Annotated in this window: 31 protein-coding genes and 2 pseudogenes (1 of these 33 only partly in view); 13 read left to right on the top strand and 20 right to left on the bottom strand. The window is 54.0% G+C overall.

Going from position 1 to position 40896, the window contains the following annotated elements; genetic code table 11:
* Positions 1–139 (top strand): annotated as a pseudogene (locus AB8B75_RS04540) (IS3 family transposase); the annotation flags it as partial.
* A gap of 8 nt (positions 140–147) precedes the next feature.
* Here the strand turns inward: AB8B75_RS04540 and AB8B75_RS04535 are convergent.
* The 4 genes from AB8B75_RS04535 to AB8B75_RS04520 form a co-directional block, all read right to left on the bottom strand.
* Positions 148–858: a hypothetical protein gene (locus tag AB8B75_RS04535; protein ID WP_405360185.1), complete on the bottom strand. Its 711-nt coding sequence runs from the start codon at positions 856–858 to the stop codon at positions 148–150.
* Complete coding sequence (locus tag AB8B75_RS04530) at positions 851–1486, bottom strand: tyrosine-type recombinase/integrase (protein ID WP_405360163.1); 636 nt, start codon at positions 1484–1486, stop codon at positions 851–853. The genes AB8B75_RS04535 and AB8B75_RS04530 overlap by 8 nt, the downstream gene beginning before the upstream one ends.
* A gap of 65 nt (positions 1487–1551) precedes the next feature.
* Complete coding sequence (locus AB8B75_RS04525) at positions 1552–2709, bottom strand: transporter substrate-binding domain-containing protein (RefSeq protein ID WP_405360162.1); 1158 nt, start codon at positions 2707–2709, stop codon at positions 1552–1554.
* Between the two features lie 2 nt (positions 2710–2711).
* On the bottom strand, positions 2712–4592 hold the full coding sequence (locus AB8B75_RS04520; protein WP_405360161.1) for a hypothetical protein: 1881 nt from the start codon (positions 4590–4592) through the stop codon (positions 2712–2714).
* Between the two features lie 627 nt (positions 4593–5219).
* Between AB8B75_RS04520 and AB8B75_RS04515 the strand changes: the two genes are divergently transcribed.
* The 4 genes from AB8B75_RS04515 (at position 5220) to AB8B75_RS04500 (ending at position 10032) form a co-directional block, all read left to right on the top strand.
* Positions 5220–6659, top strand: coding sequence for a hypothetical protein (locus tag AB8B75_RS04515; protein WP_405360160.1), 1440 nt, complete (start codon positions 5220–5222; stop codon positions 6657–6659).
* 140 nt (positions 6660–6799) lie between these two features.
* Positions 6800–7318, top strand: coding sequence for an RNA polymerase sigma factor (locus AB8B75_RS04510; protein ID WP_405360158.1), 519 nt, complete (start codon positions 6800–6802; stop codon positions 7316–7318).
* Entirely contained in the window at positions 7315–7842 is a 528-nt protein-coding gene (locus AB8B75_RS04505) for a cupin domain-containing protein (RefSeq protein WP_405360157.1), read from the top strand. Before AB8B75_RS04510 ends, AB8B75_RS04505 begins: the two co-directional genes overlap by 4 nt.
* Positions 7843–8457: 615 nt before the next feature.
* Complete coding sequence (locus AB8B75_RS04500; protein WP_405360155.1) at positions 8458–10032, top strand: calcium-binding protein; 1575 nt, start codon at positions 8458–8460, stop codon at positions 10030–10032.
* A gap of 257 nt (positions 10033–10289) precedes the next feature.
* Here AB8B75_RS04500 and AB8B75_RS04495 read toward each other — a convergent pair whose 3' ends face one another.
* Complete coding sequence (locus AB8B75_RS04495; RefSeq protein WP_405360153.1) at positions 10290–12830, bottom strand: HWE histidine kinase domain-containing protein; 2541 nt, start codon at positions 12828–12830, stop codon at positions 10290–10292.
* A 314-nt stretch (positions 12831–13144) separates the two neighbouring features.
* Between AB8B75_RS04495 and AB8B75_RS04490 the strand changes: the two genes are divergently transcribed.
* Positions 13145–13912, top strand: a complete 768-nt coding sequence (locus AB8B75_RS04490; RefSeq protein ID WP_405360152.1) for a hypothetical protein — start codon at positions 13145–13147, stop codon at positions 13910–13912.
* 672 nt (positions 13913–14584) lie between these two features.
* On the opposite strand, the gene ppk2 is transcribed toward AB8B75_RS04490, so the two are convergent.
* Positions 14585–15376, bottom strand: coding sequence for a polyphosphate kinase 2 (ppk2, locus tag AB8B75_RS04485; RefSeq protein ID WP_405360151.1), 792 nt, complete (start codon positions 15374–15376; stop codon positions 14585–14587).
* 390 nt (positions 15377–15766) lie between these two features.
* Here ppk2 and AB8B75_RS04480 point away from each other — a divergent pair, with 390 nt between their 5' ends.
* Entirely contained in the window at positions 15767–16534 is a 768-nt protein-coding gene (locus AB8B75_RS04480; protein ID WP_405360150.1) for a hypothetical protein, read from the top strand.
* Here the strand turns inward: AB8B75_RS04480 and AB8B75_RS04475 are convergent.
* The 12 genes from AB8B75_RS04475 to AB8B75_RS04420 all read right to left on the bottom strand — a co-directional run bounded on the left by AB8B75_RS04475 (position 16531) and on the right by AB8B75_RS04420 (position 28561).
* Positions 16531–17637 (bottom strand): nucleoside hydrolase, encoded by a 1107-nt coding sequence (locus AB8B75_RS04475; RefSeq protein WP_405360149.1) that lies wholly within the window; start codon positions 17635–17637, stop codon positions 16531–16533. The two genes, AB8B75_RS04480 and AB8B75_RS04475, sit on opposite strands and share 4 nt — an antisense overlap.
* A gap of 12 nt (positions 17638–17649) precedes the next feature.
* Positions 17650–18513: an ABC transporter permease gene (locus tag AB8B75_RS04470; RefSeq protein ID WP_405360148.1), complete on the bottom strand. Its 864-nt coding sequence runs from the start codon at positions 18511–18513 to the stop codon at positions 17650–17652.
* Entirely contained in the window at positions 18513–19415 is a 903-nt protein-coding gene (locus AB8B75_RS04465; RefSeq protein WP_405360147.1) for an ABC transporter permease, read from the bottom strand. The genes AB8B75_RS04470 and AB8B75_RS04465 overlap by 1 nt, the downstream gene beginning before the upstream one ends.
* Positions 19416–19465: 50 nt before the next feature.
* The gene (locus AB8B75_RS04460; protein WP_405360146.1) at positions 19466–20809 is read right to left on the bottom strand and encodes an ABC transporter substrate-binding protein; all 1344 of its coding nucleotides are present in this window, start codon (positions 20807–20809) and stop codon (positions 19466–19468) included.
* A gap of 30 nt (positions 20810–20839) precedes the next feature.
* A complete protein-coding gene (locus AB8B75_RS04455; protein WP_405360145.1) occupies positions 20840–21895 on the bottom strand; it encodes an ABC transporter ATP-binding protein in 1056 nt (351 codons plus the stop codon).
* Positions 21892–23316 (bottom strand): L-fucose/L-arabinose isomerase family protein, encoded by a 1425-nt coding sequence (locus AB8B75_RS04450; RefSeq protein WP_405360144.1) that lies wholly within the window; start codon positions 23314–23316, stop codon positions 21892–21894. The genes AB8B75_RS04455 and AB8B75_RS04450 overlap by 4 nt, the downstream gene beginning before the upstream one ends.
* Before the next feature lie 19 nt (positions 23317–23335).
* Positions 23336–24064 carry a GntR family transcriptional regulator gene (locus AB8B75_RS04445; RefSeq protein WP_405360143.1) on the bottom strand — a complete coding sequence of 243 codons (729 nt, stop codon included), beginning with the start codon at positions 24062–24064 and terminating at the stop codon, positions 23336–23338.
* Positions 24061–24957 (bottom strand): tagatose 1,6-diphosphate aldolase, encoded by an 897-nt coding sequence (locus AB8B75_RS04440; protein ID WP_405360142.1) that lies wholly within the window; start codon positions 24955–24957, stop codon positions 24061–24063. The genes AB8B75_RS04445 and AB8B75_RS04440 overlap by 4 nt, the downstream gene beginning before the upstream one ends.
* Positions 24954–25973: a dihydroxyacetone kinase subunit DhaK gene (locus tag AB8B75_RS04435; protein WP_405360141.1), complete on the bottom strand. Its 1020-nt coding sequence runs from the start codon at positions 25971–25973 to the stop codon at positions 24954–24956. Before AB8B75_RS04435 ends, AB8B75_RS04440 begins: the two co-directional genes overlap by 4 nt.
* Positions 25970–26509, bottom strand: a complete 540-nt coding sequence (locus tag AB8B75_RS04430; RefSeq protein ID WP_405360140.1) for a DAK2 domain-containing protein — start codon at positions 26507–26509, stop codon at positions 25970–25972. The genes AB8B75_RS04435 and AB8B75_RS04430 overlap by 4 nt, the downstream gene beginning before the upstream one ends.
* Positions 26499–27344 (bottom strand): sugar phosphate isomerase/epimerase family protein, encoded by an 846-nt coding sequence (locus AB8B75_RS04425; protein ID WP_405360139.1) that lies wholly within the window; start codon positions 27342–27344, stop codon positions 26499–26501. Before AB8B75_RS04425 ends, AB8B75_RS04430 begins: the two co-directional genes overlap by 11 nt.
* A 65-nt stretch (positions 27345–27409) precedes the next feature.
* Positions 27410–28561, bottom strand: a complete 1152-nt coding sequence (locus AB8B75_RS04420; RefSeq protein ID WP_405360137.1) for a hypothetical protein — start codon at positions 28559–28561, stop codon at positions 27410–27412.
* 82 nt (positions 28562–28643) lie between these two features.
* On the opposite strand from AB8B75_RS04420, the gene AB8B75_RS04415 reads away from it, so the two are divergent.
* The 4 genes from AB8B75_RS04415 (at position 28644) to AB8B75_RS04400 (ending at position 34580) form a co-directional block, all read left to right on the top strand.
* Positions 28644–29813 (top strand): thiolase family protein, encoded by a 1170-nt coding sequence (locus AB8B75_RS04415; protein WP_405360136.1) that lies wholly within the window; start codon positions 28644–28646, stop codon positions 29811–29813.
* Complete coding sequence (locus tag AB8B75_RS04410; protein ID WP_405360135.1) at positions 29810–30181, top strand: hypothetical protein; 372 nt, start codon at positions 29810–29812, stop codon at positions 30179–30181. The genes AB8B75_RS04415 and AB8B75_RS04410 overlap by 4 nt, the downstream gene beginning before the upstream one ends.
* On the top strand, positions 30178–31851 hold the full coding sequence (locus AB8B75_RS04405) for an AMP-binding protein (protein ID WP_405360133.1): 1674 nt from the start codon (positions 30178–30180) through the stop codon (positions 31849–31851). Before AB8B75_RS04410 ends, AB8B75_RS04405 begins: the two co-directional genes overlap by 4 nt.
* A 500-nt stretch (positions 31852–32351) precedes the next feature.
* On the top strand, positions 32352–34580 hold the full coding sequence (locus tag AB8B75_RS04400; RefSeq protein ID WP_405360131.1) for an EAL domain-containing protein: 2229 nt from the start codon (positions 32352–32354) through the stop codon (positions 34578–34580).
* A 755-nt stretch (positions 34581–35335) separates the two neighbouring features.
* Here the strand turns inward: AB8B75_RS04400 and AB8B75_RS04395 are convergent.
* On the bottom strand, positions 35336–37018 hold the full coding sequence (locus AB8B75_RS04395; RefSeq protein WP_405360130.1) for a methyl-accepting chemotaxis protein: 1683 nt from the start codon (positions 37016–37018) through the stop codon (positions 35336–35338).
* Positions 37019–38297: 1279 nt separating this feature from the next.
* Between AB8B75_RS04395 and AB8B75_RS04390 the strand changes: the two are divergent.
* Positions 38298–38582 (top strand): annotated as a pseudogene (locus tag AB8B75_RS04390) (aldehyde dehydrogenase family protein); the annotation flags it as partial.
* Positions 38515–38895 carry a carboxymuconolactone decarboxylase family protein gene (locus AB8B75_RS04385; protein WP_405360128.1) on the top strand — a complete coding sequence of 127 codons (381 nt, stop codon included), beginning with the start codon at positions 38515–38517 and terminating at the stop codon, positions 38893–38895. The pseudogene AB8B75_RS04390 and the gene AB8B75_RS04385, both read left to right, overlap by 68 nt.
* 728 nt (positions 38896–39623) lie before the next feature.
* Here AB8B75_RS04385 and AB8B75_RS04380 read toward each other — a convergent pair.
* Positions 39624–40896, bottom strand: partial view of a hypothetical protein gene (locus tag AB8B75_RS04380; RefSeq protein WP_405360126.1) — the 3' portion only. 11 nt of this gene lie beyond the right edge of the window; 1273 of the gene's 1284 nt are visible here — the last part of the coding sequence; its start codon lies beyond the right edge, outside the window — the gene reads right to left on this strand; the stop codon is at positions 39624–39626.

Here is a 40896-nt window from a genome sequence, read left to right as displayed (position 1 = left end):
CGTATATCGCGTCCTCAGGGCGCATGACCTGATCACCAGCCCCGCTTTTATCGTCATGAAAGCCGCCAGTGAGTTCAAAGACAAAACCACAGCCATCAACCAGCTGTGGCAGACCGACTTCACATATCTCAAAGTGCTTGAACTACCCTATGTTTCCTCTTTTAGTAAGGCTTCCATTAGTGCGCGCTCTGGCTCCAACACAACTGGATTTGATTGCAGGCTTGCAGGGAATTCTATCAAACGCATATTCCAATTCTGGGCAGCAACTATGTTTGTTTGAAAAAAAGCTTGAAACGCCAAAACGGTCGCAAGTTTGCTCTCATCGGCCTGTTTCGATGGTTCAAACAATGAAAGTGGCTGTAGGTAGTCTGTTGATGAGACTCGCGCGGCACAGATATGCGCAACAGAGCGATACATCGTGAAAATCTGCCTAACACTGGCAACATCGCATTGTACCGCTTTGTCATACTTGGTGTGTTTCCCGGATTTGTAGTCCCATCTCTCAAATGGAAATTTGTTCGCCATTGAATTATGTTTGGCAACTCGTTCTACTGCCGCTTCTTGAGATGGTCGCCTATCCAAACTTTTCAGACCAAAAATAGCCAACGCGACCAAACCTGCTACGTGGACTTGTTGTGCCCGTTTCTCCGCAGCGTTGATTAAAACGGCAGTTGCCAGACTGACCTTTAGCACATCAGGCCCGCGTTTCAGATATTCTTGATATTCACGCTCAATCGCAAAACGACATATCTTAAAGCTGAGTTCGTCATCGGGGAAGAAAGCTAATGCGTCCAGAAGTTGTCGAGCGTAAGGTAGGATCTTACCGCTCTCGTCGCTTAATCTAATCAATTCAGTCATTAAGGGATACCAAGTTGCATTCGATCCGAGCTGACAAGTATTGCGCCAAACGCTCCATCAATGGGCGCCTCTTTTCCAACAAGTCCGTGCGCCTGTACGCGCGCTCCACCTGATTGCCCACGACATGGCCCAGACACGTCTCCGCAAGTTCCTTTGGAGCTTCTGTCGCCTCTGCGCACCATGTTCTAAAGCTGGACCGGAATCCGTGCGGGCGAGCGTTCATATTGCGTCGCTCCATGTAACGGCTCATCGTGGCGTCAGAAATCACACCCTTCCGAACGCTTGGGAACAAGAAACCATCCCGCGCCAGTGGCTTTGCGGCCTCTATGACCGCCAAAGCTTCGACCGACAACGGCACCCGAAAATCTTCTGTCGCATCTTTACGACCTTTAATGAACTCAGCGGGTATTATCCAAACATCACCTTCAATCTGGTTTTCGTGAAGGAAGCGGAGCGGCTTTGAGCGCACAGCTGTTAAGATCAGGAGCCGTAAAGCCAGTTGGGTAACCGTGCCTTCATCAAGGCTTTGATAAAATGCGGGTACATCAGACCAATGAAGAGCCGGAATGTTGACTCGTTTATGCCGAGACTTTCCTAGCAGCGCCTTGGCTTTGTCTGTGGCCTGCAAGTCTACATCCAACCCTAGGGCTGCTGCATGACGCAGACAGATACCCTCCTGAAAATGTTCCCGGCTTAACGCACAATGCCGCACACATGAGGAGACGAGGAACTCACCTCGCGCCGGCCCGACGGGATACTGTTGATCGCAAAGAGGGTTTCCAGGAAAGTGGATTTTTGGGCCGAAAACTGCCCCTGGAAAAGCTGCTCCATCGATTTGTCCTCAAACATGCTGTAAAGAGCGCAGGCGAAACGCTCCTGAAATTCGGGGACACGGGACGATATGACGAAGGCATAGGGTTCATATGTCAGGTCTTTGTCCGGCGCATTCTGCACATTGCATTCGTCACCAGATTTGTCCACATAATCGGCAATAGACGCGCGGATGATATCCAGATCGCCATAGTAGCGATGCAGCTTACCACTACAGAATGCCGCCGCCGCCTCAGTGTGAGACGGCAATGTGCAGGGCACTGGTTTTATGGTGTCGGCGCTGAACTCGAACACCTTCTCTCCGATTGTGGAGCCCACGACATACCCCAGCAACTTCACGGCCTTGCTCGGCGCTGCCCGGCGGTAGCGGAACGTTATGAAGGGCTCACCCTCGGCGTCATCCGCATTATTTGTTTGATCGGAGGGTGCATCACCTTTGCTTTCTTTCTCCGCATAGGCTTTGGCATAGTCGAAATAGTGTTTGCAGTTTTTTACGGACGGTTCGACGCCCTCCGCCACCTTCTCTTCGACTCCCACCTGCTCTTCGATCCCCGCTTGCCAGACCGCGTCAGGTGCTTTTGACGCAGTCACATAACCACCGTTTGCAACAAAAACAATTTGCGAATAATCCAGATGCGGCGCGTTCGGTTCGGACGATGTGCCGATCACTTTTGCAACTTTTTCCGGATCCGCATCCAGCGCTGCAAAATTCTCCATTCGGGAAAGAGTGATGGTGGTAGGATCACACAGCAAGTCAAAGTCGTCGTCACCCTTTGTCAGAAATGCATTGCGCTTGGTGGCATCCACGGGCTCTTCGTTGAACTGGTAGCCCGCCCGCGTGACGGCCTCTGTGCAGATCTTGTAGAAATACCCCACATAAGCGCCGGAATCTCTGTCGATTGAAGCAAATGGCGGTGTGTCGACACGCACGCCGATGGTAATTTCCTCCGCAGCGCCATGTCTCGCCGCAAAGAAGCTCTGAATGATCACAACAAAACATAGGCAAAGAAAAAAGCGCATAGTTACTCCGCAGGCCTTACGAAATAGGCGGTTGCGCCACGCAGTCGGCGCTTGCGCTGATGCATCAGGACCTCCGACAAAAAGAAGATCACAACAAAACCGATGAGTGCCGAATACACCGTCGTGTAAAACATCAACCCCATGTCGATGTGATCCAAGCCATCGCGCCCCTGTTTCTGCGCCGCGACGTGCGATTGTAATGCCCGCGCCGCCGCTCCGACGCTGCCCATCGCCAAGGCGGCCACCACACCCCATTGCAGGCTCGAATGCCAAGACGTTTGCTGTCTCCCCGACGCCAGCCGCGCGGCATGGCCATCCAGCAGCAAAACCACCAATAGCCCAAGAATGCAGCCCCGCAGGATCACCAAAACCTCGCGTTCGACCATCACCGTGATGTTGGACCACGCGTCTATCTTGCCCAATTCTCCTCTGAATGCGAACATCCATATGCTGACGGTAACCAGCAGCAGCATCGCAAGCATCCAAGACACCAGCAATGCAATCCCGATCTGCGGCATCCACCGTGTCCAGTGGACACGCCAGATATTGCGCCAGCGCAGAGATTGTTTGGCGGCATCGCGCAGGATCAGAATGATTGCCAACGGCAAAATGAAGCCATTCAGCATGACCACCGTGAATCTACCCATGCGCTCAATCCATGGGACGGATTCACGTGAAAGCCGCAGACCTATCTCGTACTGCCCCGGCCAAATGCTCCATGCTATCGTCACCACTGCGATAAGGGACATAGACCACAAAAAGGCCTGCATCGCATAGGACGGCTGTAGCTCTGGCTCGGCGGCGTCGTGGATGTCGTCCAGAAAGAGGCACAGCCGACCAAGGGCGATATCGTGCTGCCGGATCGATTTGCGCAGGCCATTTTCGGTACCTTCAGCCGCGGCGGCTGCGCGCTCCAAAAGCGTTGCGCCAGAGGCATTTTCCGTCTCCGGGTGCGGTACCAGCCCATGTTCCACATATAGTGCCAGCAGAATACACAAGTCTTCGGCCAGCTTATTGACATCAGAGGCCACGCGATCCCAGCTTTTTCGCTTCAATTCCGTGTCGTCTTTAGGATCTGTCGCATCCAGTGACGTGGGTTGGTCAGGATCTGCGGCCGTGGCCCCGCGCCCGAGCACAAAATCGGTGCGCTCATCCAACCCAAGAATGACAATGTCTTTGCGATTGCGCAGCTCTTCTTCAATCGGGTTGAAACTCTCGCGGATATCCACGCTTTCCATCTTTAACCGCCGGTCGAGGATCCAGGACGACACTGCGAAAATTACGTCCAGGTCGTTACTGAAGTCTTCGGGATCCGTCACCTGATCAGCTGCCGCTTCGCGGTAATGCTTGCGGCGTTCCCAGTCGCCTTTTGCGATCAGCAAGCTGTCTTGAGGGCCCCGCGACAGGTCGATGGCCTTGCGGCGCAGAATATCCGTGTCGTTCAGGACGCTGGTCGGAATGCCCGCAACCCGATGAGCGGTCACGCGCGCCCATTCTTCGAACCGGCGCAACACTGGTACCGACGGTGCCAAACCGGTGAGGATCAAAGCCGATGTCAGCGAGACAAACGGCGGGATGCCAATCGAGTCGTCGCCAGAAGATGACAATTCCGCGCCAACGAAGGCCTCCCCACCCAAGGCGGGCAAGACCTCAGCGTAGACACACAAAATTGCATAAACGGTCAACAGGCATAGGCAATAGTAGAACCAAACCCGAATGACGACGCGACGCGCGCGCAGCTTGTCAGGCGACAAAAGTGTAACAAGCCGCTCAAGCCGGGTTCCCGTGTCGTAGGTGATCCGGTTAAAGCGTTCGTATGAAAATACAACAACTATGAACGCCCCGAAAATCAGGGCAAAAATTTCTGACGATGCCTGTGACATGACGACTTTTAAATGAGCACGACTTAACGACTACCGGCAGTTATCAACCGACGGATTACAGTCCTGTGCGATTGAAACGACTGGCAAACTAGAGGCAAAAAAGACTACTAAAAGGAATGTTTTCACAGCAGATACCCCCACAATATCAAATAATATTAACCTATTGATAACAATTGTTAACCGATTCTTCAACCAGCGAGTGTGATGCTCGGATTGGGGCGAAGTTAATCATCGTTTGCCGGAGCCTCTACGACCATCGCAGGGTGGTCCGTTTACTTCGCTCAGTTTGAACACAGGCGGACACTCGTGCCCGTGAACGCAGCCGGAAGGATTCAATCGGCAACGCTGGAGAGCACCAGAGAAATCTCACCGCGCCGCACGAAACGCAAAGTTTGTCAGATTCTTTTTCATTCTATGCATCCAAAACCAGCGGAGTCCCCGATTACCCAATTGAATGGATTGGAATTGGAGGACGCCATGTAAGAGACACCGAACGCGTTGCTTTGGCATCATTTTGTGCCGAAGCGCTAACGCAATCAAAATTTCTCAAAGCCGCGAACTGTTGCGAAATCCTGAAACAGAAGCGCCGTACATTCTTTAAAACTCACTAATTGCATTGGAAAAAACATGTTTATCGATCTCAAGAAGTCAGACATTCAACAAGATACAATCACCCCGGTTAAAGGCCCACTCGACGGCTTGATCAAAACCGACGTGACGCTACCGCCGCCTACCGCAACGGATCCAGCAGCAAAACCTAACTCGGTGTCAGTGCCGACACCGACGCCAGAACGGACGATCATCGACGAGCTACAGCAAGCTCTGGCGACTTCGCTGGCCGGGCGCACTGGGGAATCTCTTGAATCCGGCGGATCAGAACCGTTTGACATTGCTGTAGGTGAGCTCATCGACAACTACCGAATTCTTGCACGTCGCAAATCACAAGGGGCTTTGACGGATGCAGAATTTCAGCGGGCCGTAGATGTCTCAACCGCAAAGATATTCGGAGGCACCAACAGACCAAAAACCGAACAGCAGTTGGATAGTCTAGTTATGCGTTCCATCGGCGAGATTGCTGGAAACTCTGCACCCGATGTCGCCCTTCTACCCGACATTTTCAACGAGCCGCTTCTGGAGCAAACGAAAGCAGACCTGTTGAACTTCGGGCTGCAGGGAGGGAACACATCTCTCAATGCTGCGCAACTCTCCATCGGACCATTTGATCCTTTTGGGGGCGTTCCGCAGATTGCCGCCCAACCCTTGTTTTTTGCCATAGGCAGCAACCTTGTCAGTTGCATCAACGAGACGGCTCCCGTTCTGCTGAATGATGAATTCAGAATATCCGTCAGCGGCATTGTTAACGGAAAAGCGATTGCACCGAAGCTCTACAACAAAAATGACATGGAGAAGAAGTTCAAGAGCGACAATGACAGTGACTTTACTGGCGCCAAGCCAAATCGTTTTGAGTATGCGATTGAGCAGATCCCGCTCGGCGTCGCCTCGTACCTCTTGCTTGGATTTCCTTATGAAGAGGACCAACTTACCGAAACGGAAGTGAAGAACACTGTCGGCGCGATCCGGAAATTACTGGAAGAATTGGAGCCGGTTCTTGATGCGATCATTGATCAAGCGCTGGCAAGAGCCCTGGCCGGTGCCAATCCTGGCGCTGCCATTGCTATTGCGCTTTTCCGACGGTTCCTCGAAAGCTTGGAAATCCGGGAGCTCATCGTATCTGCGTTTTTTTCAATCCTCTCGGATTTTCTGGGTGATCTTCCTGGCGTGAACAACGATGCCTTCACGCCTTTTACATTGGCGGGAACTTTCTCACGTGGTGTCGGCGACCAGACTGTTCAGGCTACGATGACGGCGTCGGTTGGCGCGCTTGATGCAAATTCAGCATCCTTTCCCAAAACCGTGATGTTGAACCGCCCCAATTCGAGTGTCGAAAAAGAAACCATCAAGACCATCTCGAACGTCGAAGTGCGGGAGGTGCCCCTCGGCGCGCGTGGACGGTATCAACTAACCACCGTGATCGCGGTGCGACCGACCGTCAACCCACCAGCCTGAGTAGGCCTTGATGTCATCGAAAAAATGACAGGCAGTCGGGCATCCATCACGGTGCCCGCCTGCCTTTTTGCAGGGGGATTGGGTGCGCGACCCGCTGATGTTAGAATAGCGTTCGAGGGATGTAGATCGGTGGATACCGCGTGGTCGAAGACGAAGAGCTTTCACGCCTGATCGGAGAAGTGGCGCATGGCAGCAGACTCTCGCTGCGAACGCTCTTCGAGCGGACAGGCGGATATCTCTTGGCAGTTTGCCAAAGAAGGCTTGGGCATAGGGACCTGGCTGAGGAAGCTGTGCAGGATACGTTTGTCGCCATATGGAAGTCAGCCAAGGATTTCGATGCGTCAGCCGGGTCGGCGAAGGCTTGGATGTCGACGATCGCACGACGCCGCGCAATTGATCGCCTCAGAGCGAGCCCTTGGCTCAACCGCGAAGTCACACTTGAAGCCGAACAAAAAATCTCAGAGACAAATGCAGACAGACTGGCATTGTCAGGGTGTCTTTCGCGGCTCGAACGGACGAGCCATCTGGCGATCAGGCTTTGCTACCTCTATGGCATGACGCATCAGGAAGTCAGCCTTGCGACGGGGGTGCCACTTGGGACGATAAAGAGCCGAATAAGACGGGCACTTCTACAACTCAGAAAGTGTCTGGATCAATGACGGATGATGTGAAAATCCGGTCTGCGGAATTCGTTCTTGGTCTTTATGATGCAAGCAGAAAAGATTTGGCTGATCCCGAATTTCAAGCCGAAGTGGCGTTCTGGGAACGAAACCTTGTCTTGTTGGAAGAGACATTGCAGCCACAACCGCTCCAACTGTCAGATGAGGCACTGTGGGGTGAGATCGAGGCGCGTCTTGACGAACTCGAAACAGTACCCGGCACCCGTACGATCCCCCTTGAAGGCGGCGTTTGGGAGCAGATCGCAGATGGGATCGAACGAAAGGTTGTGCATGTGGACCCGGTGGCGCAAACACAGGCCTTCATGGTTCGGATGGCAAAAGGTTCCGTGCTCCCATCCCACGAACATGGTGGAGATGAGCACTGCGTCGTAGTGAGCGGAAAGCTCTCAGTTGGCAGGAGGACATTTGGCGCAGGGGCCTATCATTTTGCAGCGCGTGAAACGCGCCACGAACCGATAGCCGCGATTGAGGACGCCATATTTTTCATTCAAGGCCCGCTTTGATTCGAAAGCAGGCCGCTTGCTGCGCGTGTATAGACGCATGCCAAGATAAACCCTGGCCACAAACCCAAGCTGCCCTTCACAGCGAGAGGCCCAATGGCAACCAACGTTCGCTGCGAGAAGCACCCGCGAGACACTTTGTAAGTATTGCTGTAATCTTGCCAACTTCGTTTTCTATGAAATCGAGTGGTCTTCTACGCACGCCCAATAAACCGAGCAAATAAAACCACGTGGAGTCAACGCAGAATCAACAAAACGAAAAGCCGTTAGGTGTTAGGAAAAAGTTCTGGATGGTCAGTTTCCGGCAAATTAGGGCCCAGTTTCCAAAGCTGAATGACCAACGCGATTGAGGGTGCCAATGCGACGCGCAGTGGCGGCGGCTGGTTTTGGAAATGGAGGAACTCCAATCCATTACGGTTTTGTGCTGCGGGGGTTTGTGAAGCGCAAGGTTGGAGCCGCTTGCCCCGTTCGAAAGTTATGCCCTGTGGCGATGGATACGTCCCCATGGGGGCTGTCAAACCTTATGGGGCACACAGTCACATCAGATCGTCGTTGAGGTTTTAGGTGCTGCGCATGTGATCATTCTTGGGGCGGGTCTCAGCGCAAAAGGAGAATGTAATGGCGATAGAGATATTTGAAACCGGGCGATTCAGTTCACGCGTTATCGGGAATAATCAACCGGACTTTTACCAAACAAATCAGGATCAATTTGAGATCGTCCAGACAGGCGGCGGTCGTGACACGATTTTTGTTCAACCAAATCGCAGGCAGATTGTCGGTGAAACGGTTTTTGATATGTATTTGATTTCGCTTCCACCTGATGTGGTTGACGCAGGCGAAGGAGAGGATCGTATCCTGATTGCCGCCACGGGTGGTGCAATCCTTGGAGGCGACGAAAACGACGTGATCCGTAGCGTCGCGTCAGCTGCTGCTCAGCGGCGCGACGACATCCTCCTGATCTTCGGAGACGATTCATCGATCACAAACACTAACGGACATGGTGACGATACAATCTTCGCCGGCACAGCCAACGAGTTGATCGACGGCGGCGGTGGCGTGGACACCGTTAGCTACACGTTTTCCGACAGTTTCATGGGCATCAGTCTTTTTGAACCCAACCCGGGCAATGGCTTCTTCTCCGGCCGGGCGGTTTCGGCCAATGGCAGCGAGGACGTCCTGAATCGCGTCGAGAACATTATTGGCTCCCAATATGACGACTTCATTTTTGGCAACAGCCTCTCCAACCAGCTCGAAGGTGGGCGCGGCAGTGATAACATTCAGGCTGGAGGCGGTAACGACGATGTTCGAGGAGACCGCGGCAACGACATATTGGCGGGCGGAGATGGTAACGATACGATCCGTGGCGGAAACGGCAACGACGACATCAGCGGCGACGCGGGCAATGACGCGCTTTTTGGCGGAAGCGGAAACGACATCGTGCGACCGGGGCGCGGTTTTGACGTCGCCGACGGCGGAAGGGGTAACGATACCATCGACTATGCGCAGGCGGACGGACCCGTCTTCGTCAATCTGGCGCAGGGATTTGCAAACACGCAGCTCGGGCGGGCGGTGGAGATTGACACGTTGTCGCGCTTTGAGAACGTCGTCGGTTCCATTTTTGACGACTTCATCTTCGGCAATGCTGGCGCAAACAGGATCGAAGGCCGCAACGGAAGAGATTCAATAGCAGGCCTGGACGGCAATGACATTATTTCCGGCGGCAGTGATCGCGACCTGCTTTTTGGCAATCAGGGAGATGACGCAATATCCGGCGGTCGGGACAATGACACTATCGATGGTGGTTTTGGCGACGACTTTCTTGTCGGCAATGCCGGTGCTGATCTCATCAGAGGTGGGCCAGGCGAAGACATATTGATCGGCGGGGCTGGCGCGAACACCTATCTATGGCTTCCCGACGATCTCAGCGGGGAGACCGACAGCATCATTGATTTCGCGCCACTCTTCGGAGAAACGCTTCGGTTTGAAGGTGTTTTTGCCCCGGGAACCGACGCGGAGGACGTCATTTCGGCTGTTTCTCTTGGCGATGATGCGGCACTAATTCTGGACCTTGAGGAATCGCTGATCGAGAACCCTGTCGGAACCAAGATCAACTTCGCCAATTTGCGAGACTTTGATGCAGAGACCATCAATTTCAGCTTCTGGCAAAACATCGGCACGATAGAGTTCATTTGAACAATTGGCGTGGGTTCTCATTGATTTCCAACCCCCGATTGTCCGGAAACAGAAGCAGGTCGAAACGGTTCATCGTTTTGTCAAAAAAGCGATGCGTCGACCCGGGGTATCGCTTACCCGATTGTTCGTACCAACCAGGCGCGGGATCATAGATACCCAACGCTTAACTTCAAGCTTCTCCGGTGCACCAGCTGCGTGTCGACAGGTAAAAATCGGGCCAATTGCATTCCAGTTGCCACATGCGGGCAATCTCGGCCCTAAATCACCAAACTATCCAATGCCGACAGCAATTCACGGCGTGTGATTGGCTTCGTCAACGTGGGAACATTGTTCAAGTGAGGCGCAAGACTGTGCTGCTCGCCATAGCCAGTAACGAAAATGAATGGCACGTTCCGCCGCAAAAGCTCGCTGGCAATAGGCTCACTCGTTACACCTTGGCCAAGGTTTATGTCCAGCGCAGCGAATGTAGGCGTTTCCACCTGAAGAAACTCCATGGCGGGATCAACCCCTGACAGCATCTCAATGCTCACAAAACCCGCATTCTCGAGCACTGTTCGCATTGCATTTGCAACCATGAAGTTGTCTTCAACTAGCAAGACAAGGCCATTTCTAAGCGCAGTCACCGTCTTCGAAGGGAGCTGGTTGTCTCTTTCGTTTTGTGTTCGGTTTTTCACCGGCGCATCGCCAAACGCGCTGGGCGGAAGTGTAAGGGTCGCTTCTACACCGTTTTCGCAGAACCGGAGATCAGCGGTACCACCCATTTCGAATGGTACGGCTTGAAGGATCAGCGTCGTGCCGAACCCTTGTCTTTTCGGTTTGGTGTTGATGCGCGGCCCATCCCGTTCGAACCAATCGACGCGAAGACCATCATCATTGCGCCGCACTTCCAGATCAATTCGGCCATTTGGGACTGCCAGCGCGCCATATTTGACCGCATTTGTCATCAGCTCGTGGATAACGAGCGCAAAAATCGGAGCGGACTCTGCCCGGATGTTTGCATCCTCACCCGACACAAAAACGCGCTGCGCGTCTTCTTGGCTATAGGGATTGGCCTCCAACTTTATGATGTCAAAGATAGATACAGAGGAGTTTGCGGCTCCTGCACCGATGTCATGTGCCGCCGCAAGGGCATGGATGCGAGATTCAATAGCATTCGAATAGCTTTCAAGTGAGCCACCAGACCTGCGCGCCTCCGATGAAACTGACTTGACCAGCGCAAGGATGTTGCGCACGCGGTGATTAAGCTCATTGATCATGAGCTGCTGTTGTCGACTGAGGTGAGAGAGGAAAGCACGCCTCTCTGCTGCACTCAACAATGGCCAGAGCTGGCGCATCAGGTGGATGTCATCGCCCGACCACGCCTTACTTTTATGGGCAGTCTCCAGAAGGTATTTCGAAAAAGAGGATCGCGGTTCAATCCGCAAGGTATTCTTTTCAGCTTCAACTGTCTTGGTTGGATTGCCTGCCCACGCAACGGATTGGCTGATTTCGGGGCGATAGACCTGGAGACTTCGTGTCCCCTCGTAACCGGTAAGAAGAGCACCTGCCAAGCCGTCCAGATGCGACGCCAGTTCTGGGAAAGCCGAGGACAAGTTGTCGATGGCCAACAGTTTGTCCGGCGCTGCATTTACACGTTCTGCCAGAAACTCAATGATGGATGTCTCCGGCACCTTTCCAAAACCAAAATATTCCGAACCGTTCGTCATAACGACGCCAGTTGCGTCGAGCACATCAATGATCGATGGGCCAACTTGCTGCATCATCGCCTCAAGCTCGCTGCCCTTTTCCAGCTCACCCTGGACGTCCGTTTGAAGTTGGTCAACTTGCTGAGACAGCTTCAGTGATTTTTCCCGGCGAAGAAGATCGAGCTTCAGTTGAAACAAGGGCATAAAGCTCAAGAGAAGGTGGCGCATTTCGGGTGGTGCCACTCGTGGTTTTAGACTGTGAAAAGAAATCATCCCCCAAAGCTCATCTCCGAGGATAACTGAGAGAGTCATCGTGGCGCCAAGGCCAAAGTTGTGAAGGTATTGCATGTGTATCGGCGATACGCCTCTGTTGGCAGCAAATGTCATGTCCAACGCGGGTTCGTCGGCGCTGTGAGCGACCAGCGGGATAGGGATTTGCTCAACATCGCAGATTAGGCGCATCGGTATTTGCCGCATAAGGTCACGTGCCTGGGCCGGAACATCATGGCTGGGAAAGCGCAGCCCAAGCAAAGGATCCATACGTCTGCTACGCGCTTCGGAAACGACCTCCCCATTCCACTCTTTATCGAACTTTATGACGGTTACGCGGTCAAAGCTGGTTAAATGGTGCAGCAAGTCCGTCGTCAAATCAAACAGCTCCGGCAGAGTGTCACAACCTTCGATTTGACTGACGAGAAAAGCTTGTTGTTGGCTTGTTTCGTATGACGTTTTCGGAACCGTCCCCGCTTCCTCGATTTCGATGACAAATCGTTCACCCCCTTTTGAGAAATGAACCGCATATTCTTTCCCCGTCGTTTGCCACACACCCGCAAAATGCCGCGCGTTTGCAAAGCCGCCCATACCTCGGATGTTGTTTAGATTGTGCGAAATGTCCGCGCCTAACAACGAGCGCAAAGGCCTGCCAAGGATATCCGCCAATGGAAGGCCAAAGAGGTCCGGGCAGTTTTCGCTTGCTTGTCGAACAATGCCTCCATCAAAATCACAGGCTAACAGAAATCCAATCGGCTGGATTGATCCCGGAATATGCACAGGTTCATCAGCGCATGTTTTCAGCGCTTCGCGTAGCTGTTCTTCTGTCAATGGTTGTGTCATCTGCTGTTGCCCTCCGTTTACCTTGTATATGCCAACACAACTGTCGTGAAAAGTTGACATCACACCTGTAAACTTGCGTGTTAGCGCCGTACTGTTGCACGTCTTGGCGCAACATTGACGACGCGTGAATACAGCCCCAACGATCCACACCCTCCCGGGTTGGCGCCACGTTCACTGGATGCGGTGTATCGCATGGCTAGAAAAAACGGGCTTTGGTGGTGGGCTGCGCCACCAGGTGAGAAGACATCGCCTAATGCTATTGACTAGTTCGCAATTCGCAACATCTCAAAAACGAACAGAATGGCGGGGTTGAGATGCTCAGAGCATGCATTTTTGTACTGGCAATGGCTGCGACAATGCCTGCGTTAGCCTTGGATTTGAATGAAACAGGTCGCTACGATCTCAACCGACCGGCCAGCTTAGATTATGACCCGACATTCTGCGGCCTGTGGATCGCCAATGAGGGACCTGATGCGGTACTGGTCACTTTGCAGGGCGACGAGTTGCGGCGCGTGAGCAGTGATTTGTTTCGGATAAAGGCAATCTCGCTGGAAGGCGATCACCTGCTGGTCGGAGACGGGTTTGGCAAACTGCAAAGGTTGACAAAAAATGGTGAGACGCTGGGGCCACCCTTCGCGCTCGCCGGCGGGTTTGCGGATACCGAAGGTATTGCGATTTCTGCCAATGGGGACATCGTGACGGTTGAAGACGATCCGGAGCGCTTGTCGTGGTTCAGCCCAACCGGCGAGCTGAAAGCACAGATCAACACGATGGAGTTGTCTCCGCCGCTGAGCGAAGCGCAGGGCATCGCAATCGACCCGCGGACAGGGCACCTCCTGATCGTCGACGATTGGGAAGGCTCCAACAGCCTCTATGAATTTTCCGCCGACGGCGAACTTCTCGCGCAAGCCAGTTTGTTGGAATACGGCAATGATCCGGAAGGAATAGCCATCCGACCAGGCTCCGATCAACTGTTCATCGCATTCGACGGCGGTGCGCAAATTGTGACTTTCGACTACACGCCCACCTTACCGCCGGGATCAGCACCATTGCCACCAGGTGCGGATTGCATGATGTTTTAGGGCCACCTTTGTTGCATCAGAACTGATTGTCGCATGGTCTCGCATTGGGTCCTTCTTGTTCGATGGTTGCTAATTGTCACGACCAGCACCCTTCGGGGTTACGATAGCCGTCGTTCGCCACGGATTGTTTTGTTTCAATCTGGCGCTTCCAAAGGCTTGCTGACCATCTACGCAAAATCGGACCCTCAGCCCTCTATTTTGATCGCTATCAAAGAACCTGGATGGCACGATCCGGACCTCATTCATCTGTATACAAATCGACATTCGCGTCCAAAAAAATGCGTGCATAGACTGGATGTTCAGAAGGGCAGCAGCGATGGATGTCCGTCAATACTCAACCCCGCCTGCGTCCGCGTCGCTCGTCGTGCCAGGTGCACCGGTGGCAGTCGCAGTTCGGCGATCGCTTGGTCCCCGTGCATCTGTGAGCGGCGTAACTGCGAAATAAACGGCCTTCAAAAAAAGCCAAGCGGAATCTTAACTAGCTAGAAAAAGCATTCGTGTTCTTGATCGTATCACTCTTGTTTTTGGGATACCTGAAAGCACCACACTTCCCACAGATCAGGAATGGGCCACCTTAGGCATTGACTGCAGCTTGACAGCCCGCAACCACACTTGCGTCACGTCGCCAAGCCCTTTTTGGTTGAGATGTTTCAGAAACAGTCAAAACCAGTCCTAAAACAGTTCTTTGTGAACTTCCGGGACAAAGGTCTGGTCGTCCATCGGCGGGCGAACGTAACCTCGTTGCGGAGGGCGATCTTCAAGAACCACCGGCTCATGGGCAATTTCTTCGTAAGGAATCAACGAAAGCAAATGGGTGATGCAATTCAGTCTTGCATGTTTCTTGACGTCTGAATTCACGACAAACCATGGCGCTTGCTTTATGTCGGTATGTGAAAACATGTCGTCTTTAGCCTTGGAGTAATCCACCCACCGTTTCCGGCTTTCGAGATCCATCGGGCTGAGCTTCCACTGTTTGGTCGGATCTGTAAGGCGCTTTTGGAATCGGCGTTCCTGTTCTTCGTCGCTTACGGAAAACCAGTACTTGACCAGCTGAATGCCGGACCGGACCAACATACGTTCAAATTCAGGGCAACTGCGCATGAATTCCTTGTATTCCTCGTCGCTGCAAAACCCCATAACGCGCTCGACGCCCGCGCGGTTGTACCAAGACCGATCAAAGATGATAATCTCCCCCGCCGCTGGCAGGTGTGAAACATATCTTTGGAAATACCACTGGGACTTTTCTCGCTCTGTTGGTGCCGGGAGGGCGACAACCTGACAAATCCTGGGGTTCATCGCCTCGGTGATGCGCTTGATCGTCCCACCCTTGCCCGCGGCATCCCTGCCTTCAAATATTATTGCAACCTTGTGACCCGTTTCCTTGACCCATTCCTGCAACTTCACCAATTCGATCTGTAGCCTGGCGAGTTCGGATTCGTAGGTTGAGTTCGATATCTTGACCATTGTTTGCCCCTCACTTTTTTCCCAATCCAAACAAAGCACAATTCTGGAAAAAACGCGAGTTTGCATACTCCGGCACGGATGCCGCGCCGCGCTTGCACGTGGCGTCCTTGTTCGCAATCGCCGTCCTGCACCAAAATTTCCAAAGTTGAAACCGACGCGACAGTATTGAATCTCGGACCGGCCCTAGGACACTAATGTGTCTCGATTGCGTCTGCTGAGGATTCGAGCCTGCAAGCCATATCAACGCAAAGAATATCGCAAACCTGAGCACCGAAAATGCGTATCTGCCACCCCTAAAAAGGCCGTCACAATCGCTGCCAACTGGACGGAATGACATTTCCTCACCAGCATCGGGTTTACGATACCCGGCACCTGCAAAGGTAAACGATCATGGCCATTTTGGACTATACGGATCAGCATTGGCGGGATGCGTTGGGTATCGCCAGAGACCGCGCACCGGCCGCGTTGATCATGGAAGGCACCTGGTGGCGTCAAGCGGCGACGGCATCGCGGCTAGACTATCTCGACGATGTAGTTGAATTGGCTTTTCCCGACATGTTTATGGGCAAATGGCAGGGCCTTGACGTGGCTTTTTGCTGCGCCTATGGCGCGCCGCGCGCGGTTGAGCCCACACATATATTTAGCCAATTGGGCACAGATCTCTTGATCCAGATCGGCACCTGCGGTTCGCTGGATGCCGATGCTTCAACGGGCGTCGTGGCTCTGCCCGAGGAATGTTTGGCCCGCGATGGAGTATCTCAACATTATGGTGCCGGCGAGAGCGTTTTCACCGATGCCGGTCTGGTTGAAACGGTCGAAAAGTCGCTCGCACGTCATGGCGTTCCATCGCAGCGCACACGTCATTTGACATGGCCAAGTTTATTCGCGCAATCGGACGAGATGTGCGAGCGTTGGGCTCTCGAAGGCATTGCGAGTATTGATATGGAAACCTCCGCAGTGGTCGCTGTTGGAGACAGGTTCGGCGCGCGGACGGTGTCGATGCTGACGGTTTGGGATCAGTTGTTTGCCGGGCGCACATTCAATGACCCGTTGCCAGAAGATGACATGGAGAAACTCAAACGCGCCAACAAGATCGTCTTTGAGGTCGCGCTTGAGTTGGCGCTGGCAGCTAAAAGTCACCCGCCACCGATCGGTTAGCCGTTTTTGGCCAGACGATCGTATAGATCCTCGAAAACAGCATCTCGTGCAACGTCATAGGCTTCCAACATGGCATGGCGTGACGGGTCTTTTTGCCAATACAGCGCTTCATCCAGATGCGGTGAGGTGGTCAGATGCGTCGGTACATAGGCAGCATCCAACATCCAAGCGACGTTGATAATGTCCCAGATCACCCAGGTTTTTGTTTCCGGCTGAGAGATTGCATATTTGGTGTGCAACGGATTGTTGGTGTAAAGATGCCAGAGGTAGTCGCCGATGGCGCCATGCCCTTTCACGAAATGCTCCATTTCCGGACGGGAGATGGTCAGCTGGGCACCAACATGGTAGCCGGGCAAGTAGACATGTGGCACGCCACATTCGAACAACAGCCGGGACGACATCTGGTCCTGAACCAGATTGAGCGAGGGTTCGTTGCAAAAAGGGGCATAGCTGGGAAAGCCCGAGGTCCACACCACCACAAGATTGTCGATGATGTCAGGTGCCATCAAAAGGGCCGACCCGATGTTGGGCAGAGCCCCCATCGCCAGTACGTAGACCGGCCCGTCTTCGCGTTTGCGGGCCTGCTTGATGATGAATTGCGCGGCATCAGAATCGACGGGCGCGTCATAGCTAGACAAATGCGCGGGTGAGCCATGAAAGACCTTGCCCTCATGCGCGACATGGCAGGCGTCAAAAACCCGCAGGATTTCCTCGTAGGACCTTTCTTCGCCCACATCTGGTGTGACAAATTCGATGTCGTCAGCTGTGCGCCCATCCGCAAGCAGACGCTTGGCCCAGCCCGCAAAAGGTCCGACAAACTTGCTGTCATGGTCCGTGCCACTGCCGGTTTGTAGTGCCGCCACGGCCTCATAAAGCCCATCACGGTGATGCAGAAAAGAATAAGGGGCCGCAGTCACGCCTTCGATATTCAACCTGTCCTGCGACAACAGGGCCCATGCGACGGCATATTGGTCATCGATCTCATTGGCGGTATCGGTATCTATGATCACGCGTGGCATCGGCCCGGGACGTCCCAGACGCCGGGCCATTAATTCCGGATCCAGCGGTGTGAACCTTTGTACGGCTTCTTGTAGCGTGGTCATGAAAACACCTCTCTAATTGCCAAAGCCTTTGCCAAAGGCCTCTTCCTTGATGAAACGTTCGGTGATGAGCAACAGGATGATCCCCGGCACCGTCACCACCAGCGTGATCCCGGCTGCGGAGGCATCGAGCGTACCGCCCGAGATCTTGGAAAAGAGCAACGTTGGCAGCGTTACGATCTTGCCCTGCCCCATGAAGAAAGTGAGCAGGAAGATGTTGGTAGAAACCAAAAATGTGAATAGCGCCCCCGCCACCACACCGGGTAACAGCATGGGCAGCGTTACCAGGCGCAGGACTTGCCAGCGGTTCGCGCCCAGGATCATCGCCTGTTCTTCAAAATCGCGTCCCAGCCCCTGATAGACTGCCGTCAACATGCGGATCATGTAGGGAATGGTCGGGATAAGATGTACGATAATGATGCCGATATATGTGCCTGCCAGCCCGATTTGAATGAAAATCATCAATAGTGCGATGCCGATGGCCGCCTCTGGCACAATGAGCGGCATGGATAGGAAAAACTCGAACGCGGGCTTGCCGGGGAATCTTTCACGCGCCAGTACGCGCGCTGCGGGCAAGCAGATGATCAGGCAGATCACAGTAACAACGCAACCGATGAAAACGGTGTTCAGGGTTGCTTCCCAAACCTGGCTGTAAGATGAGATTACATAGTCCCAGGCCAGAGGCAGGATCGATTTCTCGCGTTGCTCCAGCCACCAGGTGCCGGGCAGCAGGTCGGGCCAGGCCCAGCGAAATGCGAAGCTCTGGATAATGAGCGGGATGAAGGGACCCAGAATGAAACCCGCGATCAATAACAGGTAAAATTTCTGGTAGGGTGACAGGCGCTCGTTCAACGCAATAGAGGCGGATTTGCGGGTCATCAGTTTCTCCCGATCCGGCGCTCGTAGCGGCGGTAAAGGGCAAGGTAGCTGTATAGGATCACACCTGCGACCAAAGCGATAGAAACAACCGTCGCCATCCCCTGCAACTGAAGTGTGTAGTCTGCGTCATTGAAGTAGCGCCACGCGACAACAGGCAGCGTATCCGGGAAGCCGCCACCGAGAATAAAAGGCGCCTCGAAAGCGCCGATGTTGAAGGCAAAAATGATCAGAGTGGAAGAGATGATGCCCGGCAGGATCTGCGGCAGTGTCACCTGAAAGAATATCTGCCTCTTGTTGGCCCCCAGAATGGCCGCGGCCTCTTCGGTTTCGCGACCAACGCCCAGCAGGACCGCATAGAGGGTCAACGCAACAAAAGGTGTTTGTTTCCAGACATATACTGCGATAATGCCCCAGCCCATATGCGTTTTCAGAATCTGTGGGAACTGACTGGGATCGTCAATAAAACCCGTAAAGGCCATCAGGCGTGACAGCATGCCGCCATTGCCCAGCATGATGACGGCGAGCGCGATACCTACGGTGTAAGGGATCATCAGGGGTAGTTTGTACAGGTATTTGTACAGGGTTTTGGACGGAAAGCTGCGCACCAGCGCCAGCGCCAACAAGATGCCCAATACCAGCGATATGAAAGTGGCGGCAATTGCGTAGTAGAGTGTCAGGCCGAGCGATTTCCAGAAAAAGACATCACCCCATAGCGCGCCAAAATAGGAAAAATCAGGAAAGGTATTTACACCGAACCATGGCGCAAATCCCAGCGATTGCGCGACCCCGAGCACCAGCGCGCCGCCAAAGAGCACAGTTAGCACCGCCATCACCGGTAGCAATTGCAGCCACATCAAGACGCGTTCGCGTTTGTGGCGGGCAAGTTCCTTGGTCTCGGACACATGCGCTCCCTTGGTTGGGGCTCCGGCCACCGGCCCGAGCCCCGTTGCACTTATTTGTTGAGGTTTGCCACGGCCGTTTCGACAATGGCCGCGATACTCTCGGTGCTGTCGCGCTCGATGTATTCCAGCCAGGTCGCCTCGATCACATCCACCAATGTGGCATTTGTATCTGGCGCAGTATTGGCGTCCAGTTCCGCCTGTGTGACCCCAACAAATCCGGGCGAGGCTTCTGTCAGCTTGGTGACATCCGCTTCGCTGAGCCGCCAAGGATCAATCCCCGGAGGCATGCCAGCGATTTCCAGCTTGGTGGCCTGCGCATCGACCGAAGCCATATAGTTGGCCATCACCATGGCAGCCGCAGGATTTGGCGCATTGCCGGGGATCACGAGATAGTTCTTGTTCTTGATCATGTTGCCTTCGGGGAAGATGAATTGCTCTGCCCCTTCCGGATAGGTGCCATCGCGCAAACCAGTGGCAACACCGTAGAGGCCAAACTGGCAGGAAAAGTCGATTTCGCCGTTCAGAAACAGACCATCCAGCGCCTTTGGGTCTTCGGGATATCGCGCATTGCCACCGGCCGCCCCCAGCAGTTTTGGCTCCAGTTCTTTGAGATACTCCATGCCCGGTGTGATCAACCGCGCCAATTCCGCCGCACCCAGTTCCTCGATGGAAGCCTGAAACGGCACCGCGCCATTACCATCGGGATTATGCGCATAAATCGTCGCTTGAACAAAGGTATTGCCGATGAAGTGGGGCGGCTTCACATAAGTGAACTTGCCCGGGTTGGCCTCCAGATAGGTCATCAGCTCCGCAAACGTGCCCGGGGCGTCTCCGGAGGGCACGCGCGTCGTGTTGACTGCACAAACGTATTGCTGCCCTGACCACGGCATTTCGGATGCATTGGTCTCGACCCCGAAATCACGCAAGTTCAACAACGCCCGTGGATCGTCAGGGTTCCATTCGATGTTGGCGCTATTGGGCAGCTTGTCGGCAAAAGCGCCCATAAGAGCGTCCTGCCGTTTGAGCGTGGCAAAGTTTTCACCATTGACCCAGATCGCATCGACACTTCCTTCGCCCAGACCTTTTCCCGAGCCCTTTTCGGCCAACACAAGATCAACGGCATCCTTGGTACCTGTGATCCTGACCGGGTTGAGTGTGACGCCTTCGGCAGCCAGCCCCGGGACCGCAACGCTGTCCATCCAGATGTTGATCTTGTCGCTGCCGCCCCAGTAATAGAGGTTCACCTCGCCTTCTTCCTTGGCGCGGGCTTGCACGTCTTCCCAGCTGATGTCGCCCGCAATGAAGCCGTCGCGGAAGGCGGTGGCGTCCTGTGCGAAACTTACGCTGGCCATCAGGCTGCCGATGAGTGACAGGCTTAGCAGTGTCTTTTTCATAGTTTCCTCCTCTGATTTGGTCGTTTTTCGTTATCGAGTGTTTTGGATGATCCAGATGCGATCTGGCGCGATCGTCAACCAGACGTCCTGGCCGATGTCGACCATGCGCCGAGATTGCTCGGTCACCTGGATGGTCTCGCCGCCGCATGCGACAGAATAGGTGATATTGGCCCCAAAGAAATCACGCGCCGTGACCGTACCCGAGATAACATTCTGACCGGAATTTGGTGCGGCGAGGTGCAAATCGATCGCCTCAGCGCGCAACATGACGTGGCCCGGTCCGTCGGTAGCACGCGCATCGAAGCTTAGCGTGCCAAAGGATGCTTCGGCCTGTGGCGTCGAGCCAGCGCCCAAGATTTTGGCCTCAAACACATTTGTCGCGCCCATGAAATCAGCGATCTCGATGCTGTTGGGATGTTTGTACAAAGCATCCGGCGCATCATATTGCGCCAGATCGCCGTCAAAAATCACCGCCACTCTGTCAGCAAGCTCCATGGCCTCGATCTGATCGTGGGTCACAAAAATGGTCGTGATTCCCAGTCTTTGCTGCAAATCTCGAATAAAGCGCCGCATCTCGCCGCGCAGCTTGGTATCCAGATTGGCCAGTGGTTCGTCCATCATCAGGACCGACGGTTTGGTGATCAACGTGCGGGCAATTGCGACACGTTGCATCTGCCCGCCGGACAGTTGCGCGGGAAATCGGTGACGAAACTGGCGCAGCTGCACCACATCGAGCATTTCTTCCAAACGCGCTTCGGTTTCTGCCTTGTCGGTGCCCCGAACCCTGAGGCCAAACATCACGTTTTTTTCAACCGTCATATGCGGGAACAACGCGTAGCGCTGAAAAACCATGCCCACATTGCGTTTTTGCACCGTAACTTCGGATACATCCTGACCATCAAAACAAATCTGACCGGCAGAAGGCACTTCAAGTCCTGCGATCATCCGTAGCGTCGTGGTCTTGCCGCACCCTGACGGCCCGAGAAGTGCCACCAATTCACCGGACTCAATCTCGAGATCGACATTCGAGATGGCGGTGAAACTGCCAAAATCCTTGCGAACACCTTTAAGCTGAACGGCGGTCAAACTGCGCCCCCGCTTGGTAGCCCATCATGTGCCTTAATAACCTGGAGTGCTTTTGACCCGCTCCATGCAGCAAACTCGTCGAAGACGGCGCGGTGGCGCCCGGGAAGAAGGATAAAATGATGCTCCAAGCCGTGCTCCATCACCGAAGTTACGATGTCCTGCGCGGAACACGGGCCGCCGATGCCAGAAAACCCGCCGACCCAACCACGGCATCCGGTGAATCCGGAGGCTGGGCCTGTGGCAACTGTGCCTTCTACAGCAAAATGCGCAGTGCCATCGCGCGAGACCCTTAGGATGGTGTAATCGCCATGCGCAAACTCGAAATCCGCAATGGCCCCATAGATCGGCCCGCTTTCTGTCCCGCGCCCGATCATCGGGTGATTGATCCACGCCACGTTGTCCTTGGCCATATACAATGGACCGCCGCCGCCATGCCACATCAGGATCTGGTCGCAGGAAAAATCAGGCGAGGTCATGTCTAGAAGGCAACCAACCCTTCCGCTCAGCGATTTTGCGACCAACTGCGTAACCGCCCCCAGGATATCACCCTCTGACGCCACAGGGAGGCCGTCGTTCTCCTCCAGCCAGCTAAAGGCGGCGCCGGGATGCATGCCGGGGTTTTCCTGCAGTGCGGGCCAATCCGAAACCGTCAACGCATCATAGCCGCCGTTTTTCGCAATCGCGCGCAGGGCAAGTGCCGCACGCGCGGTCAGCGCCATCTGTGCCTCCGAGACCCCACGCACCGCCGCCGCCTCGCCCATCTTGACCAATTCTGCGGCGACATCAGCCTCGGATTGTACTGCCATCAAGTCGGTCATGTGGTGTATGTCGATGTGCTCGCACCACACGCCGAGATGTTGCATCAGCTTGTCCGTGGCGACTTCCATATTGTAAAAGGTCATGGCCAACCCACCGATCACACCGATCTTTGCACCGTTCAGATCCTTCTTGGCAGTGAGAGCCCGGATTGTTTGCCCCATACGTTCGGCCAATGCGGCTTCGCCGGGCGCACCCAGGTACCACTGAATGGGATGTCCAGAGAGGTCGCGCACACCGCGTGCGATCGACATCGACATATTGAGAGACACGAAGTTATTGAGCTGGATGTCGTCCACCAAGTTTGGCTCAGGCGTGGCCCAAACCCCCATCGGCAACGGCGTCCGGGCAATTTCCCGCGCCACGTCGCCCATGGTAAAACCGCCATGCAGAAGCAGCAGAAAATCGGCACCTTTCGCCTGCACATCCGCGACAGCCGTGCGCGCTTCAGCCCCGTTCATCGGAACAAGGTCGGCCACGACGACGCAAGCGCCATGGGTTGCGGCAAGCTCTTCCAGCCAGGTTTGGCAGGCCTTGAACACACCATGCTTGTCTGGAAAGTAGCTTGGCAGCGACGCGTTGATCAAACCAATGGTCAGCGGCATATCCGGCTCCTTTTGCAAGTCATGCGATCTGGCGCGGGGCAGGTCCCGCAAGGTCGAAACTGATCGGTCCCTGGCGGTAAACCTGGTCGAAAAACACAGGCTTTCCTGCGGTATCGAAGGCCGTGCAAGCCTGCGACAAGATCGGCGTACCCCTCGGCACATCCAGCATCTCAGCAACCCTGGCAGTCGCCAGCAGGCTGTCGAGCGTCTCGCACGCGCTGGTCCAATCTAGTTCGAATGCTTGACGCAAGATGCGCAAGATCGACTGGTTCTGACCCGTTTCCGGAAAGTGCGTGGCGCTGATGTTTGGCACAAGGCATTGCGGTATCCAGGTTTGGGTCAGCATCCGCGGCGCGCCATCCACCGTGCGGCGACGTTCGACAAGAACCAAAGGTTCGTCGAAATACGCCGCGACGGCGGCAGGCAAGTCCTGCGTCGGGGTCTCGATGCGCAAGAGCTGTGCGCCCGGCACACGCCCCTCAAACAATACCTTGTCGGTGAAACTGACGAGACATGTGGAGGCAGGAGGCGACAGGGTGGCCACGCTGTACCCGCTGCCCTGACGGGAGGTCAGAAAGCCAGCGCGTACCAGCATTTCCAGCGCTTTGCGTACAGTGACACGGCTGACTTCAAAGGCACGTGACAGCTCGCCTTCGGTTGGGAGACGCATGCCAATTGCATACTGCCCGCTGTGCAATCGATGCAAGATCTTGTCATGGACAACCTGATATTTCGGTGCTGCGCTCACGTGATCGCATCCTTCAATTGCGCAAGCCGGTCGCGCCCCGTACTTTCCATCCAGCGCGCCATTGCTGCCGGGCCTTCCGCACCAAAAATGCCGATTGCGTCGCTCCAGATCGCGCGTCCACACATGAAGCCGCAGGCGTTCACACCGGCATCGCGGGACATGCGCAATGCGTCGCGGAATTGCTCGAACGTCACACCGGCACTAAGGTAAAGAAGCGGGATGTCCCCCGCCGCTTCTGCCGCATCCTGGAATGCGGTTCGGGCCTGTGCCTCGGACATGGTGGTATTGATGTGCGGCAGGCTCACAGGGATTTCGACTTTCAGGACATCAATGTTGAAATCGGGCGAGGCAAACCTCTGCGTTGCAGCGCGCACGAGCGCGGGTTTGGCCAGTGCATATTCCGCCGACGTCCCGTCCGGTATCGCGCGGTCATAAACAATGGGTTCAAACAGGAAGGTCACTCCCCGCGCCCTGCACTCTGACCCGATCTTTGCGACAAGATCTGCCTTGCGCTGATTGAGCGCTTCCGGATCATTTGGACCGTAGTAGAGGAAGAATTTCAATACAGGCACATCAATGTCGGGATAATCAGCAATGTCGAGGTTTTCGGGAAGCTTGGTGATCCTGTCCTCATCTGCGATGTGATATACATCCGCCTCATAGGCCAGCATTTTGACGCAAGAGGGATGATAGGCGGGCAAAAGCTCGCGCCCGAGTGCCGCGTCAACCAAAACGGTCGACGCGTCGGGACTTAGTGTTTCCACCACGATCCGCTTGAATGTGAAAAGATCATCGTCGCGCGCATGTGAACCACGACCTTCGCGCAATGCCGCTGCCAAACCGCTGCCTTGATCTACGGCAACCCCGAAAACAGGTCCATCCAGCAAAGTCATGGGGCCTCCAAATGAATGCGCGGAAAGAACGGCGTGTCCGACGGAGCACCCCAGAAAGACAGCATGTCATCCGTGGGCTCCAGCAGAGAGATCGAAAACCCACCCATTTCCTGTGTTGTGACGTAGCTGCCGATCATCGGGGCGATGGCTGTAACACCGCGTGCCAAAAGCGCCTCGCGGGTTTCTTCCCAGATCGTCAGTTGTTCCATCAAGGTGGTGCCACCCATGCCGTTGATAATGACGCAGGCGCGGCTGTCTTCCGCCATTGGACGATCCGCCAAAAGTTTTTCAACTATCTGTTCCACGAGGTTGCGCACGGGGCCAACCTTGGTGCGCCCCACGCCAGGTTCACCATGCACGCCCATTCCCAGAAAAATTTCATCCGGCGGCAGGCTGAACATTTCTTGCCCTGTGAGAGGAGAGATCGGCGGAGACACAGCAGCGGCCAATGTGACCAGCCGATCGCGCACGGCTTCACCCAAAGCGATCAGGTCTTCCAAAGACCAACCTTCCTCCGCGGCGGCGCCCAAAATCTTGTAGATGAACATGGTCCCTGGTGCGCCGCGCCGGTCCTGTTTGCGCTCGGGCGGGGCGGCAGAGATGTCGTCATACATCGGCAGCGGGACGGTTTTTAAGCCAAGGTCCTGAGCCATCATCGTGGCCGCGCGACCGTTGATTATGTCGCCGGAATGCTGCGAAATCAGCAGGATAGAGCCCGCCTGTCCGGTCATCTCGACCAACCCGTCCAGGATCAGGTCTGCCGAAGGCGCTGCAAAGACGTCACCAACGATATTGGCATCCAGCACACCTTGACCAACGAAACCCATGGCAATCGGTTCGTGACCCGACCCGTTTCCGATCAGCAGGGTAACCTTTTCATCGGGGTTCTTGACGTTTTGAGCACGTTTTATCACGCGTGGATCACTGACGCCGCGTTCTACCTGCGGGAACGCACTGACGAAGCCGTCCAGCATGTCATCAACCATCGTTTCGGCACTGTTAAAGAGCTTCTTCATTGCGAGACCTCGTTCAGGGTCTCCAGAAAGAACACCACTGACACCGCCCCCGGGTCCAGATGGCCACGCCCACCGTTCTCGACATATTGAGCGCGGCCTCTGCGTGCGCGGAGGTCTTTGGTGCTGTCGCGTCCATCTTTTGCGGCCTGAATTGCCGCGTGCATGTCGCCAGCCTCCAGCGCTGCAATGGCCGGGTTCAAGGCATCTACCAGGCTTTTGTCGCCCTTTGCCACCTCGCCCAGATCACATATCCTTTCGCAGGTTTTCGACAAGCCTGCGTGCAAGGGCGCGCCCGTTTCCAGGTGCGCCTCGATCTCCAGTAGGATCAACCCAAACAATGTTCCCGACGCGCCGCCGGAGGCGCGCATAAAAGCCTTGGCGCGTTTGCTTTTCTCGGCCGCGACAGCTTTGGTCAAACCGCGCAACATGGTTGCACCATGATCCCCGTCACCAATCGCCGCATCCAGCGCATTGAGCCGGTCCGCTTCCGCGGCAAAGCGGGCCTTGAGAGCGATAAAGAATGGCTCAGCCGACATTTCCGAAAACCTCTTTGAGGTAGACCAGCGTTTCTGTTGCCGCAACGGTCGGATCAGGTTCGATATCGCGCCAGATGTTGAGATCACGGCTCGACGGATGGCCTGCCATCACGAACATCTCTGCTACTACCCAGCTATCGTATTCGATATCCGCAAGCGCACGCGCATCGGCGGGGAAATCATAACGGCCAGAACCGGGCTGTCCGCGGTCGTTATCGGACACGTGGTAGTGAACCAGCGTATCGCCTGCCGCACGCAAGGCTGCGGGTGGGTCTTTCTCTTCGATATTCATGTGGAAACTGTCGAGCAGCACGCCAATATGCTTCGAACCACATGCCCGCGCAATTGCACAAGCCTCAGCTGCAGTCGACGTCAGATCGCTCTCAAACCGGTTCAGAGCTTCGATGCCCAGCGTCACATTGGCATCTGCGAGCACACCATCGAGCCGCGAAAGTGTTTCGGCGGATCGCGCGGCGCGAGCAGATTTATTGGCCGGGTCGAAAACGCCCCAGGGCGCAGCTACCACGCCAGCAAGGCCATTTGAGCCCAACCGCGCGGTCACTTCGATGGCTTCAGTCAGCACCGCAATCGCATTATCCCGCACGTCGGGGTCTTGAGATGTTGGGTCTGCGTCTGGTCCAAGCCCGGTCGAACAGGTCAACGCCAAACCACAGTCCTCAGCCTGCGCGCGAATGTCATCCGCCCGGTCCAAACCGACCCCCAGAAGCGAAAGCTCCACACCATCGAACCCGATGTCGGCCGCTGTTTTCAAGATCGGTGCCGGATCGTCTGTCCAGGACTTCATCCAGAGCCCTGCGTGAATTCCGAACTTCATCGCTCAACTCCCCCCGGTTCGCGATAGGTCATATTAGTAATGACAAATTGGACATGTCAACCAAGCTATTTGGCACGCGTGCGCCTGGTAAAAGGCAAGACCATGCAGAGGCTGAGAAATGACAGAGCGATGCAGCCTATCAAGGCAAACTGCAATGTACCCGATACATCAAGCAACCAACCCGCCGTCCAGGGACCAACAAGACCGGCGACACCCCAACCCGTGAAGACGAGACCGAATGATGCAGGAAACTCGGCGTCGCGCACCTTCAATCTCACCAGAAGCGGTGTGGTCGCGGCAAGCTGACCGTAGGCAAAGGCCACAAAAAACAAGAGCATGACCACCACAAACGGCGCGGTGGCAAAGATCAGGCTGGCAAGCGCCATCATTGAAAGAGCCAGCGCCCCAGCGATACCAGATGCTGCCCCAAACATGCTGGTTGTCGCGGCCGAGGTAAGTCGTCCCAGCGTATTGCCCAGCGCAGCCAGAAAGATCGCCAGGCTCGCAACGCCTGTGCCCCCAGCCGTTTGTGGCAGAATTTGCGCCGCAAAGCCCAAAACAATAAGGCCGGAACAGGACCCGGCAGCAAAAACAATCCAAAGCGCTACAAGTGTCCGGTTGGGTTTGATCATTCGCGCGGATTGCAGGCGCGCGGTGGCGCGAGCGTCAGTGTTGGGGCTGACGAACATCGCAAGAATGCACACTGCCCCCAAACAAACCAATGCAGGCAAGGTCGCCCAAATAGACCATCCTGATGCCGCCAACCAAACATGGATCGGTCCAAAAACCGCACCACCAAGTCCAAAAGCCGCCACGTTCACGGGAACAAGAAGGTTGGCATCTTCGCTGGCAGCCGCCTGCGAGATGGCGTGGTTGTACAGCACGCCGGAAACAAACCCGAACAAGATCCCATAGCTCAACACAAAACCGTTAAATCCTTGACTTGACCCGGTTAGGCCCAAGCTGATCGCGGCGCATCCCGCAATTGCTGACAATCGAAAGCGCGACGGCACCAAGGCAAACAACATCGGCCCCAGCAGCACACCAGACGTGAAACTGATCAGTGCCAAAGAAAATACCATGGAAGCAGTGGCATTGCTCACGTCGAAAGTGGCGCGCACCGCAGGCAGCAGTCCTGACCAGCCATAGAGGCTTCCGCCGCCAAAACATCCCAAGGTGGTCAGCGCAAAATGGAGCCTGCGCGCTTTACGAGCCATGACGGCAATCCTGCATATGCTATTACAGACTTGTAGGAACAAATTAACTGAGTCAATCTCTGGGCAGAGATAGGAGGCATCCTTGGTCCTTGTTATCGGCGCGGCTCAAACGCAATTTAACAGACGGCGCGACGGGTCTGGGTTTCGGGATTGGGCTGCACAGGCCTTTAACGCCGCCTTAGACATGGCCGAGATCGAACGTGGCGACATCGACGCACTGATTTTTGCGTCCGAAAGCGATTTCTTCACACTTCAGCTAAACCCTGCGTCGGTGCTTGCGCAGGACCTCGGCCTTTGTGGCGCTCAGACATTGCGCGTCGAAGGCGGAGGCGCCTCAGGGCAACTGGCCGTTCACGCAGGTGTCGAGCGCATATTATCCGCGCGCGCGCGCCATGTCGCCGTCATTGGCGCGGACCCGTCGGCAAGTGCACTGCCCGGTGACAGCATGCGGGAGTTGTACAGCTATTCATTTGATTTCTGGACCGAAGGGTTGTCCGGCGTAACCGCCACATCTCTTTATGCCCTGTCATGGCAGGCTTTCACCATGACACGTGGCGGTACCGACACGGATCTGAACGCCGTCACCAAAAAGAATCGCACCAATGCCCTGTCCAACCCCAACGCACATCTGCCACGGCAACATGATGAAGCCGAATTCGCAAACGCTCCGGTCGTTGCATCCCCCTATTGCCGACTGCATTGCTCGCCCCTGAGTGACGGAGCCGCCGCGCTGATCTTGTCCGCACCTGATGCTGCACCACGCGCACGCCGAAAGTTAGCGCCGCGGATTTCAGGCATAGGTGCTGCGTCGGATCTCCCTGGACTCGGGCATCGCGCTAACCCTGGTCAGTTCACCGCCAAGACAACGGCGGCGCAACAAGCCATGACCATGGCTACAATTGATCCAGCTGACATTTCTTTGGCCGAAGTCTATGACGCCTACGCCGGGGCAGAATTGCAAGCAGTCGCCGCCCTTGGACTGGCGGAAGATCCCGTAACGGCCCTGCGCAACGGTGACTTTGCACCAACCGGCCGCTGCCCTCTTAATCTGTCGGGAGGGCTATTGGGCCAAGGCGCACCCGTCGGCGCAACGGGCGTGGGTCAAACCGCCTCTTGCGCCTTGATGCTTGAGGGGCGCTATCACCAAGGCTTGCAGCCGGATCGGGTTCTGGGACACGCGCTCGCGGATACGCACGGCGGTGTCGGCACTAGCTGTGCGGTGACGATTCTCCAAGCAGGAGATAGCGCATGAAAAAGCGCGTTGATCTTGACTATAATATTGGCAGCGGGTGGCTGGCACCCTGGTTGGAGGGGCTGCGTAGCGGTCAAGCCGTCGCCTCAACCTGTCCTACTTGTGAAGATGCTTTTTTCCCGCCTATGCGTTCCTGTCCGATCTGCCGTTTGCCCACAACTGGCTGGCGCACCCTAAATGGTCACGCGACGATCTTGTTCCGTACTAACGGCACAGATGGCGACGCAGCAATGGTTCAATTCGATGGTGCCAGCGGAGCCGCTATCGCCAAGACAGAAGGTTTGCCCGCTGACGCGACCCGCGTTTTGATCGTGGCAAGCATTTGTGATCCCCCTGTTCTATCCCTTGCGACGGAGCCGACACCATGAGCGAATATCTGAATCCCTTGGATTCAAAGGCGTTGTCGGAGCTTCACCTGACACAGACCCGATCGGGCGCGTATGAGATCACATGGCCGGACGATTACAACATCTACTCGGCGACCGTTGGTCGATTTCTGGGCCCCGACGATCGCGACAAACCCGCGATGATTTATGAAGCACCTGACGGTTCTGTTGCGGTCATGAGCTTTGCCGAGGTGGACGCCGCCGCCACTAGTCTAGCGGCAGAGCTTCGACTTTTGGGTTATGGCAAAGGCGATCCTGTGGCGCTGCACACCGGACAACATCCCGACACCGGCATTGCCCACATGGCCATCGCCAAGATCGGCGGTATCGCTGTCACACTTTCGCAGCTTTATGGACCTGACACGCTGGCCCATGCGCTAAACGACTGTGAGGCACGTGTCATTCTAACAAGCCGCGACGCATGGGAACCCTTGCGCTCAGAGACCTTTCCCTACCTCAACCATATCCTGGTTCGAGACCCGGGGCCGAACGATCTGGATCTCGGAGCAGCCATGGAAAAATCGCCTGCCGTTTTTGTGCCAGATTTTGGCAGCGCTGATGATCCCGCCTTGCTGATGTACACGTCAGGTTCGACCGGCAAGCCAAAAGGGATCATGCACGGGCATAGAGTGCTTGCCGCCTACACCCCATCGATCAATCTTTTTTTCAACCTGGCTTTGAATGACAAAGACGCAGTTTTTTGGTCGCCGTCTGACTGGGCCTGGGTCGGGGGATTGCTCGATATGCTCTTTCCCGCCTGGATGGCTGGCCGCCCGGTCGCCACGTCATTGGAGCGGTTTACGGCAGATTACGCCTATGCCTTCATGAGCCGTCACAAAGTGACCCATAGCTTTCTGGCCCCGACTGCAATCAAACGGTTGGCGGAGCATCCTGATCCACACCGCGATCATGATCTATCTTTGCGCGTTATTTGCACCGGGGGCGAAGCACTGGCGGCAGAAACCCTCAGTTGGGCCGAAGACAGGTTGCGCGTTACCTGTAACGAGTTTTACGGCATGACCGAAGTCAACCACCTAATCGGCAATTGTGCGGCCTTGTTCCCACGGCGGCCAGGCTCCATGGGACGCGCCTATCCGGGGCATGAGGTTCTTCTCGTGGATGGTGACGGGCAGCAGGTCGCCGATGGCGAACCCGGCGAAGTCGCCACACCGCATGCGTCTCCTACCCGCTTTCTGGGCTATTTCAAAAGCCCCGAAAAAACCGCTGACATGAAACTGGGCCCATATTGGCGCACTCATGACCTCGCGGTACGGGATGAAGATGGTTATTTCTGGTACAAGGGCCGCTCTGATGACTTGATCAAGTCTTCAGGTTTTCGCATTGGCCCAGCCGAAGTGGAGGAATGCTTGCTCGCGCATCCTGCTGTTGCCGAAGTTGCCGTGATCGCCAAACCTGACCCGGATCGCGGCCATATCGTCAAAGCAATCGTCAAAACCCGGTCTGGCGTGATCGGCGATGAGACACTAGCGAAGAACTTGCAGGAACATGTCAAAATCCGCCTTGCTGGGTACAAATCCCCGCGCGAGGTGGCCTTCGTCGAGAACTTCGAGCTGACATCGTCCGGCAAGATCAACCGCAGAGTTCTGCGTGAAGCCGAAGTAGCCAAGGCGCAGGAGATTGTAGATGATTAGATCAATCGAGTATCATGCATTCAGAATTGATGCCGCGTCAATACGTTGAAACTCGAAGTCCAATGGTATGCAGAATTATCCCGATCAGGACGGCCATGAACGTGGTCGCGTGAACGCAGCAACAAAAGAACGCCACTTGACCAGAACCAAATTGACTCGAACAAAGCGGCCTTGTTCGTGTCTTCTGTGTCCTGAATTTGCTTATGGTTTTCGCGCCAGAAATCCAAATGTAGCCTGGCAAATTCTGGTGAACTGCATGGTTCAAATCAGGCGCGTTAACCATTTGTAAAGGAAGTTTAACGCAATATTAATTCCGGGAGTTGTAATCAAGTGGGGCAGGTATGGCCGTTTTCGAACAACTTGGGCACTATTCTGACCAATTAACCGACCGCCTCTTGTGGATGCATAATGCGCCCGCGGCGGCCGATCTTGTCAAAGACCGCAAAGGATTTGTTCGCAAAGCACAATTGTCAGCGGTTATGGCAACATCGCAACCAATGATGGCTGCCAACATTTGCAACGCTTTGGCCCTGGTCGCGCTAGAAAACTTTGTTGGAAAACTTGATGCTATGACGCTCGTTTGGGCCATGGTCGTCACAGCATTTGCTCTTGCCGGGATCGCAAGCGCTAGAAAATTTAAAATGTCGCCTGAAAGGCCCGTAGCAAGCGTTCGCGCGCCTGGGAAAATTACTTTTTCTTCTTTTATCATTGCCTTACTTTGGTGTTTTCCTTTGCTGTTCTTGATTCCAGGCGGCAATTTGCTTGAGGTCGCGTTTATTAGCGCTCTCACAGCGGGTATGATCGGAGGTGGCGCATTGGCACTTTATCCGGTTCCCTTGGCGGGATTCGTTTACGTGTCCGTTCTCTCCTGCATTGCCTTTGTGACTATTGTCGTCACTGGCGCATTGCCTATTTTGCCATTTAGTTTGGTGATCTGGTCTTTCGCTCTTATTATCACATTTTCAACCAAGCGACACACTGTGATGTTTCTTTCCGCGCTGATCGGCAGGCTAAAAGCAGAGCGTCAACGCGATATGGTCAATCTGCTTCTCGACACTTATCAGGGCAAAGGTGGGCAATACCTTTGGCGAAGCGATCGACACCTCAACCTGACCGAAGTTCCGGCCTCTCTGCTCCAGGTGATCGGCCTTGAACGTGCTGAAATCACCTGCGAAAACCTGATTGAGTTACTTCGCACTGCAAAGGCTGTTGGGCACGACGCCAAAAGCGTCGCCTCCTATTCCGCGATGAAAACACTAACGCATCCGGCAGACACCGATTTCGAGATGATTCTGCGGATCAAAAATGGCCGGTTTTTGAAAGTAGCAGGTCGAGGTGAAGTGGGTGGCGACGCAGATCAGTTATCCTATCACGGCTACTTGAAAGACGTTTCACGCGAATTTCAAGCGATCGAAAAAGTTTACGATTTGGCCACTAGAGACACAATGACGGGCCTTTTGAACTACCGCGAGTTCACCAAACAAGCAGAGGCACAGATTGGAGCGCTCAGAGATCAAAATGCGGAGGTTCTGTTTGTTTTTCTTGATGCAGACAATCTCAAGAAGATCAATGATAGTTTTGGGCACGCCGTTGGAGACCGGTTGATCAAAACAATTGGAGCCCGGCTTGAAGAGCAACTTCCAGAAAGCAGTCTTGTTGCCCGCAAAGGCGGAGACGAATTTGTCGCTCTGGTTTCGTCTGCGGATCAAATGGTCACTGAAGATTGGGCCTTTGGATTGGTCAAGAAAATCAGCGGAAGCATAAAGTGTAGTGGCTTGGAAATCCCAGTTTCATGTTGCGTCGGTGTCAGCAAGGCAAGTTCTAGCGTTGCAAACATACAAGCCCTCGAACTGGAAGCCGACCGCGCTTTGTACAATGCGAAGTCAAAAGGAAAAGGCCGAGCCACAGTATATGATGAAAAATTTGGCCAGGCAGGTCAACGCGATCATGTTTTGACCCAAGATCTCAGCGCTGCAATTGACAGCGGCCAATTGGCGCTCCTCTTCGAACCTATTGTGGATTTAAAAACGGGTGCAGTGTTGGGAGCGGAGGCGCTCTTGCGGTGGTCACACCCTATGTATCTAGAGGTTGCCCACGAGAAGATCGTTAGCATTGCTCAAACGAAAGGCTCAGCGGCTAAACTATTCAATTATTCGCTGCTCAACGCGATAACTGAGGCAAAGAAGTGGCAAAGCCGATATTTTGTTTCCGTTAACATGCAGCCATCAGATCTACGGATTGCAAATTTCGCATCGGGAGTAGCAGATGTTGTTTCCTACCTACAGTTTCCAGCACATCGCCTTTGGCTTGAGGTGACGGAGTCCGAAGTTTTGCTAGAAAACGGTGCCGTGCGCGAAAACCTAGAAAAACTGCGATCGCTGGGGATTAGTATTGCGATTGACTTTGGTGCCGGTTCTTCGTCTTTGAATTCTCTTGGCTCCTACCCATATGACTTTGTGAAAATCCATCAATCTTTAGTCAAGCGATGCGACCAAAGTAAAAATAGCCAGATAAAAATACGCACCGTTAAATCGCTTGCGGAGTTAATGGGGGCAAAAGTTGTGGCCCAAGATGTTGAACAACCGCCCGAGGAAAATACGTTGCGACGGGTTGGCGTCGAGATGGCGCAAGGACTTGCCTTTTGTAAACCTTTGCAACCCAATGACGTTTGCAGAATGTTAACTGAACCCCGTAAAAGAGTACTTAGCTCAATTGGTGCAGTTCCTTAGCATTGTGATACCCAACCTTTTGCCGCCTTGGGCTTGAATTTTTCCTCCTTTGTTCAAGAAAGCGAGGTAGTCTCGCGATCTGAGTTGGCTCGTGTTGCAGCGGGATACGCCCAATTGTTCTGTGTGGCGGCTCTCCGTTTTTGTATCAATGCCAAGCCTGCCCGTATGCGCAAATGTTTGACGGCAAAGGGGGTTAATTTTCATGTCGCGTCACGCAATTCAGATGCCCAATTTGTGCATCTGTTTCCAGAATTGTCCTTTGCCATAGACTTAACGGTTGTTCTCAAAGACACGCTCCAGCTTGAGTTAGTCATCAGGCTCCATCCGGGTCGTTAATCGTTCTGATCTATGTACTCAAAGTGTCGTAGTGCATCCGATTTTCGACAAAAATCGTTGGGGTCGCCCTACATTGGCGCTCATGCAGGTTCCATTCTTTGCAGACCCGCCAACAAGTCGCCATTGGAGTGTTGTTACGATTGTAAGCGCTGACCCAAGACTAACCGCGCGCGACTGAATATGAAAGCTCGGATGCACCTATTTTCCAACAGTTGTAGGTGCATCGCAGTTGTTTCTCGTCTAGCTACTCCTGGAGCCTGTAAATGAAAAAAGACCAGCCAAAGTCTCTCTTAGAAAGAGCGATCCTCCCAACACAGGAGTACGAAACAAATACACAAGGCCATGAAATTATTGAAAACTCCAAAAATCTTGGGTTATCGCAGATACCAGAGAACTCAAAAAGACAGAGCCAACTGCCGTCAAGCAATTTTACGATCAACGTCGCATGAAACTTGAAAACGACGCGTCAGTTCCCGTAACTTACGAGCGCCTTGCGACAGGTTTGCGCACGCTGCACTCGTTTCTTCAAACATTGCAGCATTTTGCTGAGTTGTCGCATCCAGTTCCGCAACTGATGCGTTCAAAGTCGAAATGCCTGTACTTTGCGCATGCGTGTTTTCGGCAATCAGTTCAATCTGCGAGGTAATCTCCAAAACTGCTTCCAAAACACTTTGCAAAGCAGAGACTGTTTCCGAAATTTTTTGCGAACCTACAGTCACTTCTTGTCCAGATCTATCGATCAACGATCTGATGTTCGTCGCACTATCAGACGATCGCAGCGCAAGACTACGTACTTCAGAGGCAACCACTGCGAACCCGCGTCCTGCTTCTCCCGCCCGCGCAGCTTCAACGCCAGCGTTAAGAGCCAAGAGATTGGTTTGAAAAGAAATCCCGTCGATCACTTCCACAATCTTTGAAATTTCCTCGGCTTCAGTTTGTATTGCGTTCATTGCCTTGGAGGCTTCGGAGACAATACCACGACTACTTTGCGCGCTCGATTGGGCGCCCTTCGCAGATGAGTTTACTTCGTCCATGTTTTGCACGGTATTTTGGACGGTCCGTGTCAAATCTTCAAGCTCTTCAGAAGTCTCGCGGAGAGTTGCTGCTTGCCTTTCTGTCCGACTAGCAAGATCACTGGTTGCCGACGAAATCTCCGCGACTTCGGCATCCATTTGTTCTGACCGACTGGCAACTTCCGAAACCATTTCTTCCAGGGTCTTAAGCGTTGAATTAAAGACGTCCTTGAGCTCTTTGTAGTCGACAGGAAGTACATCTTCGATTCGTACGGTCAAATCTCCCGCCTCAAGACGCAATAGCGCGACGCGCAGTGTTTCGACTACCGTCGCCTGATCACGTGCTTTTGCCTTCTCGCGTACATCATGATCTTTTTCTAACCTAATCCGCTCAGCCTCCGCGGCTTGCCTCACTTTCTCAGCCTCTTGGAACTGAGCAAGCAAATCCTCCGCCTGGCTTTTTGCAAGCATTGCGTCATCATTGTATTTTTCGGCATCACTTTGTGATGATTGTGCAAGCCTCCGCGCTTCATCCGAAGCCTTTAGACTCACCTCCAAATCGACGGCTTTACTCTCCATTTGCTGGTCCAACCGTTTCAATTGTAAAACGGTCAAAACGAGTGCGCCCGTCTCCATTAAAACGACCACTGCATGGAAAACCGTGCGGGTTGCGTTTTGCGCAAAACCGCCTGAAGGGTAAATCAAGGCTGGCATCAAAAAAGAAAGAGAAAGGTGATGAATTGCGATGATTGCTGTTCCGACCAACAGAGCCGGTACGCTGCGCAAACTGACCAAGCATGCGAGTAACGCGAAAAACAACATATGGCTGTCAATTTGCCACGGGTGACCCTGGAATGCCGCAGTCATGGCAATTGCCTGGCCGATCAGTGCAACTGATGCACCGACCGGTGCAAGTGTTGGCTGTTTGATCGCCATCGCAGCCCCTAAGGCGAGAAAACTGAAAGAAGCTAGGCCGGTTGTTATTGCGTTCCCGCCTATCAAAGCCGCTGTTATTGCAGCACAGGGGAACAGCAAACTTGCAATCGCAAAGATCGTATTGATTGGGGAAGAAAGTACCTTGCTGAGCATTGCTTAGCTCCTAGTGAATCGTTGTTGTGGATTAACTTGGATACCGCAGAGAGCCGCTATCGGCCCCGCGGGTAGCATGACATGACCCGCAGCTTGCAAACGTACATGCGCCGATACAGGGGCATATATCAGGCGAGCCAAGAGTCCATTGACCGGCCCAACTGCACGAGCGCCAAAGCTTGATGGTTCAAGCGGTCCATTTTTTGCGAAGGGCGTTTCGAGAACAAGATACAAGTCGGCTGCGTCTGGACGACCCGCGTGCGATACCACGAAAGTCAGTGGACCTGCTGCGGCTGCCAGAAAGAGCAATGTAAGAATCCATAAACTCGATTTGATCATGTCTGCTTTATGAGGCACACATCTTGCTGAACGATTAAGGCTGAAACGATAGTTAGAATTCGGTTCAGCACAACGGTTTTCAGCGGTCTTATCTCAAATTAAACATCTGTTTTTAAAAGGCATTATTTCGCAAGACGCACGAAGTAAATCTTACCCCAAACGCGACAACATTCCAAGATTATCGGTTCTAAATTGCTCCGATGGATTCCCTACCCAACATCGTTGATTTTTCAAAGTCCAATGAGCACTAACCACGCTGTACTTCAAACAGACCAATCGGGTTGCGAAGGCTCTGGGCCCCGGAATATTCCTGTATTGTTCGATCAAATCGATACTGCTACGTCGGCTCAGCTAATGCTGTTTGCAAAAAATATTGCGTGCATGCAAAAAGGATGCCCAAGCATTGAAAGTCGCCAGAATACACCAGCTGGGTCCGTTGCTACTATTGATATGAAAGAATGAACATCTGCGACGGAACACATGTAGTTCGTGAAACTTAGATTGTTGCTGAGAAAATCTCCGCAATCTGACGTTGCCACAGCAAGGTGTCCTGTGCTTCGGTGACTTCTTGCGCTTCACTTGCGTGAATCTTTTCTGTTCAGAAAAAGCCAGCGTTTCAGCGCTTCAAGAAATTGCGCTGTCCACGTTTCCGCACATCAGCGCGATGTTGGATTGGGCGAGAAGGCTAAATCCGCGCGCATCAGACAATCTCATTTGTGCGCTAATCTTACGTCTTCCAGGGCGCAGCCTTTGTTGCCCCATATCGCGCATTCGGAATAGATCACACAGAAGGTGTCGCGTGTCCCAACACAGGAGTGAGCGTGGAAATCCAGGACGGTGTCGACATCGAGGAGATATCGAAGCAGCGTGTGTGCGATGGTGAGCATATCGAGGCTGAGTTCAGGAGACCGCAAATACTTCCAGTGTTACGACTTACGAGCTTGCAGCCGGTATCTTTACCCGCGATCTTGAACGCGCCACGATCGGGGCCCACGGTTTTCGCGCGGATGAGGCCATTTTCAATGAGTGGTCCACTGTCGAACCAGAAATCCCATTTCGCGGCTATTGGAAGTCAGGCTACGGCTGGGAAAAGGGCGCGAGACGCTTTGGAATTACGTGCAAACCAAGAGCGTTGCCTTCAAATAGAAAGGTTGACCATGAGTGCATTCGACGAAGACCTGTTTCTGAAAGGATTGGAACATCGCAAAGCGACGCTTGGCGCTGACTATGTTGAAAAAAACCTTGCTGCCGCCGATGATTTCACGCGCCCGTTCCAAGAGGCCATGACCGCATGGTGCTGGGGCTTCGGCTGGGGAGACGACGTCATCGACGCTAAAACCCGTTCCATGATGAACCTTTCAATGATCGGCGCATTGGGAAAGATGAACGAATGGGAAATCCATTGCCGCGGCGCAATCAAAAACGGCGTCACGCAAGACGAAATCCGAGCCATTATCCACGTAATCGGTATCTACTGCGGAGTGCCTCAGGCATTGGAGTGCTTTCGGGTCGCAAGAAAGGTCATTGAGCAAAGCTAGCTGGGAAAATACCAAAAAATTCCATTATTGGGATGCTCGGAGTTATTCAACGAGACTAGTCAACAGTCTTGGTTCAGCAAACGAACGTGGTTCTGGACTCTATCTTTGGCTTTGCAGACACCGGCACAACCAAGAATTCCATTCACTGCGCACTGAAATACCTTCTACTTTGTCATAACGTCACAGCCGTTTCCCCCGCTCATCCTTTTTTTGCCAACGACGGCCGTGTATGCTCGTTTGGTGGCGTATCGTTAAAGTCTACCGGGCATGCCAGACGCGCAGGTCATCGCGAGATCTGACAGACATAGTTTTGCAACTATTGGGCTGAACGAAATTGTGCGACCGCTCGGCAGGCAGTTAAAACGTTCGGTCAAGGACCTGAGGCGCGGGAAAGATGCAAAACCGACAGGCGCCATTTTCCGCAGCGACATCCAATAAAATTGGTTTGCCCACCTAAACCGTAGGTTGCAACAGTCCTCTGGTTTTTGGTGCACCCCGTCGCCCGCCGGCACAAGGACCAGCCAGATTTATGAGCCCAAGTGTTGATAACAAGACGACCCACTACGGTAATGGCAGACCAAGCCAATCTGAGTCTCATGTTTTTTGAAGAGAAAGTGAAGGAAGATCAGGCTATTTTCAGCGAATTCGGCAGCATTTGATTTGAGTGAGAAGGCGGATCAAAGCGGCGCGATGAATGATATCCAGAACCATGTCCCAGGACAGAAAGTTCAACCACCTGGTAGAGGATTGATACTTGAAGGGTCGTATGTATCGAACGTCCGACCGTGCGCGCTTCTACGTGCCCCCAAAAGAGCAACGCGTGCTGCAGACCAGAGACTACCCGGATCCTGTTTTTTCAACCCGTATCTGCTTTCGTTGATCCGCGAAACTGCAGCACTCAAGTGCTCATCGTTACGCGGATCATACCCAGTACAACGTGACGCCCATAAGTCCAACTGATTCAAAAATGCACCTAAGTCTCTCTGATCCAATGCTTTTGTAGCCTGTTTGAAAGCCCATCTCTCAGACAACACCCATGAACTTTTCCATTCATCGATATGGCGCCGCAAAGGTGGACGAACCCATGAGACCAATACCCAGCCTATACCCATTGCCGCCGCGCAATAGACCGCAATCATAACCAAAGCGCGAGTATCAAACCGCGTTTGCGAGCTTGCCGCCGGTGCATCTACGGAAAGATCAACGCCGGGAACTTTGGCCGTTTCAACTGCGCCCGTCTGCAGGTTGAACCACTTTACTTCAATGGCGGGGAGCTGGCCTGACCCGCCACTCTGGGCGATGAGCGTTACTTCTTCCGTTCGGGAACCCGACAGTATGATGCCTTTAATCTCTTCGTTCACCTGGGGTTCAGACGGATAAGATGCAATCCCCTCAATGTCTGCGTCTTGGAGTAGCTTTGGTAGGAACATCGGCGACGCGCCTGTAATTGTCGCCGTTACATTCCTCGTGAAACTGTCCCCGGGTTTGAGCACGTTGGTGTCTTGAGACAACTCTTGCGTCAACAGCACATCTGTTGCGGCAAAAAACGGGTCAATATCTTCGCTGCCCTCAGGCAGTTTCGCCAAAATCTCGATGGGGTCCGTTTGAACAATGCTTTCTTTGGGCTCGGTGACGCCCGGCTCTGCCCATAGGATGCGCAAGTCCTGCGCGCCAATTTGAAATGGTCCCGGAACCATTGGATACAAGTGGTAGACCCGCGTCACGCCCGACCACGTTTCACCGCTTATGGGCCTGCTGGTCGGATTGGTTGCGTTTTCGAACAACCGGACCATGAGGTTCGGCGCTTCAAAACTCGGAAACTCCACCGGTTTTGACAACCATGTCGGCACCAGCACAGTGATGCGAAGCGCGATTGGCTGGCTTGGGATCGTTTCGGCCTGGTCAAGCTCTAGCTCAACCAATGGCTGACCTGCCTGCTGCGCCGTGGATTTCTCGCCCACAACACAGAGTACCAAAATAAGAGCAAACAAAAGGAAGCAG

The sequence above is a fragment of the Roseobacter sp. genome, assembly GCF_045106495.1.
Taxonomy (GTDB): Bacteria; Pseudomonadota; Alphaproteobacteria; order Rhodobacterales; family Rhodobacteraceae; genus Roseobacter.
Note: the sequence above shows the minus strand (reverse complement) of the source record. Positions and strands in the feature narration are given on the sequence as shown.

Coding starts and splice junctions, on each gene's coding strand:
- AB8B75_RS04490 (WP_405360152.1), top strand. CDS start 13,145: ATGCTCAGAGCATGCATTTTTGTACTGGCAATGGCTGCGACAATGCCT.
- AB8B75_RS04470 (WP_405360148.1), bottom strand. CDS start 18,513: ATGACCCGCAAATCCGCCTCTATTGCGTTGAACGAGCGCCTGTCACCC.
- AB8B75_RS04495 (WP_405360153.1), bottom strand. CDS start 12,830: ATGACACAACCATTGACAGAAGAACAGCTACGCGAAGCGCTGAAAACA.
- AB8B75_RS04425 (WP_405360139.1), bottom strand. CDS start 27,344: ATGAAGTTCGGAATTCACGCAGGGCTCTGGATGAAGTCCTGGACAGAC.
- AB8B75_RS04460 (WP_405360146.1), bottom strand. CDS start 20,809: ATGAAAAAGACACTGCTAAGCCTGTCACTCATCGGCAGCCTGATGGCC.
- AB8B75_RS04475 (WP_405360149.1), bottom strand. CDS start 17,637: ATGACCACGCTACAAGAAGCCGTACAAAGGTTCACACCGCTGGATCCG.
- AB8B75_RS04395 (WP_405360130.1), bottom strand. CDS start 37,018: ATGCTCAGCAAGGTACTTTCTTCCCCAATCAATACGATCTTTGCGATT.
- AB8B75_RS04405 (WP_405360133.1), top strand. CDS start 30,178: ATGAGCGAATATCTGAATCCCTTGGATTCAAAGGCGTTGTCGGAGCTT.
- AB8B75_RS04525 (WP_405360162.1), bottom strand. CDS start 2,709: ATGCGCTTTTTTCTTTGCCTATGTTTTGTTGTGATCATTCAGAGCTTC.
- AB8B75_RS04500 (WP_405360155.1), top strand. CDS start 8,458: ATGGCGATAGAGATATTTGAAACCGGGCGATTCAGTTCACGCGTTATC.
- AB8B75_RS04440 (WP_405360142.1), bottom strand. CDS start 24,957: ATGACTTTGCTGGATGGACCTGTTTTCGGGGTTGCCGTAGATCAAGGC.
- AB8B75_RS04450 (WP_405360144.1), bottom strand. CDS start 23,316: ATGCCGCTGACCATTGGTTTGATCAACGCGTCGCTGCCAAGCTACTTT.
- AB8B75_RS04385 (WP_405360128.1), top strand. CDS start 38,515: ATGAGTGCATTCGACGAAGACCTGTTTCTGAAAGGATTGGAACATCGC.
- AB8B75_RS04515 (WP_405360160.1), top strand. CDS start 5,220: ATGTTTATCGATCTCAAGAAGTCAGACATTCAACAAGATACAATCACC.
- AB8B75_RS04400 (WP_405360131.1), top strand. CDS start 32,352: ATGGCTGCCAACATTTGCAACGCTTTGGCCCTGGTCGCGCTAGAAAAC.
- AB8B75_RS04535 (WP_405360185.1), bottom strand. CDS start 858: ATGACTGAATTGATTAGATTAAGCGACGAGAGCGGTAAGATCCTACCT.
- AB8B75_RS04420 (WP_405360137.1), bottom strand. CDS start 28,561: ATGGCTCGTAAAGCGCGCAGGCTCCATTTTGCGCTGACCACCTTGGGA.
- AB8B75_RS04430 (WP_405360140.1), bottom strand. CDS start 26,509: ATGTCGGCTGAGCCATTCTTTATCGCTCTCAAGGCCCGCTTTGCCGCG.
- AB8B75_RS04410 (WP_405360135.1), top strand. CDS start 29,810: ATGAAAAAGCGCGTTGATCTTGACTATAATATTGGCAGCGGGTGGCTG.
- AB8B75_RS04480 (WP_405360150.1), top strand. CDS start 15,767: ATGGCCATTTTGGACTATACGGATCAGCATTGGCGGGATGCGTTGGGT.
- AB8B75_RS04520 (WP_405360161.1), bottom strand. CDS start 4,592: ATGTCACAGGCATCGTCAGAAATTTTTGCCCTGATTTTCGGGGCGTTC.
- ppk2 (WP_405360151.1), bottom strand. CDS start 15,376: ATGGTCAAGATATCGAACTCAACCTACGAATCCGAACTCGCCAGGCTA.
- AB8B75_RS04505 (WP_405360157.1), top strand. CDS start 7,315: ATGACGGATGATGTGAAAATCCGGTCTGCGGAATTCGTTCTTGGTCTT.
- AB8B75_RS04435 (WP_405360141.1), bottom strand. CDS start 25,973: ATGAAGAAGCTCTTTAACAGTGCCGAAACGATGGTTGATGACATGCTG.